This is a genomic window from Xanthomarina spongicola (assembly GCF_003148645.1).
Classification (GTDB): domain Bacteria; phylum Bacteroidota; class Bacteroidia; order Flavobacteriales; family Flavobacteriaceae; genus Xanthomarina; species Xanthomarina spongicola.
On record NZ_QGGP01000002.1, the window covers coordinates 5001 to 62671 of the forward strand.

Annotated in this window: 57 protein-coding genes and 2 rRNA genes (2 of these 59 cut by a window edge); 30 read left to right on the forward strand and 29 right to left on the reverse strand. The window is 30.1% G+C overall.

Going from position 1 to position 57671, the window contains the following annotated elements; genetic code table 11:
* The 3 genes from LX78_RS04015 to LX78_RS04025 form a co-directional block, all read left to right on the forward strand.
* A 23S ribosomal RNA gene (locus LX78_RS04015) occupies positions 1-269 on the forward strand (it extends 2550 nt beyond the left edge of the window).
* A 128-nt stretch (positions 270-397) separates the two neighbouring features.
* A 5S ribosomal RNA gene (gene rrf, locus LX78_RS04020) occupies positions 398-505 on the forward strand.
* 191 nt (positions 506-696) lie between these two features.
* Positions 697-1140, forward strand: a complete 444-nt coding sequence (locus LX78_RS04025; RefSeq protein WP_245881466.1) for a hypothetical protein — start codon at positions 697-699, stop codon at positions 1138-1140.
* Here LX78_RS04025 and LX78_RS04030 read toward each other — a convergent pair.
* The 14 genes from LX78_RS04030 to LX78_RS04095 all read right to left on the reverse strand — a co-directional run bounded on the left by LX78_RS04030 (position 1133) and on the right by LX78_RS04095 (position 16028).
* Positions 1133-1372 (reverse strand): DUF6095 family protein, encoded by a 240-nt coding sequence (locus tag LX78_RS04030; RefSeq protein ID WP_221407894.1) that lies wholly within the window; start codon positions 1370-1372, stop codon positions 1133-1135. The genes LX78_RS04025 and LX78_RS04030 overlap by 8 nt on opposite strands.
* Complete coding sequence (murQ, locus tag LX78_RS04035; protein ID WP_109681377.1) at positions 1362-2180, reverse strand: N-acetylmuramic acid 6-phosphate etherase; 819 nt, start codon at positions 2178-2180, stop codon at positions 1362-1364. The genes LX78_RS04030 and murQ overlap by 11 nt, the downstream gene beginning before the upstream one ends.
* 58 nt (positions 2181-2238) lie before the next feature.
* Positions 2239-3057 carry a DUF4249 domain-containing protein gene (locus tag LX78_RS04040; protein WP_109681892.1) on the reverse strand — a complete coding sequence of 273 codons (819 nt, stop codon included), beginning with the start codon at positions 3055-3057 and terminating at the stop codon, positions 2239-2241.
* Between the two features lie 4 nt (positions 3058-3061).
* Entirely contained in the window at positions 3062-5434 is a 2373-nt protein-coding gene (locus tag LX78_RS04045) for a TonB-dependent receptor (protein WP_109681378.1), read from the reverse strand.
* A gap of 71 nt (positions 5435-5505) precedes the next feature.
* Complete coding sequence (locus LX78_RS04050) at positions 5506-7734, reverse strand: NADP-dependent isocitrate dehydrogenase (RefSeq protein WP_109681379.1); 2229 nt, start codon at positions 7732-7734, stop codon at positions 5506-5508.
* A 148-nt stretch (positions 7735-7882) separates the two neighbouring features.
* Positions 7883-8455 (reverse strand): pentapeptide repeat-containing protein, encoded by a 573-nt coding sequence (locus LX78_RS04055; RefSeq protein WP_109681380.1) that lies wholly within the window; start codon positions 8453-8455, stop codon positions 7883-7885.
* Between the two features lie 695 nt (positions 8456-9150).
* Positions 9151-9504: a 50S ribosomal protein L19 gene (gene rplS / locus LX78_RS04060; protein WP_109681893.1), complete on the reverse strand. Its 354-nt coding sequence runs from the start codon at positions 9502-9504 to the stop codon at positions 9151-9153.
* Between the two features lie 130 nt (positions 9505-9634).
* Positions 9635-10303 (reverse strand): tRNA (guanosine(37)-N1)-methyltransferase TrmD, encoded by a 669-nt coding sequence (gene trmD / locus LX78_RS04065; protein WP_109681381.1) that lies wholly within the window; start codon positions 10301-10303, stop codon positions 9635-9637.
* Between the two features lie 104 nt (positions 10304-10407).
* Positions 10408-11223, reverse strand: coding sequence for an alpha/beta hydrolase (locus tag LX78_RS04070; RefSeq protein WP_109681382.1), 816 nt, complete (start codon positions 11221-11223; stop codon positions 10408-10410).
* Positions 11224-11355: 132 nt separating this feature from the next.
* Complete coding sequence (locus tag LX78_RS04075) at positions 11356-11580, reverse strand: hypothetical protein (protein WP_109681383.1); 225 nt, start codon at positions 11578-11580, stop codon at positions 11356-11358.
* 162 nt (positions 11581-11742) lie between these two features.
* A complete protein-coding gene (locus LX78_RS04080) occupies positions 11743-12180 on the reverse strand; it encodes a GNAT family N-acetyltransferase (RefSeq protein ID WP_109681384.1) in 438 nt (145 codons plus the stop codon).
* 62 nt (positions 12181-12242) lie between these two features.
* Positions 12243-12872: a tRNA (guanine-N1)-methyltransferase gene (locus LX78_RS04085; protein ID WP_109681385.1), complete on the reverse strand. Its 630-nt coding sequence runs from the start codon at positions 12870-12872 to the stop codon at positions 12243-12245.
* A 134-nt stretch (positions 12873-13006) separates the two neighbouring features.
* On the reverse strand, positions 13007-14455 hold the full coding sequence (locus tag LX78_RS04090; protein WP_109681386.1) for a glyceraldehyde-3-phosphate dehydrogenase: 1449 nt from the start codon (positions 14453-14455) through the stop codon (positions 13007-13009).
* A 163-nt stretch (positions 14456-14618) separates the two neighbouring features.
* The gene (locus tag LX78_RS04095; protein ID WP_109681387.1) at positions 14619-16028 is read right to left on the reverse strand and encodes a trypsin-like peptidase domain-containing protein; all 1410 of its coding nucleotides are present in this window, start codon (positions 16026-16028) and stop codon (positions 14619-14621) included.
* Between the two features lie 153 nt (positions 16029-16181).
* On the opposite strand from LX78_RS04095, the gene dapF reads away from it, so the two are divergent.
* From dapF to LX78_RS04120, 5 genes are all read left to right on the forward strand, one after another.
* Positions 16182-16961: a diaminopimelate epimerase gene (gene dapF / locus LX78_RS04100; RefSeq protein WP_109681388.1), complete on the forward strand. Its 780-nt coding sequence runs from the start codon at positions 16182-16184 to the stop codon at positions 16959-16961.
* Positions 16955-17476: a GNAT family N-acetyltransferase gene (locus tag LX78_RS04105; protein ID WP_109681389.1), complete on the forward strand. Its 522-nt coding sequence runs from the start codon at positions 16955-16957 to the stop codon at positions 17474-17476. The genes dapF and LX78_RS04105 overlap by 7 nt, the downstream gene beginning before the upstream one ends.
* Positions 17476-18519: an endolytic transglycosylase MltG gene (gene mltG / locus LX78_RS04110; RefSeq protein ID WP_109681390.1), complete on the forward strand. Its 1044-nt coding sequence runs from the start codon at positions 17476-17478 to the stop codon at positions 18517-18519. Before LX78_RS04105 ends, mltG begins: the two co-directional genes overlap by 1 nt.
* Positions 18520-18521: 2 nt before the next feature.
* On the forward strand, positions 18522-19433 hold the full coding sequence (locus tag LX78_RS04115; protein WP_245881467.1) for a DUF2279 domain-containing protein: 912 nt from the start codon (positions 18522-18524) through the stop codon (positions 19431-19433).
* Between the two features lie 159 nt (positions 19434-19592).
* A complete protein-coding gene (locus LX78_RS04120) occupies positions 19593-20258 on the forward strand; it encodes a peptidoglycan-binding protein LysM (RefSeq protein WP_170109796.1) in 666 nt (221 codons plus the stop codon).
* Between the two features lie 4 nt (positions 20259-20262).
* Here LX78_RS04120 and LX78_RS04125 read toward each other — a convergent pair whose 3' ends face one another.
* The 4 genes from LX78_RS04125 to dnaA all read right to left on the reverse strand — a co-directional run bounded on the left by LX78_RS04125 (position 20263) and on the right by dnaA (position 24380).
* A complete protein-coding gene (locus LX78_RS04125; protein ID WP_109681392.1) occupies positions 20263-20979 on the reverse strand; it encodes an SAM-dependent methyltransferase in 717 nt (238 codons plus the stop codon).
* Positions 20979-22388, reverse strand: a complete 1410-nt coding sequence (locus LX78_RS04130; RefSeq protein ID WP_109681393.1) for a PQQ-dependent sugar dehydrogenase — start codon at positions 22386-22388, stop codon at positions 20979-20981. Before LX78_RS04130 ends, LX78_RS04125 begins: the two co-directional genes overlap by 1 nt.
* Positions 22389-22461: 73 nt before the next feature.
* Complete coding sequence (locus LX78_RS04135) at positions 22462-22917, reverse strand: low molecular weight protein-tyrosine-phosphatase (protein ID WP_109681394.1); 456 nt, start codon at positions 22915-22917, stop codon at positions 22462-22464.
* Between the two features lie 35 nt (positions 22918-22952).
* Entirely contained in the window at positions 22953-24380 is a 1428-nt protein-coding gene (dnaA, locus tag LX78_RS04140) for a chromosomal replication initiator protein DnaA (RefSeq protein WP_109681395.1), read from the reverse strand.
* Positions 24381-24565: 185 nt separating this feature from the next.
* Here dnaA and LX78_RS04145 point away from each other — a divergent pair, with 185 nt between their 5' ends.
* Entirely contained in the window at positions 24566-24964 is a 399-nt protein-coding gene (locus LX78_RS04145; RefSeq protein WP_109681396.1) for an acyl-CoA thioesterase, read from the forward strand.
* Here LX78_RS04145 and LX78_RS04150 read toward each other — a convergent pair.
* From LX78_RS04150 to ribD, 4 genes are all read right to left on the reverse strand, one after another.
* Positions 24961-25575, reverse strand: a complete 615-nt coding sequence (locus LX78_RS04150) for an IMPACT family protein (protein ID WP_109681397.1) — start codon at positions 25573-25575, stop codon at positions 24961-24963. The two genes, LX78_RS04145 and LX78_RS04150, sit on opposite strands and share 4 nt — an antisense overlap.
* Positions 25576-25577: 2 nt before the next feature.
* Positions 25578-26366 (reverse strand): EamA family transporter, encoded by a 789-nt coding sequence (locus tag LX78_RS04155; RefSeq protein ID WP_342766612.1) that lies wholly within the window; start codon positions 26364-26366, stop codon positions 25578-25580.
* Between the two features lie 71 nt (positions 26367-26437).
* Entirely contained in the window at positions 26438-27049 is a 612-nt protein-coding gene (locus tag LX78_RS04160) for an HAD family hydrolase (protein ID WP_109681399.1), read from the reverse strand.
* Positions 27042-28046 carry a bifunctional diaminohydroxyphosphoribosylaminopyrimidine deaminase/5-amino-6-(5-phosphoribosylamino)uracil reductase RibD gene (gene ribD, locus LX78_RS04165; RefSeq protein ID WP_109681400.1) on the reverse strand — a complete coding sequence of 335 codons (1005 nt, stop codon included), beginning with the start codon at positions 28044-28046 and terminating at the stop codon, positions 27042-27044. Before ribD ends, LX78_RS04160 begins: the two co-directional genes overlap by 8 nt.
* Positions 28047-28081: 35 nt before the next feature.
* Here ribD and LX78_RS04170 point away from each other — a divergent pair, with 35 nt between their 5' ends.
* The 6 genes from LX78_RS04170 to LX78_RS14765 all read left to right on the forward strand — a co-directional run bounded on the left by LX78_RS04170 (position 28082) and on the right by LX78_RS14765 (position 34078).
* A complete protein-coding gene (locus tag LX78_RS04170) occupies positions 28082-28573 on the forward strand; it encodes a GNAT family N-acetyltransferase (RefSeq protein ID WP_109681401.1) in 492 nt (163 codons plus the stop codon).
* Positions 28570-29451, forward strand: a complete 882-nt coding sequence (prmC, locus tag LX78_RS04175; protein WP_109681895.1) for a peptide chain release factor N(5)-glutamine methyltransferase — start codon at positions 28570-28572, stop codon at positions 29449-29451. The genes LX78_RS04170 and prmC overlap by 4 nt, the downstream gene beginning before the upstream one ends.
* Positions 29451-31445, forward strand: a complete 1995-nt coding sequence (ligA, locus tag LX78_RS04180) for an NAD-dependent DNA ligase LigA (protein WP_109681402.1) — start codon at positions 29451-29453, stop codon at positions 31443-31445. The genes prmC and ligA overlap by 1 nt, the downstream gene beginning before the upstream one ends.
* A 484-nt stretch (positions 31446-31929) precedes the next feature.
* Positions 31930-32268 (forward strand): hypothetical protein, encoded by a 339-nt coding sequence (locus LX78_RS14705; RefSeq protein ID WP_146192539.1) that lies wholly within the window; start codon positions 31930-31932, stop codon positions 32266-32268.
* A 175-nt stretch (positions 32269-32443) separates the two neighbouring features.
* On the forward strand, positions 32444-33169 hold the full coding sequence (locus tag LX78_RS04190; RefSeq protein WP_109681404.1) for a hypothetical protein: 726 nt from the start codon (positions 32444-32446) through the stop codon (positions 33167-33169).
* A gap of 195 nt (positions 33170-33364) precedes the next feature.
* Positions 33365-34078, forward strand: coding sequence for a hypothetical protein (locus LX78_RS14765; protein ID WP_109681405.1), 714 nt, complete (start codon positions 33365-33367; stop codon positions 34076-34078).
* On the opposite strand, the gene LX78_RS04200 is transcribed toward LX78_RS14765, so the two are convergent.
* Both LX78_RS04200 and LX78_RS04205 read right to left on the reverse strand, forming a co-directional pair.
* Positions 34068-34985 carry a bifunctional metallophosphatase/5'-nucleotidase gene (locus LX78_RS04200; RefSeq protein WP_109681406.1) on the reverse strand — a complete coding sequence of 306 codons (918 nt, stop codon included), beginning with the start codon at positions 34983-34985 and terminating at the stop codon, positions 34068-34070. The two genes, LX78_RS14765 and LX78_RS04200, sit on opposite strands and share 11 nt — an antisense overlap.
* A gap of 4 nt (positions 34986-34989) precedes the next feature.
* On the reverse strand, positions 34990-35751 hold the full coding sequence (locus LX78_RS04205) for a 5'-nucleotidase C-terminal domain-containing protein (protein WP_109681407.1): 762 nt from the start codon (positions 35749-35751) through the stop codon (positions 34990-34992).
* Between the two features lie 71 nt (positions 35752-35822).
* On the opposite strand from LX78_RS04205, the gene LX78_RS04210 reads away from it, so the two are divergent.
* The 15 genes from LX78_RS04210 (at position 35823) to LX78_RS04280 (ending at position 52748) form a co-directional block, all read left to right on the forward strand.
* Positions 35823-36347 (forward strand): DUF6913 domain-containing protein, encoded by a 525-nt coding sequence (locus LX78_RS04210; RefSeq protein ID WP_109681408.1) that lies wholly within the window; start codon positions 35823-35825, stop codon positions 36345-36347.
* On the forward strand, positions 36344-37222 hold the full coding sequence (dapA, locus tag LX78_RS04215) for a 4-hydroxy-tetrahydrodipicolinate synthase (RefSeq protein WP_109681409.1): 879 nt from the start codon (positions 36344-36346) through the stop codon (positions 37220-37222). The genes LX78_RS04210 and dapA overlap by 4 nt, the downstream gene beginning before the upstream one ends.
* Positions 37223-37338: 116 nt before the next feature.
* The gene (locus tag LX78_RS04220; RefSeq protein WP_109681410.1) at positions 37339-38151 is read left to right on the forward strand and encodes an outer membrane protein assembly factor BamD; all 813 of its coding nucleotides are present in this window, start codon (positions 37339-37341) and stop codon (positions 38149-38151) included.
* 10 nt (positions 38152-38161) lie between these two features.
* Entirely contained in the window at positions 38162-38491 is a 330-nt protein-coding gene (locus tag LX78_RS04225; protein WP_109681411.1) for a DNA-directed RNA polymerase subunit omega, read from the forward strand.
* A 5-nt stretch (positions 38492-38496) separates the two neighbouring features.
* Entirely contained in the window at positions 38497-39705 is a 1209-nt protein-coding gene (coaBC, locus tag LX78_RS04230; RefSeq protein WP_109681412.1) for a bifunctional phosphopantothenoylcysteine decarboxylase/phosphopantothenate--cysteine ligase CoaBC, read from the forward strand.
* Positions 39698-40585, forward strand: a complete 888-nt coding sequence (gene porD, locus LX78_RS04235) for a type IX secretion system protein PorD (RefSeq protein ID WP_109681413.1) — start codon at positions 39698-39700, stop codon at positions 40583-40585. The genes coaBC and porD overlap by 8 nt, the downstream gene beginning before the upstream one ends.
* A 74-nt stretch (positions 40586-40659) precedes the next feature.
* The gene (recN, locus tag LX78_RS04240) at positions 40660-42312 is read left to right on the forward strand and encodes a DNA repair protein RecN (protein WP_109681414.1); all 1653 of its coding nucleotides are present in this window, start codon (positions 40660-40662) and stop codon (positions 42310-42312) included.
* 72 nt (positions 42313-42384) lie between these two features.
* Entirely contained in the window at positions 42385-43209 is an 825-nt protein-coding gene (locus tag LX78_RS04245; protein WP_109681415.1) for an enoyl-ACP reductase FabI, read from the forward strand.
* A 330-nt stretch (positions 43210-43539) separates the two neighbouring features.
* Entirely contained in the window at positions 43540-45441 is a 1902-nt protein-coding gene (locus tag LX78_RS04250) for a T9SS type A sorting domain-containing protein (protein ID WP_109681416.1), read from the forward strand.
* Positions 45442-45613: 172 nt separating this feature from the next.
* Positions 45614-47746, forward strand: a complete 2133-nt coding sequence (locus tag LX78_RS04255; RefSeq protein WP_109681417.1) for a T9SS-dependent choice-of-anchor J family protein — start codon at positions 45614-45616, stop codon at positions 47744-47746.
* A 79-nt stretch (positions 47747-47825) separates the two neighbouring features.
* Entirely contained in the window at positions 47826-48827 is a 1002-nt protein-coding gene (locus LX78_RS04260; RefSeq protein ID WP_109681418.1) for a glycosyltransferase, read from the forward strand.
* Between the two features lie 4 nt (positions 48828-48831).
* Entirely contained in the window at positions 48832-49794 is a 963-nt protein-coding gene (locus LX78_RS04265; protein WP_245881468.1) for a YbbR-like domain-containing protein, read from the forward strand.
* Positions 49791-50378: a dephospho-CoA kinase gene (gene coaE, locus LX78_RS04270; protein WP_109681419.1), complete on the forward strand. Its 588-nt coding sequence runs from the start codon at positions 49791-49793 to the stop codon at positions 50376-50378. The genes LX78_RS04265 and coaE overlap by 4 nt, the downstream gene beginning before the upstream one ends.
* 113 nt (positions 50379-50491) lie before the next feature.
* Entirely contained in the window at positions 50492-52033 is a 1542-nt protein-coding gene (locus LX78_RS04275) for a sensor histidine kinase (protein ID WP_109681420.1), read from the forward strand.
* 4 nt (positions 52034-52037) lie between these two features.
* Positions 52038-52748: a response regulator transcription factor gene (locus LX78_RS04280; protein ID WP_109681421.1), complete on the forward strand. Its 711-nt coding sequence runs from the start codon at positions 52038-52040 to the stop codon at positions 52746-52748.
* A 49-nt stretch (positions 52749-52797) separates the two neighbouring features.
* Here LX78_RS04280 and LX78_RS04285 read toward each other — a convergent pair whose 3' ends face one another.
* The 5 genes in view from LX78_RS04285 to LX78_RS04305 are tightly spaced (at most 26 nt apart) and all read right to left on the reverse strand, a layout consistent with a single transcriptional unit that may run on beyond the window.
* Positions 52798-53310 carry a YybH family protein gene (locus tag LX78_RS04285; protein WP_109681422.1) on the reverse strand — a complete coding sequence of 171 codons (513 nt, stop codon included), beginning with the start codon at positions 53308-53310 and terminating at the stop codon, positions 52798-52800.
* Positions 53307-54260, reverse strand: a complete 954-nt coding sequence (gene miaA, locus LX78_RS04290; protein ID WP_245881469.1) for a tRNA (adenosine(37)-N6)-dimethylallyltransferase MiaA — start codon at positions 54258-54260, stop codon at positions 53307-53309. The genes LX78_RS04285 and miaA overlap by 4 nt, the downstream gene beginning before the upstream one ends.
* Entirely contained in the window at positions 54211-55062 is an 852-nt protein-coding gene (locus LX78_RS04295; RefSeq protein WP_109681424.1) for an ion transporter, read from the reverse strand. The genes miaA and LX78_RS04295 overlap by 50 nt, the downstream gene beginning before the upstream one ends.
* A 26-nt stretch (positions 55063-55088) precedes the next feature.
* On the reverse strand, positions 55089-57047 hold the full coding sequence (locus tag LX78_RS04300; RefSeq protein ID WP_109681425.1) for a DUF3857 domain-containing protein: 1959 nt from the start codon (positions 57045-57047) through the stop codon (positions 55089-55091).
* Positions 57044-57671, reverse strand: partial view of an exonuclease domain-containing protein gene (locus LX78_RS04305; RefSeq protein ID WP_109681426.1) — the 3' portion only. Its footprint extends 743 nt past the window's final position; only the last 628 of its 1371 coding nucleotides appear in the window; the start codon falls outside the window, past its right edge; its stop codon occupies positions 57044-57046. The genes LX78_RS04300 and LX78_RS04305 overlap by 4 nt, the downstream gene beginning before the upstream one ends.

Sequence of the window (57671 nt, forward strand, 5' to 3'; positions counted from 1 at the left end):
TACAGTGGGCGTTAGAAATTTGAGTGGATCTGACTCTAGTACGAGAGGACCGAGTTGGACAAACCTCTGGTGTATCTGTTGTTCCGCCAGGAGCATTGCAGAGTAGCTACGTTTGGAAGGGATAAGCGCTGAAAGCATATAAGCGCGAAACCCACCACAAGATGAGATTTCTTTAAAGGGTCGTGGAAGATGACCACGTTGATAGGCTATAGGTGTAAAGGCAGTAATGTCATAGCCGAGTAGTACTAATAACCCATAGGCTTATTGTACACCGTTCTTTTTATAAAGTACAATTAAAAATTCATGTTATTTTTTTCAATATGTTAAGATATTTGTTCCGATTATTTTCGGAACGCTGGAAGTAATAAATTTAATACTTATTACTGCAGCAATAACTTAAGGTGGTTATTGCAATGGGGCTCACCTCTTACCATTCCGAACAGAGAAGTTAAGCCCATTAGCGCCGATGGTACTGCATTTGTGGAAGAGTAGGTCATCGCCTTTTTAGAATCCCGATTCATTTTCTTGAATCGGGATTTTTTTTACCCTATTTCTTTACAACCTTATGTGGTTTTTAAATATCAATTCATGAAATTTGATTATATTCGAAATATTAGATTTCTTAAATTATAATTAATATTCATGAACCTTATTTTAAAAGCTAATTTACAATCACTAGATAAAACAAGGGTATTATTGACTATTATATCAAATGATATATTAACGAATAAAACGGTTTCTCCATATAATTCAAGCATAGGCTCTCATATTAGGCACATTTTAGATTTTTATGATTGTGTGCTAGTTAAAAGTAATACGATAGATTTAACTGCCAGAAAACGTAATAGTGATGTAGAAACTAATTGTGAAAAAGCTTTAGAGTATTATAATAATATACTTAAAAAGATTTATGCTATAGAAGAAAATGATTTGGATAAAATTATATCTGTAACAGATGATTTAGGTCTAGGTAATATTAGAATAGATTATACTTTTTCAGGTTTATTAGCCCAAGCAAATAGTCACACCATTCATCATTATGCGATTATTAATTATATTTTGGAAGGTTTGGGTGTTTGTCTTAATGATGAAACTTTTGGATATAATCCAACTACTCCAAAAGTAAATTCTCTTAATTAGTTGTTTTGTAAAACATACTATCCATTATAGTTTTTAAGCCAATAAAAGCAAGATAAACAGCTAGGATGCAAATTAATATTGAAAGAATTAAAAGTGGAATATAGAGTGTTTTTTCTTGGTTACTAAAGGCAACGTATATTAAAGTTGGACCTAGGAACATACAAACTAATGAAAGCCCCATTTTTTTCAATCCTTTAATAAGAGTATCTTTATTTGTTCTTTTAGTTTCCATTTTTATAATTTTTTATTGCTTCTCGAACACTTTTGTAAGTTATTAAAAGTTGTTTTGCTTCTTCTTTAGAAATATGCAGTTCATTCATAATCATTTTAGTTCCTCTTTCAACAAGTTTATTGTTACTTAGTTGCATATCTACCATTTTATTTCCTTTTATATGACCTAATTTAATCATGGTTGTGGTGGTTATCATATTTAGGACTAATTTCTGGGCTGTTCCTGCTTTCATTCTAGAACTACCTGTTACAAATTCTGGACCTACTATTACTTCAATTGGAATTTTTGCAGTTAAAGATAACGGACTTTTTTGATTGCATGTGATGCAACCTGTTAGAATATCATTTTCATTACATGTTTTTAGCGCATGAATAACATAAGGTGTTGTTCCTGATGCTGCAATACCAACTACAACATCTTTTGTCGATATATCATAATTTTGGAGATCTTCCCAACCATCTGTTGTAGAATCTTCAGCAAACTCTACAGCTTTTCTAATAGCTGTATCACCTCCTGCAATTAAGCCAATTACTAAATCGTGTGAAACTCCAAAAGTTGGTGGGCATTCTGAAGCATCTAAGATGCCTAACCTACCACTTGTTCCTGCTCCTATATAAAACAAGCGACCACCATTTTGCAACTTTTCTACAACGTGATTAACAAGAATTTCTATTTGAGGTAAAGCTTTTTCGACAGCTAGTGGAACTATTTTATCTTCAGAATTAATATTTGATAATAATTCTGAAACAGACATCTTTTCTAGATGGTTATAATTTGAATCTTGCTCTGTAGTTTTTGTAAAATTCATATATTCAAAAGTACATTTTTTTTAATGTTTAAATAGATAAAATCATCTCGATATTTGTTTACTCTAAAACTGTATAGATAACTTCTGAAACTTCTGAAAGTCTAAAATAACCCAAAGGATAATTGCTAGAATTTGTTATGTTCATACAGTTCCCTCTAACGGTTGCAGGTTGTGTTTCAAATGGACCACCACTATCTCCAGTTTGTTGTAAGAGTACATACATGAATTCGTAAAAACGTTTTGAAACGCCATGATTTCTTATTGTTACACTATCTCCAGGATTTAGATCTTCTTCAACATAGAACCCAAAAATTAAATTTCCATTCACAAATTCATCTTTAAATGTGTCTAATGTTTTTATGACAGGAATATTAGGGATAAATTCGAAAAAATAATAATTTTCTTCATTAATAGGATCTGTAAAGAATGCTTTAATTTCTGTTTCTTCACCAGTTATACCACCTTCTAAGTTTTGTTCAACGAATTCTATGTCTGGTACTGCTAGAAGCGTTTCTGTTCCTGTATAGGTTTCATTTTTGTAAACTATAGTTAATAGATACTCTGTGTTTATTATAGGAATAAAAGATGAATTAAGGTATATGCCTGAGTTTCCATCTTCTATAAAATTAAATATGTTACTATTTTCATCTGTAATATATACTTGAGCATTGTTTGCAGGAGGCACTTCTTCATCGAAAAATGGAGCAGTTAACGTTAATTTTATAGATTGTTCATTTCCTGTGGTTCCTTTAATCCAATTTATTGAAGCATCAATTACTAATCTTGGTTCAGAAGTTGGGACATCTACATCTATGACATCTTCACATGAAAAGAATGATATTAAAATAAGGACTATAAAGACATATTGAAATTTCATAACATTAAAATTTAAAATTATAAGAAATAGAAGGCACGATTCCAAAAATGGATAATCTAACAGCTTCATTTGCTCCTGTATCACTATTCTCTTTAAATGAAATTGAAGCTGCATTTCGCCTATTGTAAACATTATAGATTCCAAAAACCCATTCACTTTGCCATCCTTTTAATTTATATGGTTTTGGAACATAGGTTGCAGATATATCAAGCCTGTTATAGCTTGGCAATCTATATTCATTTCTTAAACCATAATTTGGGATTGTAATGCCATTATATTCATATTGAGCATTTGGATAAGTGACTGGCTGCCCTGTTTGAAATATAAAGTTGGCATTAAAACGCCATTTCTCATTTAAATCATAACTACCTGTAAATGACAAATCATGTGTTTTATCGTATGCTGTATTATACCATTCACCATTATTAATTCCAGGTTCTTCTGGTGTTCTTCCAGGTGTTCTTTGTTCAGACTTAGATAGTGTGTAAGCAATCCAGCCTTTAAAACGACCTTCATTTTTTCTGAATAATATCTCTAAACCATAAGCTCTAGCTTCACCATTAAGAATTACTTGCTCTATTGCATTATTTGCAATTAAATCTGCACCATCTATATAATCAATCCTATTCTTTACTTTTTTGTAGAATGTTTCAGCTTCTAATGAATATATGTTTTCTTTAAAATTTTTAAAATAACCTAAAGCTATTTGATCAAGAATTTGTGGCTCAATATACTTACCACTAGGTGTCCAAATATCTAATGGTGTTGGTGAACTAGTGTTTGACAATAAATGTAAATATTGATTTAAACGATTATAACTTGCTTTGATTGATGTATTGTAATTAAGTTCGTATGCTAAAGAAAGTCTAGGCTCTAAATATCCAAAAGATTTTATGACATCGCTTCTATTAAAAGTTTCGGTTCCAATAGGTTCAGCTTTTTCGTAAATCTGAAGTTCTTGGTTATAAATTACAGCTTGGTCGTTTTCATATATATTCATTTCATCTTGACCTAATCTTAAAAATGAGCTATATCTTAAACCATAAGATGCCATTAATTTGTTTGAAATTCTATGTTCAACATCTAAATATAGAGCATTTTCAAAAGCATATTTATCGATTAATTTTTCGGCATTAATTCCAGAATTTTCACCAGTAGGTTTAATTTCGCCAGGATTAAATTTATGATAGATACTATTTAAGCCATATTGTAATTTTATTTTATCGCTTATATAATGCTTAAAATCATATTTTAAATTGAAATTTCTAATACCAGAATCCCAATTAAATCCAATAAAATCTAAGTTTAAACCATAGTAATAATCGGAATAAATAATTGATAAGTTTGAAAATAGTTTGTTAGAAAAAAGATGATTCCACCTGAAATTCAAGACAGAATTACCGTAGGTGTTTTTAAAACTATCGTTTATGCTAAAGACATCTCTTCCGAAATATCCAGATACATAAACATTATTATTCTGATTTAGTTTATAACTTATTTTAGTATTCAAATCATAAAAATACGCTTTGTTTTGGATATCGAATAGAGGTAAAAATAGATGTGCATATGTAGCTCTTCCACCTAACAAGAACGAGCCTCTTCCTTTGTTAATAGGGCCTTCGGCTAAAAGCCTACTTGAAATAAGACCAATGCCACCATTCATATGAAACTTATTGCTATTACCTTCTTTTTGATAAATATCTAATACAGATGAAACTCGTCCTCCATATCGAGCAGGAATACCACCTTTGTATAGTTTTAAATCTTTTATAGCATCTGGATTAAATACAGAAAACAAACCAAAAAGATGAGATGAATTATAAATTGTGGCTTCGTCTAATAAAATTAAATTTTGATCTGCAGCTCCACCACGAACATTAAAACCTGAAGCACCTTCGCCAGCATTTGTAACTCCTGGTAATAAGGTAATAGCTCTTATAACATCTGCTTCACCAAAAACCACAGGAATTTGTCTAATAGTATTTGCAGTTAAAGTATTTAAACTCATTTGTGGTTTTCGAATGTTTAGTCTTTCTACATTCTCTTTAATAACTACCTCATTTAAACTTTCAACAGATTCTGTTAAGCTAAAATTCTTTGTAAGATTTTCATTTAAATTAATGGTTTCTGAAAGATCTTTAAAGCCTAAATAGCTAATAACAATATTATAATTTCCTTTTGGAATTGTAATAGAGTAGAAGCCATATTCATTAGTTGTGGCTCCTGTTTGTAATTCTGGGAATAATATATTTACACCAATAAGAGTTTCGTTGCTTTCTGTATCTGAAACAATACCACTTAAGGTAACTTTGTCTTGAGCATAAGCCCAATTTAAGTTTAGGCCAAATATGAGTAAGCAGAATATGCGTATATTCATTAAAATTAGAAATTTTTAATAAAGCTATAAAAAAAGCTCCTTTAAAGGAGCTTTTAACATAATTTTTATAATTATTTAATGGAGTCTAATACATTATTTAAAGTTTTACTTGGACGCATAACTTGGTTGGTAAGAGTATTATCTGGTTCGTAATAACCACCAATGTTTGTAGGATGTCCTTGTACATTATTTAATTCTTGTAAAATAACAGCTTCATTTTCTGCTAATTTTTCAGCAATTGGAATAAATATTTGTTTTAGTTTTTGATCTTTATTTTGGTTTGCTAATGCTTCAGCCCAATACATTGCTAAATAAAAGTGACTTCCTCTATTATCTAATTCACCAGCTTTTCTTGAAGGCCCTTTTTTATTGTCTAATAATTTTTCTGTTGCAAGGTCTAATGAATCTGCTAATACTTGTGCTTTAGGGTTATTTGTTACTTCAGATAAATGCTCAAGCGAAACAGCTAATGCTAGAAACTCACCTAGAGAATCCCAACGTAAATGGTTTTCTTCAAGTAATTGCTGCACGTGTTTTGGTGCAGATCCTCCAGCACCAGTTTCAAATAAACCTCCACCATTCATTAATGGAACAATGGAAAGCATTTTTGCACTTGTACCTAATTCTAAAATAGGGAATAAATCTGTTAAGTAATCTCTTAAAACATTACCTGAAACGGAAATAGTATCTTTTCCTTCTTTAACCCTTTCTAAAGTGAATCTTGTAGCTTCAATAGGTGAAAGAATTCTAATATCTAAACCAGAAGTATCATGATTAGGTAAGTAAGAATTTACTTTTTTAATAATTTCAGCATCATGAGCTCTATTTTTATCTAACCAAAAAACAGCAGGAGTTTGTGATGCTCTAGCTCTTGAAACGGCAAGTTTAATCCAATCTTGGATAGGCGCATCTTTTACTTGGCACATGCGCCAAATATCTCCAGCTTCAACAGAGTGCTCAATTAATGTGTTTCCTGCACTATCAATAACACTAACAATTCCATTAGATTGAATCTCAAATGTTTTGTCGTGAGAACCATACTCTTCAGCTTTTTGTGCCATTAATCCAACATTAGGAACGGTTCCCATAGTTGTTGGATCGAACGCTCCATGTTCTTTACAAAAATCGATAGTAGCAGAATAAATTCCTGCATAACTACTATCTGGAATTACAGCTTTAGTATCTTGTTGTTTACCTTTAGCATTCCACATTTGTCCAGAAGTTCTTATCATGGCTGGCATGGAAGCGTCTATAATAACATCGCTTGGTACATGAAGATTAGTAATACCTTTATCACTATTAACCATAGCTAGAGCTGGGCCATTTTTGTAAGCAACTGTTATGTCTTGCTCAATTTCTTTTCGTTTATCTGAAGGAAGTTCTTCTAATTTCTCCAGTAGATTTCCAAAACCATTATTAACATCTACACCAATAGATTTAAAAGTCTCTCCATGTTTTGCAAACAAGTCTTTAAAAAATACTTTTACAGCGTGACCAAAAATAATTGGATCGCTAACTTTCATCATGGTAGCTTTCATGTGTAAAGAGAAAAGTACGTCTTTGTCTTTGGCATCTTTAACTTGAGTTTCTAAAAATTGAATTAAAGCTTTTTTGCTTAAAACAGTTGCATCTATAATTTCACCTTGTAGAAGGTTTAAGTTATTCTTTAAAATTTCAGTGTTACCATTATTTCCTTTAAATTCTATAGAAACAGTTGTTGCTTTGTTTAGTGTAACAGATTTTTCATTATGAGCAAAATCTCCAGCATCCATAGTGGCTACATGTGTTTTAGAATCTGAACTCCATGCTCCCATAGAATGAGGGTTTTTCTTAGCATAATTTTTAACTGCTTTTGGAGCACGTCTATCTGAATTTCCTTCACGAAGCACTGGATTTACTGCACTTCCTTTAATTTTATCGTATCGAGATTTGATATCTTTTTCAGAATCGTTTTTTGGTTCGTCTGGATAATTTGGAAGATTATAACCTTTGGATTGCAACTCTTCTATGGCATCTTTTAATTGTGGGATTGAGGCACTAATATTTGGTAATTTTATAATATTAGCTTCAGGTTTTTTAACTAGTTCTCCCAATAAAGCTAAATCATCACTAACTTTCTGATTGTCTTTTAAAAAGTCTGGAAATACGGCTAAGATTCTATTGGCTAATGAAATATCTTTTGTTTCTACGTTTACACCTGAAGGTTTTGTAAATGCTTTAACAATCGGTAAAAAAGAATAAGTAGCTAAAGCTGGTGCTTCATCAGTTTTTGTATAAATAATAGTAGACGTATTTGACATAGGAATTTTCAGTTTTGTTAATAGAATTTGCTTGATTTTTAAGCCAAGCAAATATATGAATTTTCAATCAGTTTTTTAATGTAGATTGCCTTAAACACACTCTTATTATGAAGTTGATAAAAAAGTGGGTTGCCTTTTATTAATTTGATTATTCTATGTCTAAATTATATGATTTTAATAAGTTTAAAGCACCTTCTTTTGAGAATCTAGCTTGACTTAGCCTATTATTTTCAGGGTTTATGTAGTAATTAAACGACGTTCTAAAATCTGTTTTTTCTAAATTGGTATTATTAAAGATACTTTGCTGCAAATTGCATTCTAAAAATTTAGATTGACTCAAATTTGCTTCAGAAAATTCGATGTTTTCTAAGATACAGTTATCAAAAGAGGTGTTATTAAGATTGCATTTATAAAATGAAGAAAAACTTAAATTAGATTTATTAAAACTAAACGACATTAAAAACTGATTACAGTCGTTAAAATGAATTCCTAGTAATTTGCAGTCTGTAAAAATGGTATCTTTAAAAGTTGTGTTCTTAACTTTTACACTGCTTAGATTGCAGTTAATAAATGCACACTCTATAAATGCAATGTTTGATAAATACGTTTCTGAAAAATTACAATTAATAAAGGTGCAATTATCATATTCAGCTTTTTGAAGCTCTTTTTTTGTGTAATCTATTTTTGTAAACTCTTGGTCTATAATAAGAGGAAGATTCATTTTTAAATATATATTCTAGAAGGCTAAAGATACTAAGTTTATATAAAACAAAAGCCATATCACAATAGATCGAAATCTATATCTGACATGGCTTTCTTTGAAATAGCTTAACATGATCTAATCCAACATTGCTGTTAAATAGTATAAAATTTTCATCTATACGTTTCAATTCAAGTGTCACTACTTCAAAAGAAACAATCCGTTTGATGCAACTTTCAAAATGTATTGACGTGTTGCCGAAATGTTTCTAGTTTAATTGTTTTTCTTGATGTTTCACATATTGCACGTCGTTTTCACAATTTACAACTTGTAATTCATTGCTTCCTTGTTTAGTATATGCTTTCACAGATACTACTTTTAGAAACTTTCAACTTTTCTAGTTTTTGTCTGCCTAGACATACAACACTTTTAAAAGTATCATGATTTCTCAGTTAAACACGCATACACCTGCCACCTTAAAATCTCAAAAAACAATTATAATAAAGAACGTTACTTTATAGAATTTATAACTAATTCATTTTCATGAAACCAACTTGACGTTGTTTATAATTTCTTTAGCTAATATATACTAAGATTTGAAATTTCCAAAAAATTTAATGGTTTAGATATCAACCATTTATAAACTACAGTTATTAACTTTTGTTAATAAAAAAAGCCCTGTATTTACAGGGCTTTTCAATGTTATTAAACGTTTATTAACGTCTCATACTTTCTTTGATTCTTGCTTTTTTACCAGTAAGACCTCTGAAATAATAGATACGAGCTCTACGAACACTACCTTTCTTGTTCACTTCAATTTTTTGTAAGGCTGGCATGTTTACAGGTATAATACGTTCTACACCTACAATTCCAGACATTTTTCTAATTGTAAAAGTCTCAGAAGCTCCAGAGCCTCTTTTTTGAATAACTACACCTCTAAAAAACTGAGTACGAACTTTTTCTCCTTCTCTAATTTCGTAGTATACTGTAATTGTGTCTCCAGCGCTAAACTCTGGAAAATCTTTTTTTGTTACAAATTCGTCTTGTACAAATTTTACTAAAGATTCCATATCTTTAAATTTAATTATAATTAATTCGAAACAACATTCACGATTTTCGCCAGAGGTTAACCCGAAATTGGGTGCAAAAATAATGATTAATAAATGATTTGCAATTAATAATTGAGTTTTTTTAGTCTTCTTACAAATCTGGACGTCTTTTTTTTGTGTGCTCATAGGCTTTTTCTTCTCGCCATTTTTCAATTTCAGGAAAATTACCACTAAATAAGACTTCTGGAACTTGCCATCCTTTATAGTTTCTTGGACGTGTATAAATAGGAGGAGCTAATAAGTTATCTTGAAAAGAGTCTGTTAAAGCCGATGTTTCATTGCCTAATACTCCAGGTATTAGCCTGATTATAGCATCACATAAAACTGCTGCACCAAGTTCGCCACCAGAAAGCACATAATCTCCAATAGATATTTCCCTTGTTATAAAATGATCCCGAACACGTTGGTCCACTCCTTTATAATGTCCACAAAGGATAATGATGTTTTCTTTTAGTGATAATTGATTGGCAATGCCTTGATTTAAAGTTTCACCATCTGGAGTCATATAAATAACTTCATCGTAAACTCTTTCAGATTTTAGTTTAGTAATACACTTATCTATAGGTTCTACCATCATAACCATTCCAGCTCCACCACCAAACTGGTAATCGTCTATGGTTTTATAATTATCTGTTGTAAAATCTCTTAAATTATGAAAATGGACTTCTACCAAATTGGCTTCAATAGCTCGTTTTAAAATAGAAGCTTCAAACGGACTTTTAAGTAATTCTGGTAAAACAGTTATAATATCGATACGCATAACAAAACTTTAGAGCTGCAAATATACTTGAAATGTTTTAGGAAATTTTTGGTTTGAGCTGGGAAGTTTTGTTAGCGTGTTTAATACTCGCTGATATAACGTTTTTAATGATTAATGAAATCTAAAATTGGCAGATACAAGCTATCGGATACATTTTTATAAATAGCATTATGACCAAAATCTTCTAACAAGAGAATAGTAGCATTATCTCCTGCAGCCTGCTGTAAATCTTGACTATGACTATATGAAATTGTTTGATCATTCTTACTATGAACATACAATATTGGGATTCTGATATCTCTAGCATAGTCTATATTATTCCAAATGTTTGGCCAAAGCCACTGAAAAGTAGTCGATGTTATTTCCTTTTCTACGAGTACTTGTTGTATTGAAGAAAATGGAGCATGTATAATTAATTTTGAAGGTGCAGGCTCCATTTTATTAGCAATCCCATGAAGTGGAGCACTTCCCATGGAATGAGACAATGCAATTCTTTTTTCTGAATTTGGTGTTACACTTATAAACTGATTATAGGCTGAAAGAGCGTCTTCATAAAGGCTTGTTTCTGTTGGAGTCCCAGTGCTGTTGCCAAATCCAGAATAAGAAAAAACATATGAAGAGAACCCCTTGTCAAATAGATATTTCTGAACAGGTAACCATTCATATAAGGCTTCACCATTTCCGGTACAAATGAAAATGGCAGGAGCAGTTTCATTTTTTAAAAGAAAGTTAGCTTTAAGTACTCTGTCCTCCATTTGAATGTCTAACTTTTCTAATTGAAGACTATCTAGAGGACTTTCTTTTTCTTCAACAAGAACTATTAGTGACATTATTTCTTTAGACTTATATGAACGAATAATAAATATTATTGCAATAGAAGCTATAAGAATTAGTAATATAAAAATTACACTTTTTTTCATTATTGAGCTTTTGTGTGATACAATGCATTAATTTATAATTTTTAAACTGTATATATCAACAATTCCTGTTTGTTGGCAGTCAGGAGCGAAGTTCGTTTATTTTTTAATAGAAACTTTTCCAACATTCATGCCTCATTCTATAATTTCATAATCGATACTTAGTTTTCGCAAAGCTCTTAAAGCAGAGCCAGAGTTTTTATCTTCTATCTCTATATCTACAGAATCTCCTTCTAAGAGTATGTCTGTAAGTTCATTCGATAGTAATCCATTCATGTTTGACGAAATCTCAGCAATACAGTTGGCTATCGCTCTTTTATCTGGTCTCTGAGCATCACAAGACAATAAATTTAATTTCATAATAAGAATTTAATGCAAGATACTAGAGTTGAGTTGAATCTGGATTATACTTATTGTATTTTCATTTTAATAAAGCATGATGCATGAATTTCACTGTTAAATTATTTATATCTGTAGTTTCTGCAGGAATGATGTTTGTTTAATTTTTAGGTTAACCTCAACTTATTTGTTTGTCCAAAAGAAATGTAAGTCTGGATCTTTTTCAAAACCCAAGCGTTGGTATAAATGTTGTGCTGGATTATTAGCTGCTGTTTGTATAGCCAATCCTTTTAAATTGTTTTCAATACAGTAGCTTTTAGCTTTATTTATTAATGCTTCTCCAATGCCTTCTCCACGATAGTTTGAACCTACATACAAATCGTTTAACAAATACATAGCTTCCATGGATACCGAAGAAAACAAAGGATATAATTGCGTAAAACCAATAGCTTTGTTTTCTATATAGGCTATAAAAATAATGGAGTCGTTATTTTTTAGTCTTTCAAATAAAAATTGTTTTGCAGCATAAAAATCTGAAGGCTGTTTATAAAACATACGATAGCCATCAAATAATGGAATTAAATGGTCTAAGTGTTCTATTTGTGCTTTTATTATAGTCATAAAAAAAATCTGTAAACGTGAATTTACAGATTTTAAATATGTTTAGAAAAGGAAAAGTGTATTTAACTCCCTTTTTGTTTATTTAATTCGTCTTGTAATTGACGTCTTACTTTTTGTTCTCGTTCTAAAGCAACTTTTCTATGTTCGTCAAATTCTTCTTCAATTTCTTCAAGTGCAATCTTAGCTTCTTTAGTTATTAAATGACTGTTTTTAAATTTATAGATAAAGAATATTAAAAAAGCCAGTAAGCCTGCAATAATAGACCACATTAACACATTGTAACTAGACTTGCTCATTTGTAAACCAAATAGAGCCATGTTGTTTTTTTCGTTAGTGGTTTTGTCTAAAGTAGCTTGCGTTGTTGAAAGATTTGCTTTTAAATCTGTAATTTCTTTAGTCTGTGCATCAACTATAGTTTGAGTATCTTTTAATTCTTTTTTCAATGTATTTAATGAATCGTTTGTATGTGCTTGTAAAGTAGTTAACATACTACGTTTAACAGCTTCGTACATCGACCCGTTTACTCCTCTAAAATCACCAGATTTTTGAAGCACATATTCAAATTGATTATTAATGGTACTATTGTCTAGTGATAGTTTATCGTCTTCATCTGAAGTTTCGGTTTGGGCATGTAACGTGTTGAAACTGCATAGTATAAATAAGGTAAAGGTGAAAATTTTAAACGTTTTCATTTGGTTTTGTTAAGTTTTGTTGTTTACGAAAATAATAAATTAAGTTTAGTATCGATGGATAATAATGAAAAAGCCTTACGAATGCAAGGCTTTTTTATATACGAATGAAATAATGCTTTAGATGTTTTTATCTACTAATAATAAGTAAAACGTCTAACTTTTGCTATATATTTTGCAAGTCTAATAACTTGATGACTATAACCATATTCGTTATCGTACCAGATATATAATAAAGCATTTTTACCATCTTTTCTAACAATGGTAGCTTTGCTATCGTAAATAGCAGGAGCAGAGCTTCCTACAATATCGCTAGACACAAGCTCATCGCTTAATTCATATTTAATTTGCTCTACTAAATTACCTTCAAGAGCATATTTTTTAATAATATTATTAATACTTTCTACAGACGTTTCTTTTTCTAATTCTAAACATAAAATTGCTAAAGAACCATTAGGAACAGGAACACGAATTGCATTCGATGTTAACTTACCTTCAAGTGCAGGTAATGCTTTTGCAACTGCACTACCAGCTCCAGTTTCTGTAATAACCATGTTTAATGCAGCTGCACGTCCACGACGGTATTTTTTATGAAAGTTATCTACTAAATTCTGGTCGTTAGTATAGGCATGAATTGTTTCTAGATGCCCACTTTTTACACCAAGAGTATCTTCAACAGCTTTTAAAATAGGCGTAATAGCATTAGTAGTACAAGATGCTGCCGAAAAAATATCAACAGTATCTGGATTGTTTTCTAAATGGTTTACACCATGTACAATATTTGGAACGCCTTTACCTGGAGCAGTTAATAATACTTTATTAACGCCTTTAGAAGTTAAGTGTCTGCTTAATGCTTCTTTATCTCTAAAAGCTCCAGTGTTATCGATAACTAAAGCGTTGTTAATTCCATAAACAGTATAATCAATGTCTTCTGGATTATTTGCTGAAATAATATTTACAGTTGTTCCATTAATAATTAGAGCACTGTTTTTTAAGTCTGCTGTTACAGTTCCAGAAAAATCGCCATGTACAGAATCATTTCTTAATAAAGATGCTCTTTTTTCTAAAACAGTTTGGTCTATAGTTCCACGAGTTACAATGGCTCTTAAACGTAATTGACTTCCTTTTCCAGTACGTGTCATTAATTCTCTAGCTACTAAACGCCCAATTCTACCAAAACCGTAAAGTACTACGTCCTTAGGCTTGATAGCTTCATCTTTGTTTGCATCTTTTAATTTGTCTGCAACAAAAGCTAATGCATTGCTATACTTTTTTTCTTCTAAATGAAATTCGTAAGTTAATTTACCAATATCTAATTTAGCAGGAGGCAAGTCTAGTGTTTGAATAGCTTGTGCAATTTCAACAGAGTCGAAAATAGAAATTGGTTTCTGAACGAATTCACCTGCATATTCGTGTAGGTTAAGAATTTCACTAACGTTTCTATCTATTAACTGATTTCTAAAAAGAACCAATTCAATAGATTTGTCGTACCATAGGTCGCTTACTATTTTAATAAACTCTACAGTCGCTTTTCTTCTGTCTGCTTGAAAAGCTAATTCGCTTTCATAAGTCTCGTTAAAACTCATTGTATTTAATTTTTAGTGTGTTGTTAATATTTTTCAACTTGGTAAATTGCCTTATTGAATTTGGTTGCAAAAATAAGATATTTAAGTTGTATTTAAACCAGATTTTATAAAATAAAAATCCCTCAGAAAAACTGAAGGATTGTGAATCATTTTCTTATGTTTTTTATTTAAAGTTATAGCGTTCTATTTCGCCTTTTGAATTTATTAGTTCAATTCGCATAGGTTCGTATGGTGATTTATTTCTAATGATATCTTGAACATCATCTACATTATTTACTTTTATGTTATTAATGGCAGTTACAATATTGCCTTCGTTAACACCATTGGCTCTTAAATATTTAGAATAATTTTCACCCAATCGAGATATTTTAACACCATAAGAAGTGTTGTATTTTTTAAGATCGTCTTTAGATGCATTTCTTACAATGCCAAATTGAGGTATTGTATACGATTGATTTCTAGTTAAAGTTACAGGAATTACTTTTTCATTCCCATTTCTTAGAATGCTTACTTTTACAACATCATCAGGACGTTTAGTACTCAAATATCCAGATAAATCTGAAAATTTTGAAATCTTAACATGGTCAATTTTCTTTATTATATCACCAGATTCAAGTCCTGCCATGTCTGCTCCAGATTGTTCTTCTACAGTATCGATGTAAAATCCTTCCGTTTCATTAACGCTTAGTTTTTCAGCAAAACCACTATTTAAAGCACCTCCAGATACACCTAAAATACCATTTTGTACGTTACCATATTCAATAATATCTTGAACAACTTTTCTAGCTATATTACTTGGAACAGCAAAAGAATATCCAATGTATGAACCAGTTTGCGAGGAAATAGCTGTGTTAATTCCTATTAAGTCTCCATTAGAATTTACCAAAGCACCACCAGAATTTCCGGGATTTACAGCAGCATCTGTTTGTATAAAAGATTGATTATTTCTACCAGATAAATCTCTGGATTTAGCACTAATAATTCCTGCAGTCACAGTTGAAGTTAGATTAAACGGATTTCCAACAGCTAGAACCCATTCTCCAATTTTAGCTTGATCGCTATCTCCAAAAGTAGTAAACGGTAAATCTTCTTCTGCTTCAATTTTTAATAATGCAATATCAGTTTTGTCGTCTGTTCCAATAATTTCAGCGTTATAAGTTCTATTGTCATTTAGTGTTACCGAAAGTTCTCTAGAACCATCTATTACATGATTGTTAGTAATTATATAGCCATCAGGAGAAATAATAACACCAGAACCTGTACCTACTTGATATCTTTGTGGAGATCTACCATAGAATAAATCTTCAAAAGTCATTTGCCCAGAATTTCCCAACGTAGTGTTTTTAACGTGTACAACAGTATGAACAGTTTTTTCTGCAGCTTTTGTAAAGTCTATACTACTTTCAGGCAAAAATTTTGTGTTAGTAGAATTATTTACCGGAATTGCAAAAGGCAATTCTTCGGTTTGAGCAGTTTGAATAGGTTGCTTTTTTTCTATAAAAATTTTGTAGGTAGATAATGTGATAGCTCCACCTAACACAGAAACTAAAACTAAAGTTAAAATCTTTTTCATTATTTATTAGGTTTAAAGGGTTTGTAAATTAATAACGATTAAAATTAAATTTTTATTGAATCAGTTTTTAAGTTTTAACGATTTTTAACGTCTGTTTTAACGACGATTTAACATGCCAATAAACAATGTTTAATTCTTATATTTGCCTTGCTTATGAAACTTTCATTTTATAAATATCAAGGAACAGGAAACGATTTTGTGATGATTGATAATCGTCAACAACTATTCGACAAAAACAATACCAAGTTAGTTGCTAAACTATGCGACAGACGTTTTGGCATAGGAGCAGATGGACTAATTTTATTGGAAAATCATCCAGAATTAGATTTTAAAATGGTATATTATAATGCCGATGGGAATGAAAGCTCTATGTGTGGAAATGGAGGTAGATGCCTTACTGCGTTTGCCAATTATTTGGGTATTATTAATAAAAAAGCAACTTTTGAAGCTATAGATGGATTGCATCATGCCTTTATTGAAAACAAAGTTGTAAAGCTTCAGATGCAAGATGTTTTATCAGTTGAAAAACATCAGAACCATGTATTTTTAAATACAGGTTCGCCTCATCATGTGCAAATGAAATCTCAATTACAAGAACTTTCTATTAAAGAAATTGGATCCAAAATAAGATATGGACAACCATATAATGAAACAGGAGCTAATGTTAATTTTGTAAAAAAGCTTTCAGAAAACACATTTCAAGTTAGAACTTACGAACGTGGTGTAGAAGACGAAACTTTATCTTGTGGGACAGGAGTTACAGCTGTAGCCATTGCCATGTTTGAAACTGGTGAAACTAAAAGCAACTTAATAACTCTTGAAACAGAAGGAGGAAATCTTCAGGTTACTTTTGATAAGGAAAAAGGTATTTATAGAAATATCTGGTTAATTGGACCTGCAGTTCAAGTTTTTAAAGGCACAATTTCATGGTAACATTAAAAGGAGAACATATTTATTTGAGAGCTCTGGAGCCAGAAGATTTAGAGTTTATTCACGCTATTGAAAACAATGAGGTTATTTGGGAGCTAAGTAACACACAAACACCTTACTCTAAATTTCTAATAAAACAATATCTAGAAAACGCTCATAAAGATATTTATGAAGTGAAACAATTACGTTTAATAATTTCAAATTATAGTAATATTGCACTTGGAATGATTGATCTTTTTGATTTCGATTTTAAAAATAGTAGAGCAGGAGTAGGAGTGCTCATAAAAGATACTGCCGAAAGGCAAAAAGGAATTGGAAATGAAGCTTTAGAGTTATTGGTACAATATTGTAAAACACATTTAAATTTGCATCAATTGTATTGTAATATTTCGGAAGATAATGAAGCAAGTTTAAAGTTGTTTTCTAAACATGGATTTCAAATTGTAGGATTAAAAAAAGATTGGAACTTTGTAAACGGTTCCTATAAAAACGAATATTTACTTCAACTTATTAATTAATGTATTTTAAAAAAATTCTTTGGGCAATTGCCTTAATTGGTTTAATAATAGCTGGATTATTTGCTAACTATATATATGGTGTTATGTTAGATAAAAACACTGCATTTAATAATAAGGAAGCTTTTATATATGTACCAACAAATGGAACTTATGCAGATGTTAGAGAACAACTAGAGCCATTATTAAAAGACATCAATAAATTTGATGCTTTAGCTAAGCAGAAAAAGTATATATCTAATATTAAAGCAGGTCGATTTGTTATTAGAAAAGACATGAATAATAATGATATTATTAATTCCATTAGAAGCAATAATCTACCAATTCAACTTTCTTTTAATAATCAATCTAATCTTGAATCTCTAGCTAGTAGAGTTTCTGTACAAATTGAAGCAGATAGTTTAACACTCTTTGAGGCTATGAAAGATGAAACATTTTTATCTAAAAATTCATTTTCAGATGCAACAGCTTTAGGAATGTATATTCCGAATAGTTATGAGTTTTTCTGGAATACATCTGCTATTGAATATAGAGATAGAATGTTAAAAGAATACAATAGGTTTTGGAATGATAGCCGAAAAGAAAAAGCAAAAACCATTGGATTAACTCAAAACGAAGTAATGACCTTAGCTTCAATTGTTCATGAAGAATCTAAACAAGCTATAGAACAACCCAGAATTGCAGGTGTTTATTTAAACAGATTAAGAATTGGCATGCCTCTACAGGCAGATCCAACTTTAAAATTTGCAGCATATCAATTACCACAATATAAAAATACAGTTATAAAACGAGTTTTAAATGTGCATAAAGAAATAGATTCTCCTTACAATACTTATATGTATGCAGGCTTACCACCAGGATTAATTACAATGCCAGATATTTCTGCTATTGATGCTGTTTTAAATCCTGAAAAACATAAATATCTTTATTTTGCTGCAGATGCCAATAAGTTAGGGTATCATAAATTTGCAACAAATTTAAGTCAGCATAATGCTAATGCTAGAGAATATCAAAGATATTTGTCTTCACAAGGAATAAATAAATAGATTTGAGAATTCGTATTAAACATACCATCATTGCGTGTTTAATTACTTTTACATCTGTATCGCAAAGCAAGTTAAATACTTTTTTAAAACCTAGTGACACATTAAATAAGCCACGACGTAATTTGGTTGTTATTACTGAAACTTCAGTTGCTGCTTTAACGTTGGTTGGTTTAAATCAGCTTTGGTATGCAGATTATCCAAAATCTAAATTTCACACCTTAAATGATAATAGCGAATGGCTTCAAATGGATAAACTGGGTCATGTTTATTCTTCATACCAATTAGGTAGAATAGGAGCCAATATGCTAGCTTGGAGTGGTGTAAGTAAAAAAGACCAATTAATTTATGGCTCTACTATTGGTTTTGCATTTTTAACTGTTGTAGAAGTTTTCGATGGTTTTTCCGAAGAATGGGGGTTTTCTTGGGGAGACATGGCTGCAAATGCTGCTGGAACTAGTTTGTTTGTTGGTCAGGAATTACTTTGGAGGGAACAACGTATGACTTTAAAATATTCATTCCATCAAACAGAATATGCAGCTCAAAATCCTGATAAGCTGGGAGATGGTTTGTCTCAGGAGTTTTTAAAAGATTACAACGGACAAACATATTGGTTAAGTATAAATTTACATTCCTTTTTTAAGGAAAGTAAAATTCCAGTTTGGTTAAATGTAGCATTTGGTTATGGAGCAGATGGTATGATTTCTGGTACAAACGAAACAGATAATGATGATGTAACTTACCAAGACCCTTATAGGCAATATTACTTTAGTTTAGATATTGATTTAACAAGAATTAAAACAAATTCTCATGTTTTAAAGACTGTTTTTGACATCTTTAATACGATAAAAGTGCCATTTCCAGCTATGGAATTCAACGATAAAAATGGCATAAAATTTCACGCTATATACTTTTAATTGCATTTTAGCGACTAATTTTTGTTTCATTTTACTTCATATTTAGTTTTGAGTCATTGACCTACTTAATTGTTCATTTTCAGCATTCAATAAAATAATGTATATTTGCACGCTGAAAATTTTGAATAATTTATTTATTAACACTAATAAATTAATGTTATGATAAAAAATATTGGAAGTTACCTAGCTCTATCAATAACAATATGTTTCTTATTGTTTGGATCGTTTTATATGAATAAAACGGTTAAGGCGAAAAACTATTCTGCTATACATTTTGGAATTAATGAAACTGAATATGTAGAGGTAGCAAAAGACAAAATTTTCCCAATTCACGAACCACATGCTAATTTCTCACCTACTTTAGGTAAGACATTTGTTGGTTTTAAAGAAGCTTTAGGTTTTAAAGAATCAGGAGGAGATTATTTTACAGTCAATTCATTTGGTTACTTAGGAAAGTACCAGTTTGGGAAAGAAACATTAAAAATGATAGGGATTTACAACCCTGTTCATTTCTTAAAAAATCCTGAATTACAAGAAAAAGCATTTATTGCTAATGCAGAACGTAATAAATGGATTTTAAGAAAAGATATTAAGCGTTTTACTGGTAAAGTGGTAAATGGTACAAAAATTACAGAATCTGGGATTTTAGCAGCAGCTCATTTAGCTGGAGCAGGAAATGTAAAAAAATACTTAAGAAGTTATGGAAAAGATGGTTTCTCTGATGCTTACGGAACGTCTGTTTCTTACTATATTAAAAAGTTTTCAGGTTATGATACCTCTAAAATAAAACCAAATAGAAAAGCTAAAGTTAAGCACACTATTTAACTAGCTATTCTTTATGAATAATAAATAGCGTAGGTCTTTTATGAAAGTCTACGCTATTTTTTTTCCAATCTTTCACAGCTTTAGTTTTAATATATTCTGAAGGCAGTGTAATATCACAAGCCATACAGACTAAGGTGTTTTCATTTAAAGAAGCACAGATGTCTTCAAGCATTTTATTATTCCTGTAAGGTGTTTCAATAAATGCCTGCGATTGATTTTGATTAAAAGAAATTTGCTCTAATCTCTTTAATTCTTTTTTCCTTTCATCTTTATCTATTGGTAAATAGCCATTAAAAGCAAAGCTTTGTCCATTCATACCAGAACTCATTATTGCCATAATAATTGAAGAAGGTCCAACTAATGGAACCACTTGAATATTTTTGCTATGTGCAATTTTAACAACATCTGCACCAGGGTCTGCAACAGCAGGACAGCCAGCTTCAGAAAGTAAACCAACATTTTTACCTTGTAGACAAGAGTCCAGAAATGAAGGTATTTCGTTAGGATCTGTGAATTTATTTAAATGATATATCTGTAGTTTAGACTGTTTTTTGCTAGGTTTTATTTTTTTAATAAACCGTCGAGCAGTTTTTTCGTTTTCAACAATATAAATATCTACTTGTTCAATAATTTTTTTAACCGAAAGTGGTAATACTTCTAAAGGTTCATTTTCGCCTAAAGGAGTAGGAATGAGGTACAGTTTTCCAGTTGGACTTGTCATTAATTGATTATGAGTTTATTTATTTTCTTAGAACCATTTTCAGAAATTAACTCAGTTAAATAAAAACCTTTCACCATATTTTCTGTTGAAATATTCATAGTTGATACTATGTTTTCTGTAATAGTTTTAATCAATTTCCCTTGTAAATTATAGATGTTTATGGTTTCTATAGAGATTTGAGAATTTGAAATTTCAATTGTAAATTGATTTGTTGCTGGATTTGGGTAGATTTTAACTCCAAATAAAGCGTTTTCATCAACACTTAAATTTGGATCTATAATTTTGAAAATGTTATCAGAATCAATACCAGCAATATAAATTTCTCCATATACATCTTCACCAAAAGCTGTCCAGCCATTAGTTGCAAATTGTTCAGTAAAAGTCATATTCCAATTACTGCCATCATATTCAAGAATACCAATTTCATCACTACAATAATCTGCAAAAAAGTATAATCCATTTAAATTAGGTTGTGCAGTACCTCTATGTCTATAACCTCCTGTTATAGAGCATCTAAAGTAGGGACCTCCTGTATGTGTGTATTGCCCAACAGGAAAAGTTAATTCGTTTATGTCTGATGGACAATCGCCAGATGTGTTATAAACTTGATTCCCTTCATAACAACGCCAACCGTAGTTTATTCCGGCTTGATTTAAAGCAACCATATTAATCTCTTCTATTTGACCTTGGCCAACATCTGCAATCCATAAGTCATGAGTATCTCTGTCAAATGAAAACCTCCACGGATTTCTTAAGCCCGAAGCCCAAATTTCTGGTAAGGCATTTGGTTCCTCGGCATTTGGATAAGGATTATCGGTAGGAATAGCATAGTTATTTCCACCTTCAGAATTATTAACATTAATACGAAGCATTTTACCAAGTAAGGTTGTTAAGTCTTGTGCTCTATCACCTGGATCTCCACCTGAACCACCATCGCCTAAGCCAATATAAAGATTGCCATCATTTCCAAAAGCTAAATCACCTCCATTATGATTAGAATAAGGTTGATTTATTGTAAGTAAAATTTCTTCTGTAGTATCATCAGCAACATTAGAATCTGGTGGATTTGTAATAAATCTGGAAACAACAGTATTCCCACTATTATTTATGTAATTAACAAAGAAAAAACCATTTGAATGATATTGAGGATGAAAGGCTAAACCTAATAAACCACGTTCTCCACCACTTAAAACTCTGGGGTCTATGTTTATAAAGGGAGTTGGATTGGTTGTTCCGTCAGTATTAAGAATTTTAATAATTCCACCACGCTCTACAACAAAAAGTCTTTCGTCTCCTGCATGTTTTATACTTATTGGATCAGTAAATCCTGAAGCAAAGAGTTCTAACTCGATGACTTGGGAGCACATAAAATATGGAAAAAGCAGTAGTAAAAGAATTATATTTTTCATTCTATTGTTTATTAAATATTGATGTACAAATTACAAAAAATCAAGAAGTTAAACTAAAATCTGTTGAAGTCAATTATTTGAGAAGTGTTTTTGCAATTTCTATACAAGCTTCGTCTAACATTTTAAATGTGCTTTCAAACCCTTGGATACCTCCTGTATATGGATCAGGAACATCATAATTCTGATTAGGATAAATTTCATTCAGAATCATTTTAACTTTATTTTTGTCGTTTTCGTTTCTAGCTAGTCTTATTACATTTTCATAATTAGAACTATCCATAACATAGATAATATCGAATTTAATAAAATCTAACTCAGTAAATTGTCTTCCTCTTTGATTAGAAATATCTAAACCATATTTTTTAGCTACTTTAATAGACCGATTATCTGGAGTGCTACCAATATGGTAATCTCCTGTTCCTGCAGAATCAACTATAAATTCTTCAGATGGTAATTTTGACTTTAAAATACCTTCTGCTAATGGTGAACGGCAAATATTACCTAAGCATACTATTAGAATTTTAGTCATATTTGTTTCCCGAGTCATCGGAAATGATTTTAAGATTAAACAGCTAGTTTTTTAGAAAGATCTTCAACGTATTTTCTGAATTGTTTATCAGTTGAAGTTAAGTTATCTACAGTTTTGCAAGCATGTAAAACTGTTGCATGATCTCTTTTTCCAATTTGAGAACCTATACTTGCAAGAGACGCTTTGGTTAATTTTTTAGCAAAAAACATAGCCAATTGCCTTGCTTGAACTATATGGCGTTTTCTGGTTTTAGATTGTAAGGTATCCACATCCATTTGGAAATAATCTGAGACTATTTTTTGAATATAATCGATAGATACTTCACGCTTGGTATTTTTTACAAACTTCTCTACAACTTGTTTTGCTAAATCAATGGTAATCTCTTTTTTGTTAAAAGAAGATTGAGCAATTAAAGAGATGATGGCACCTTCTAACTCACGTATATTAGATTTAATATTCTTTGCTACATATTCAACAATATCTTCAGGCATTTCTACGCCATCACGATATAATTTGTTTTTCAAGATAGACACACGTGTTTCAAAATCTGGACTTTGCAATTCTGCTGAAAGTCCCCATTTGAACCTAGATAATAAACGTTGCTCAATATCTTGCATGTCTACTGGAGCTTTGTCACTTGTTAAAATAACTTGCTTGCCATTTTGGTGTAAATGGTTGAATATGTGGAAGAAAACATCTTGAGTTCCAGTTTTTCCTGAAAGGAACTGGACATCATCAATAATTAAAATGTCTATAATCTGATAAAAATGAATGAAATCATTTCTATTATTCTTTTTTACCGAATCTATATATTGTTGTGTAAATTTTTCAGCAGAAATATATAAAACCGTTTTTTCTGGATATTTATCTTTTATGTCAACACCTATAGCATGAGCTAAGTGTGTTTTTCCTAAACCAACACCACCGAAAATAAGCAATGGGTTGAATGAGGTTCCTCCTGGTTTTGAAGCGACAGCTAATCCAGCACTTCTGGCTAAACGATTAGAATCACCTTCAAGAAAATTCTCAAAACTATAATTAGGATTTAATTGGGATTCAATTTTTACATTTCTAATCCCTGGAATAACAAAAGGATTACGTAATTCTGGACTTTTATTATTTAATGGAATATCTACATCTTGAGCTTTAACAGAACTTCTGTTAGAACTTGGAATTCGTTCTGTAAAAGGCTGTTTGTTACCATAGGTGTTTTCCATTTTTATAATGTATACAAGTTTGGCAGTTTCGCCTAGTTCTTTTGTAAGGGCAACTTTTAAAATTTTAACGTAATGTTCCTCTAACCACTCATAAAAGAATTTACTAGGTACTTGAATGCTTAAAGAATTATCTGAAAGTTTTACTGCTAAAATGGGTTCAAACCATGTTTTATAGGCTTGTGGTTGAATGTTATCCTTTATGAATTCAAGACAATTATTCCATACCGATTGCGCAGTTACACTCATTATTGATTTTAAAATTTACTAGTTAGTTACTGTAAGAGAAAATGGAATTCTCTTGTTGATTTTATAGCTTGACAAATATGTGAACAAAATTCTTAAAAAAAAAATCAAATGCTATTGAATTTAAAGATTTTTTTTTGCATGTTTAAAGCATTGCCTAAACTACAAAAAAATATTCTAAAAACGATATGATTTTCGATGAAATACCAATAAGAGTGAGATATGGTGAAACTGACCAAATGGGAGTTGTTCATCATGGAAATTATGCGTTATACTTAGAAATGGGTAGAACTGAATGGTTGCGTAAAAAAGGTATTTCGTATAAACAAATGGAAGATGATGGTGTTATGTTGCCTGTAATATCTATGAGTTTAAATTTCAAAAAGTCAGCTGTTTATGATGAGGTTATTAAAGTGAAAACACAACTAAAAAAAACACCCTCTGTTAGAATTGAATTTGATTACGAAATTACAAATCAGGCTGGCGAAATTTTAGTTTCAGCAAATACAGAATTAGCATTTATTAATATGAAAACTAAAAGACCAATGAAATGTCCAGATTATATATTGGAAAAACTAGAAAATTAATTATCTAGTTCTTTTATTTCAACTTCAAAGATTGTATTAAATTTATTGTAGATGTTTAAACTATCTTTTAACCTTACTGAAATTATAATCTTACAATCTAACTCTAATGTCTGATTTATTATATTTAGATTCTTTTCTTTAATAACACGCATTACTTTATTCATATTTTTGTAGTCAAAGCGTATTTCAAATTGTTTATTTATTGTTCTAGTAACAATCCTAGAAGATTCTAAAGCCATTTGAGCTGTGGTTTTATAAGCATTTATTAAACCTCCAACACCAAGTTTTACACCTCCAAAATATCTTACAACAACAATTAAAATATTGGTAACCTCAAACGATTGAATTTGCCCATAAATTGGCATTCCTGCGCTATTATTAGGCTCGCCATCATCATTGGCTCTAAACTGAATGTTATTTTCGTCTGTTCCTATTTGATAAGCATAACACCAATGTCTTGCAGAATGATGTTGTTTTTTTAATTCATCTATATGGTCCTTAACAGTATCTTCATTTAAAACTGGAAAAGCATAACCAAAAAACTTGCTATTCTTGTCTTTAAATAGTACTTCTTTGGAGGCTTTAGAGATTGTTTTATAAGTATCTTTCATTATTAGGCTAAAGTTACTAATAGTATTGAAATGATTGCAAAACTAACACCTATCCAGTTTTTAATAGATAGCTTTTCTTTAAATAAAATATAACCAATTAAAGATGATAACATTACAATAGCAACGTTATTGACTGTAAAAATAGTAGAGCTTTCTATGGATTCATGGTCTAACGCTTTTAATAGGTAATATATAGATGCATAGTTTGTAATTCCTAAAATAGCTCCTCCAATAAGACTTTGAGGGTTAAATTTGAATTCTTTCTTTATTATTTTTACAATAAGTAAGCCTAAGCCTATACAAGCTGCAAAACAAAAAATAGTTGCTGAAAATATAGGAATGCCATTTTCTGAAACATAGGTTGTTTCAAGATATTTAATGGAAGTGTCTATTATGCCTGAACCTAAAAACAGAACAAAAGGTAAAAGCAAACTGCTTTTTAAATGAAGGTTTGAATTTGGTTTAATGGACACAAAATAAACTGCTAAAAGAGCCAATATAATTCCAATTATTTTTTGGTATCCTGTACTTTCTCCATACATATAAATTCCAAAAAACACAGGAATAATAACACTCATTTTTGTGGCTACTGAAGCTACAGAAATGCCATTACGTTGAGCAGTTATGGCCATTACGTTAAAAATAGATATAAATAGAAAACCTAGAGCGATAGCTCCATAAAACCATTTTTCTTCAGTAATTTCGATTAAATTTATTGGCTTATTATAGGTTAGTAAGCCACATAAACAAGCAACAATGTAATTAAATACAATAGCCTGTAGTGTATTCACTTTAAATCTATCGAATAATTTGAAGATTAAAAAAATGCATGTAGAAGCTAGAATACTTAATAATAAATAAATCAAAAGAATTCTTTTTTAATGGTGAATAAATTTGAAATATCTTCAGTTTTTGGATTGATATTCCAAGTATGAATTCCTAATTTTGCTGCTGCTTCAATGTTTTCAATAGTATCGTCTATAAACAAGCAATCTCCTGGATTTAGTTTATTTTCCTTTAAAACAAAGTTATAAATACTTGCATCTGGTTTTCGTAATTGTATTTCATGAGATAAGTAGAACTTATGAAAACAATTTTTGAAATCTTCATAAAAAGACACTCGCTCTTTTATCCAGTCTATGTGCAATTCGTTAGTGTTGCTCAATAATATAAGGTTGTATGTGTTTTCTTTGGCAAGATTTTTTATAAAATCTAAACGATGTTCTGGAAAGTCTTTTAAAATACAATTCCAGGCATAGAGTACATCATCTTCATCTAAATCGGGAAAGTTTTCTAAATAAAATTCTATAAACTCTTCAGTTGAAATTAAGCCTTGTTCATAAAGGCTGTTAAAAGCAATTAATTCTTCAGAAAGCGTTTTTAATTTAAAAATATCAAGCGCATGATTCATAGCTCCTTCTTTATCTAAATTAATAAAGACATCGCCAAAATCGAAAATAAGGGTTTTATTCATTTATGTAAATTTTTAAAGAATCTTCTAAAATTAAAGAATCTTGAATCTGTTTTCCTTTAAAAACTGGTGCTTTCACGCCATCTTTAAAAGTTGTTTTTCCTATAAAAACTCGAGCTTCATCCCAAAGTTTTTCATTTATAAACGTTTGAAGTGTGTTTCTTCCACCTTCAATGATAATTGATTGGATGTTATTTTTATGTAATAAATCACAAATTTGTAAAGCCACGTTATTTGAGAAATCTATGTCATTTTCAGAAATTACAATTGTTTCAGCATCCTTATTAAGGATTTGATACTTTTTTGAAAGTATGTTCTTTTTGTCTAAAACAATACGAATAGGATTTTTTCCAGTCCAATCTCTAACTGTTAAGCTCGGATTATCTTCAATTACTGTATTTGTGCCAACCAAGATTGCTTGTTCTTCTGATCGCCATTTATGTACTAATTGCCTAGAAATCTCATTGGTAATCCAAACCGGTTTTTGTTCATGTTTCGTTTTTGGAGCTATAAAACCATCTTGCGTTTCTGCCCATTTTAAAATAATATAAGGACGTTTTTTATTATGAAACGTGAAAAACCGTTTATGATGCTTTTTACATTCTTCTTCTAAAACACCAACCTGGACTTTGCATCCAGAGTCTTTAAGTTTTTCAATTCCTTTTCCAGCTACTTTGCTATGTGTATCAATAGTTCCAATAACCACTTGTGGAATCTTATTTTCTATAATTAAATTACTACAAGGTGGTGTTTTTCCAACATGGCTACATGGTTCTAAAGTGACATATAGCGTCGATTTATTAAGTAAAGATGGGTCCTTAACAGATTCTATAGCATTCACTTCGGCATGTTTTTCACCATAAGGGCTTGTAAAACCTTCGCCAATTATTTTGTTATCGTGTACAATGACGCAACCTACCATTGGGTTTGGAGCTGTAGTTCCTAGACCATTTTTGGCAATTTCAATACAACGTTTTATGTATTTTTCATGTATCTTCATCCCGATTAATTTCGAGGTAAAAATAACATAATAAAGTGAGCAATAATAATATTGTAATTAGAGAAATTGCTTTAGAAGACAATAAGCAAATAGCAAAAGTAATTAGAGATGTTTTAGTGGAATTTGGTGTACCCAAAGTTGGAACAGCTTATGCTGATGTTTCTTTAGATAAAATGGCAGAAACATATTATGGTGGAAAGTCGGTTTATTTTGTAATAGATAACAATGGAAAAATAATTGGAGGCGCTGGAATAGCTGCATTAGATAATTATGAAGGTAATGTGTGCGAACTACAAAAAATGTACTTTTTACCTGAAGCAAGAGGAATAGGTTTAGGTAAAAGAATGATGGAAACTTGTCTTGAAAGCGCAAAAGCTTTCGGATTTGAAAAATGTTATTTAGAAACCATGCCATATATGGATGATGCCAGAAAATTGTATGCTAAAGTTGGTTTTAATTCTTTAGATGAACCTTTGGGGAATACTGGTCATTATTCATGCAATGTTTGGATGATAAAAGAATTATGAGATTAAAAGATATACAAGACATTTTTCATAAAGAGTTAGATGCTGTTTTTGGTGAGAATGAAGTAGGCAGTTTTTTTAATATATTAATATCTCATTATTTAAAATTAAATCGGATAGCTTTGATTCTTGATCCAGAATTAACCATTTCTAAAGACGAAGAACAGCCGTTGTTTGAAGCTTTAAGCAGATTGAAATTAGAAGAGCCTATTCAATACATTATTGGTGAAACAGAGTTTTTTGGGCTGCCATTTAAAGTAAACGAACATACATTAATTCCTAGACCTGAAACGGAAGAACTCATTTCACTCGTTCTTGAAAACATCAAAAATCAAAAAACAAATTCTAAAGCTTTATCTATATTAGATATAGGAACTGGTTCTGGTTGTATTGCAATTTCATTGGCAAAAAACCTTCCTAATGCTCAAGTTTACGCTGTAGATGTTAGTGAAGAAGCTTTAAAAACAGCCAAACAAAATGCTGAATTTAATAATGTGCAAGTAAGCTTTATAAAAGCAGATATATTAAATGTAAACTCTTGGGATTTAGAATTTAAAGATTTGGAGTTTGATATAATTGTGTCCAATCCACCTTATGTTAGAAATTTAGAGAAGGTTGAAATAAAGAATAATGTGTTGAATCATGAACCACATCTAGCTTTATTTGTGGAAGATAACAACCCACTACAATTTTATAAAGCCATTACTGAGTTTACTGTTAATAAATTGAAAGACAATGGACTCTTATTTTTTGAAATTAATCAATATCTTGGAAAAGAAATGATTCAATTATTGGAAGATTATCATTTTGATGATATAGAATTAAAGACAGACATATTCGGAAATAATCGCATGTTAAAAGGAAAAAAGAATACTAATTAATGACAGTAAAGGAAAACATCCAGCAATTAAGAGAGGAACTTCGTAAGCACAATTATAATTATTATGTACTTGATAATCCTACAATTAGTGATTACGAATTCGATATAAAACTAAACGAGCTTTTAAAACTAGAAAAAGACCATCCAGAATTTTTCGATGTCAATTCACCTACACAACGTGTAGGAGGACAGATAACAAAAAATTTCGAAACGGTTGCACATGAGCATCGTATGTATTCTTTAGATAATTCATATTCAAAAGAAGACTTACTAGATTGGGAAACAAGAATTAAAAAATTGGTTGATGGCGAATTGCAATTTACTTGCGAATTAAAGTACGATGGTGCATCTATAAGCTTAACGTATTTATACGGAAATTTAGAAAGAGCTGTTACCAGAGGAGATGGCTTTCAAGGAGATAACGTAACAGCCAATGTAAAAACTATTAAATCTGTTCCATTACAATTAAAAGGAGAATATCCAGATAAATTTGATATACGAGGCGAAATTGTTCTGCCTTGGGATGGTTTTAATAAAATGAATGAAGAACGAATTGAAATAGGAGAGGAGCCATACAGAAACCCAAGAAATACAGCTTCAGGTAGCTTAAAATTGCAAGATAGTAGCGAAGTAGCAAAACGACCTTTAGAATGTTTATTATACAATATTACTGGTACTAATCTAGATATTGAAACTCAATTTGAAAGCTTGGAAAAAGCACGTTCTTGGGGATTCAAAGTTCCACAAGCTGCCAAACTGGTTAATTCTATAGATGCTGTTTTAGAGTTTATTAATTATTGGGATGTGCATAGGCATAATCTTCCTTACGAAACAGATGGCGTTGTTATTAAAGTAAATAACTTACAGCAACAAGAAGAGTTGGGTTATACAGCAAAAGCGCCACGTTGGGCAATAGCATATAAGTTTAAAGCAGAACAGGTTTCTACTCGATTAAATGAGATAACATATCAGGTTGGGAGAACTGGAGCTATAACTCCAGTTGCTAATTTAGAACCTGTGGAATTGGCTGGAACTACTGTAAAGCGTGCATCTTTACACAATGCAGATCAAATAGAAAAATTGGATATTCGCGTTGGAGATGAAGTGTTTGTTGAAAAAGGAGGAGAAATTATTCCAAAGATTATTGCAGTCGATTTAAGTAAAAGGCCTGACAATTCTCAACCAACACAATATATTACACATTGTCCAGAATGTGAAACAGAATTGGTAAGAACTGAAGGAGAGGCACAACATTATTGTCCTAATTACAATGGCTGTAAACCACAGATTATTGGAAGGATTCAGCATTTTATTTCCAGAAAGGCTATGGATATTGAAGGATTGGGAGGTGAAACAGTTGCTTTATTGGTTAACGAAGGACTTATAAATAATTATTCAGATTTATACGAATTAACTAAAGAGCAAGTTATTCCTTTAGAGAGAATGGCAGATAAAAGTGCAGACAATTTAATCAATGGCATTGAACAATCTAAGAAAATACCATTTGAAAGAGTTTTGTATGCTCTTGGAATTAGATATGTTGGAGAGACTGTAGCAAAAAAACTAGCAAAACATTATAAGAGCATCGATGCAATTGCAGAAGCCAAACATGAGGATTTAATTAATGTAGATGAAATTGGTGTAAAGATAGCAGAAAGTGTTATTGAGTTTTTTAATTCAGATACTAGTAGAGCTATTATTACTAGATTAAAGAATTTTGGTGTTCAGTTAGAAATTTCAGCTGAAAAATTGGCCAATCAAACAAATAAGTTAGAAGGAAACATCTTTGTTGTTTCAGGCGTGTTTCACGTAGTGTCTAGAAATGAGTTAAAAAAGCTTATTGAAGACAATGGAGGCAAAGTATCTTCGTCTATTTCAAGCAAAACTAATTATATTGTTGCAGGAGATAATATGGGTCCAAGTAAAAAAGATAAAGCCGAGAAACTAAACATCTCAATAATCTCGGAACAAGATTTTTTAAATATGATTCAATAATAAATGGAATGATTATTAATTATCGTTAATCTATGTTTTTAATCATTTAATTTCAAATTTTAAAATATATTTGTTCGATAATGAGACGATTACAATACAGTTGTCATATTAAAATTCATTTGTTATTATGGTTCAACTTTTATATACATCTTTAATTCTTGGAATTGTAAATTCATATATTTTTGAATTATTAGAGTTATTGATTGTTCCATTAATAACAATAGTTTATTTAATTAAAATTAAAGAGAAATCAATTCTTTTCACATTGTTTCTTGTAACTTATTCAATATCAGATCTTATAAATTTGATAGATCAAGATAGGCTTTATGAGCTTATATATTTTACTTGTAATTGTCTTTATATACTATCGTATCTGTTTTTGTTATTTGAAATTTTAAAAACAATAAAATTTAAAACTATTCTAAAAAAATTCTCTACACATTTTGTGGTTTTGTTGTTACTTAATTTATATATCATTTTTGTAATGGCAACAATTATAAATCCAATAGACTTTGAAACAAGCTATCTAGGATCTGTAAGAATAATTGAACATCTATATAATTTTGTATTACTTTCTTTATTAAGTATGTCTTTTTTAAACTATTTATTACACGAAGACACTAAATCTCTTCTTATGTTTTGTGGATGTTTAGCTATAACATTTTCTGAGCTCTTATTAATTGGGTACTACTACCTTTCTGAACAAATGGAGGCGCTTGGATTTGTTTCTACTTTACTGAATGTTTGTGCTTTTATTCTTTTCTATTTTCAAGCAAGTATTAAAGCAAATAGAGATAGCACAAGTAGCGTTATAAATTATTAAAAATTTCGACAATTAGTTAATTGCAATTATTGCAGTATATATAAGGGTTTTTTATTAAAATTAGATAATCGTAAAAAGGAGTATTCATATAAATAAATAAAAAATATCGTTAAAGTGTATATTTTTATCGTTTAATTGTAATTTTTGTGTATATTTGCTTTCAAATGAATACTAAATGATTTTAACCAAATCAAATATTTTAATAGTTTCAATAATTTTACTCTGTTTTTCTTTTGCTCTTTGCGAGCTCCAAGGAGAATACTTCCTTTCTAGTATTTCCAAGTCTTTTATAGTTCCTTTATTTACATTGCTTTACTTTCTTAATGTTCAAAATAAATCGCCATATTTCTCATGGTTTTTAATTTTATTTTCAATCTCAGAATTAATGGTATTTGCTGAATTCTATATAGATTCTGAAAAAGCTTTCGATGTCTATTACATGTTTGGAAATTTATTATATATTATTGCTTATATATTGTTGCTTATAGAGGTTTGCAAAAGCCTAAATTTTAAATCAGTTCTTAAAAATTATAAAGCACATTTGGTTGTACTTTCCATTCTTAATATTTATATGGTTTATGTATTAATTACAATTGTTGATCCATTTTTATTTAATAATTCATTTATGATAGGGATTGAGTTGACCTATAATATTGTTATGTTGTTGTTACTTACTTTTTCATTAATTGCCTATTTTTATAATGACAACAAAAAGTCTTTGGCTCTATTTTTAGGATCTTTAAGTATTGTATTCTCAGAGGTTGTACAGATTGCTTATTTCTACATAGCAGATAAAGATTTATTAAATTTCATATCAACAGTCTTATTTGTTTTAGCATTTAGTTTTTATTATTACCATTCTAGAATAAAAATTGAACAAGGTTTTAGAGCCATTTCTTAATAATTGACTTCTCATTTACAATTCTAATACATCTTATTTCATAATTTTTTAACATACTTTTCGATGAACTGCACGTTATTATCGTTGTAATTAATTATATTTGTTTCAACCTACTTATGAATTACTACTGTGAAAGAATGGCTAAAAATTAGTTATAACAGGATATTTTTGTGTGTTCTGTGTATACTTATCCTAATGAATGTGCTCGCTACTTTAAGTGAAAGTGGCTTGTTATTACAAATTACAAAACCTCTATTTGTTCCTGTTTTTATTATGTATTATTTTATAAAAAATAGATACTTAAGTTTTGTTTTTATTCTGTTTTTAGTCTTTTCGTTTATAGGTGATTTTTCATCTGTTTTTTCTTCAAATAATTCAATTTTAAAATTTTCAAGTCTCATTTATTTCTTAAGTTATTTATCACTTATTGTATACACTATTTCTAAGTTTAAGCGTGTAAGAATAGATATGATTATTGCCTTATATTTACTAATAGTAGTAAGTATAAATTCTTATTTTATATATGAATTATTCTCGATTATGAAATCGCAAATTTCAGATCCCTTAGAGGTTTCTTTATTTGCTGCAAAAAGTGTGTCTTTAATTGTATTAACGTTTTTATCGTTTGTAGTTTATTTAAATTCAGATACAAAGCAGTCTATCCTTTTCTTACTAGTAGCTTTATGTTTTGTGTTTTCAGATGTATTGCACTATATAAGTAATTATTACATTTACAATTGGAGTTTTGTAATGTTAGATCGTGTACTGCATGTGGTTGGATTGTTTTTCTTTTTCAATTACATTATTGGTGAAAACAGGATAAGAAAAAGACAAATTGTAAAGGAAAGAATAGAAGCTGAATCCTCGAATAATTCTGAAACGTCTTTAATAGCTTTAACTAGACAATAATAGATGTGCCATTAACTGTCTTGTTTTTGTCTATATCGAAAAAGAAGTCTATTCTACCTAAATTTATTCCATAACATCCAACTTGATTAACAAGCACATTTTTACCCTCTATATTTTTAGTAATAGTTGGTTTTGGTAAAAATGTATGTGTATGTCCACCTATAATTAAATCGATATTTTTTGTGCTTGCAGCTAATTTTAAATCGCTAGGTCTTTCTGGATAATTGGTATAATTATAACCTAAATGAGATAAGCAGATTACTAAATCGCAATGTTCCTCTTCTTTAAGGATACGACTCATGTCTTGAGCAATTTCTGTTGGATTTAAATATACAGTCTCTTTGTAAAGATCTTTTAAAACTAAACCATCGAGCATAATGCCTAAACCGAAAACACCTATTTTAATACCATCTCTTTTAAATACTTTATAAGGTTTTACATGAGTATCCATAATGGTGTTTGAGAAATCATAATTAGCTGATAAGAAAGCAAATTCTGCATGTGGTAATTGGGCATATAAGCCATCAATTCCATTATCGAAATCATGATTTCCAATAGTTGCAGCATCATACTTTAACTTACTCATAAGCTTAAATTCAATTTCACCACCATAATAATTGAAATATGGTGTGCCTTGAAAAATATCTCCAGCATCTAATAATAATGTATTTGGGTTTTCATTTCTTATGGATTGAACTAAACTAGCTCTTCTTGCTACACCACCTTTATTTGGATTTCTACCATCTTCTGGTCCAAAAGGATCGATATGGCTATGTACGTCGTTGGTATGTAAAATAGTTATTTTAGTTGCTTTTTCAGACGCTTTAAAGCTAGGTAAAGTTATTCCGCCAATAGTAGTAAGTGCTGCTGCAGCAGTAGTTTGTTGAATGAAATATCTTCGTTTCATATGTTTATTTTTTTAATTTAATAAACCTGTCATCTATAACAGGATTTATAGTATCAACCTTTGCAAAATAATCTAAAAAGGCATTACGTATTTTATAATTTAAAATAAATAAGCTATCGTTAGGTTGAAAGAAGGTCATAGAATCTCCTCCATTATATAAATAATCGTTAGTAGCTACATAATATGTTTTAGAGGCTTCAATTGGCTTGTTGCTTATACTAGTTTCAACTAGATTAAAATCTTCATCAACAACTACTTTTAATTTAGAAATGGGATGCGCTCTTTTAGCTTCAAGTAAATAAGTTATTAATTGATTAATGCTACTTCCTTTAAGGCCAACAACAACAATACTGTTTTCGAAAGGCATAATTTCGTAAGCTGTTCTGGTAGTAACATTTCCTTTAGAAATTATAGATCTTATACCTCCATGATTTACTAAAACCATATCAATATCTTTTCCAGTCCTTTGTTTAAAAACAGGGTTTGCTTGCTCGAAAATTACATCAGCAAATAGATTACCAATAGCTGTATTTAACTCACCATCACTTTTGGAATAGGTGTCAACCGAATAAGCCAGAACACTATCTAATTCTTTATTTACATGTTCTCTATAAGGCTTAACAAATGCTTCAATTTCTAGATCTGATTCTAAACTGTCTGAGATAGAAATTTGCTTCCCTTCAATACGTGTAAGGTGTTGTGGCTCCTGTTTACAGCTAAAAAAGAAAACTATAAAAAGAATAAAAAAAAGTGACTTATAATTCATGATGAAACATCTGTGTTTTAATAATATGTTGTGAGTACTTTTATTACCTTTGTTGAAAGCATAAAGATATAATGATTTTAAAGGGTTTAAAAGAAAAATCTATTAAAAAGAATTTAAATTTAATTTTAAAGACTAGAGTAGTTGACTCAAGTAACAACAAGATTGAAACTTTAGGAATTTTATTAAATGCTGATGAAACTAATGATTTTGAAACATTAAAAACCATAGCTGAAACTTTAAATGTTAGACCAAATAAATTAAAAATTATAGCGTTTACAACATCTAAAAAAGAGGTTACTTATTCTTGGAATGTTTGCTTTAACCAAAAAGATTTTAATTGGAAAGGCAAAATTAATAATGTTGAGTTACAATCTTTTTTAGATACAAAATTCGATATTTTAATTAGTTATTATTCTGAAGATGTATTAGAATTAAAGTATTTAACGGCTGCATCTAATGCTAAATTTAAAGTAGGGATTTTTCAAAACGATAAACGTATTAACGATTTAATAATAAAAACTGATTTTAAGAATATTAAAGCCTTTAAAACGGAACTTTTAAAATACGTAACTGTATTAAATAAAATTAAAAAATGAAGAACAAATTAACTGGATTAGGCATTGCCATTGTAACACCTTTTAAGAAAGATTTAAGTGTAGATCATGAAGCTCTTGAAAAACTTGTAAATTATAATATAGAAAATGGTACAGATTATATTGTAATTAGTGGAACCACTGGAGAAAGTGTAACTGTAACAAAGCAAGAAAAAAAAGAAATAATTAACACAATTGTTATGTCTAACAATAATCGAGCGCCTTTAGTCCTAGGTATAGGAGGAAATAATACAGCAGAAATAATTGAAGAATTAAAAGCTACAGATTTTAGTCATATTTCAGCTATTTTATCTGTGTCTCCTGCATATAGTAAGCCAACTCAAGAAGGCATCTATCAGCATTTTAAGGCTATTTCTATGGCTTCACCAGTACCAATTATTTTATATAATGTTCCTGGTAGAACATCATCAAACATGCTACCTGAAACAGTTGTAAGATTAGCTTCAGAATTCGAAAATATTGTGGCTATTAAAGAAGCAGCAGGAAATATGTCGCAATACTTTCAATTAATAAAAAATAAACCAAAAGATTTTTTAGTTATTTCTGGAGACGACGACCTAGCATTACCAGTAACTTTAGCAGGAGGAGCTGGAGTTATTTCTGTTATAGGACAAGCATTTCCAAAGCAATTTTCTAGAATGATTCACTTAGGCTTAGAAGGAAAAGCCAAGGAAGCTTATAAAATTCATTACTCATTTTTAGAGATTATAAGTTTAATTTTTGCTGAAAATAATCCAGCAGGAATTAAAGCTGTTTTAGAGCAACTAAAACTAACAAACAATACAGTAAGATTACCACTAGTTATTGCATCAAATTCTTTAAAAGAAAAGATTGCAAGTTTTATTAAAAATTTTTAGAAAAGTTAAATTATACTTAATCCTTGTATTATGCTAGTTGAAGCAATTATTTTAGCTGAATAAAATATTTTTAAAATCCATATTAATAGCTTAATTTTGCATCCTGTTTAAAAATTATGAAGAAACTTTTTTATTTATTTATAACTTTCACTGTATTAAGTTCTTGTAGTCAATACCAGAAAGCTTTAAAAAAGCCTGATGTTGGCGAGAAATTTAGAGTAGGGGAAGAAATGTATAATAAAGGCAAATTTGCGAAAGCAAATAAACTTTTTGCTCAAATAGTTCCTAATTATAGAGGAAAACCTCAAGCTGAAAAATTGATGTTTCTTTATGCTAAGACTTATTTCGAAATGAAAGATTATTACTTAGCAAGTTATCAATTTGAAAGATTCGCTTCAGCATATCCTCAAAGTGAGAAAGTTGAAGAGGCATCTTTTTTAAGTGGAAAGAGTGCTTATATGCTTTCTCCAGTTTATTCTAAAGATCAAACAGAAACTAGAGATGCTATTGAAAAGCTTCAATCTTTTATAAACCTATATCCTGAATCTGAATTTTTAGCAGATGCAAATGAGCTTGTTAGAGAATTAGATTTTAAATTAGAAAGAAAAGCATTCGAAATAGCTAAACAATACAATAAAATTGCAGGCTATAATGGAGATTATACAGCATCTATAAAAGCATTCGATAATTTTATTTTAGATTTCCCAGGTTCTACATATAGAGAAGAAGCTTATTTTTACAAATTAGATTCAGCCTTTAAAATGGCAATGAACAGTGTTGAAACAAAAAAGGAAGAACGTTTAGAAAACGTTAAGTTGCATCATAAAAACTATAAAAAGAATTATAGTGAATATGAGCGTATGGAAGATGCAGATAAGATGATTGAAGAAGTGATTAAAGAATTAGAAAAATATAGAACTAAAAGCTAAATACAATAAAATGGATTTAAAAAAAATCAAAGCTCCTGTTAACACTATTACTTATAATAGAAATAAAATAGATGCAGAAACGCAAAATATCTATGAGTCTATCTCTATTATATCTAGAAGAGCAGAGCAAATTAATTCTGAAATTAAAAAAGAATTAATAGAAAAGCTTGAAGAATTTGCTACTTTTAACGATAGTCTTGAAGAGATTTTCGAGAACAAAGAGCAAATTGAAGTTTCTAAATTTTACGAAAAACTTCCTAAACCACATGCATTAGCGGTTCAGGAATGGTTAGATGGTAAAATTTATTATAGAAACACTGAAGACGATATTCAAGAATAAATAATATGTCAATATTAAGCGGCAAAAATATACTTTTAGGCATTAGTGCTGGTATTGCTGCTTATAAAACTGCTTCATTGGTTCGGCTTTTTATTAAAGCCGGAGCCAATGTAAAAGTAGTAATTACTCCTTCTGCTAAAGATTTTGTTACACCTTTAACATTATCTACCTTATCCAAAAATCCCGTACATTCCACTTTTGTTGACAATGCAGATGAAGATTTGTGGAATAATCATGTAGAATTAGGGCTTTGGGCAGACTTATTTGTTATTGCTCCAGCTACTGCAAATACTATGTCTAAAATGGCAAATGGTGTTTGCGATAATTTACTTTTGGCTACCTATCTATCTGCTAAATGTCCAGTATATTTTGCTCCTGCAATGGATTTGGACATGTATAAGCATCCAACTACAAAGCAATCTTTTAAAAGTTTAAAAAGTTTTGGTAATATTATTATTCCAGCTACAAGTGGTGAATTAGCCAGTGGATTAGTTGGTGAAGGTAGAATGGCCGAACCAGAAGATATTGTTGCTTTTATAGAAAAAGATATTATCAATAAATTGCCACTTCGTGGGAAGAAAGTATTAATTACAGCAGGACCAACTTACGAAGCCATAGATCCAGTTCGTTTTATTGGTAATCATTCTAGTGGAAAAATGGGCTTTGAAATTGCAAAAGCTTCAGCTAATCTTGGTGCTGAAGTCTTTTTAATTACTGGCCCAACACATCAAAAACTTCAGCATAGCTTAGTAAATGTCATTCCTGTTACTAGTGCAGAAGAGATGTATCTTGAAGCGCACAAATATTTTAAATCTGTTAATGTTGCCATTTTAGCAGCAGCTGTTGCAGACTATAAACCAATGCAAGTTGCTAATCAGAAAATAAAAAAGTCAGATTCAACGTTAGTATTACAATTAGAGAAAACTAAAGATATATTAGGTTCATTAGGTAAAATTAAATCTAAACAGATTTTAGTAGGTTTTGCTCTAGAAACAGAAAATGAACTTGAAAATGCAAAAGCAAAACTAAAAAAGAAGAATTTAAATTTAATTGTGTTAAATTCGTTGAAAGATAAAGGAGCTGGTTTTAAAACCGAAACCAATAAGGTTACCATTATCGACAACAAAAATACAGTTACAAAATATCAATTAAAGTCTAAGGCAGAAGTGGCTTCAGACCTTTTAAAAGAAATTATAAAACAGTTAGATGCGTAAAATTCTATTAATCTTAATGTTGTGTTTTAGCGTTTCGGCTTACACTCAAGAATTAAATTGTAATGTTGTTATTAATGCAGAACAGACAGGAAATCCAAATTTACCTGTATTCAAAACATTAGAAAAGCAAATAAGAGAGTTTGTAAACAATACCAAATGGACAAATAAAGAATTTACAAATCAAGAGCGAATAGAATGCTCTATGTATATTAACATAACAGAATATGCAAGCGATGTTTTCAATGGTACAATCCAAGTGCAATCTTCTAGACCAGTTTACGGATCATCTTACACATCTCCAGTACATAATATAAACGATAAAGATTTTACTTTTAGATATTTAGAGTTTCAGAATATGGTATATAATCCAAATCTTTTTGAAACAAATTTAATTTCGGTCTTAGCTTATCATGTATATATGGTTTTAGGTATCGATGCAGATACGTTTTCACCAAATGGAGGTCAAGAATATTTTAATCAAGCTCAAATTATTGTAAATTATTCACAAGGTGAAAATACAAAAGGGTGGAAATTAAGTGATGGAAATCAAAATAGATATACCTTAATAGATAATATGTTATCTCCAACTTTTGAAGACTATAGATCAACTATGTATAATTACCATAGAAATGGATTAGATATTATGCATAGTGACCAAAAAGAAGCTAAAACTAATATAGCTGATGCTATTATTAGTCTTGAAGCAATGAATAGAGTTAGACCAAATTCTTATATTTTAAGAACTTTTTTCGATGCTAAATCAGACGAGATTCAAGATATTTTTAGTTCTGGTCCAAATGTAGAAATTACAAAATTAATATCAGCTCTTAATAACGTGGCTCCAATGTATTCTAGTCAATGGAGAAATATTAAGTACTAAATTATTTTTCAAGATATATTTAGCATTTTCTTTTCTTAATATTAATTACCTTTAACCTAAATACTTGAATTGGTTTGATAACATCTCTCTCTATAAAAAATTATGCGTTAATAGATAATTTACAGGTTAATTTTAACCAAGGGTTCTCTATTATTACTGGCGAAACTGGAGCTGGAAAATCTATTTTATTGGGAGGCTTGTCTTTAATATTAGGAAAAAGAGCAGATTTAAGTAGTATAAAAGATGTATCTAAAAAATGTATTATTGAAGCTGTTTTCGATGTCACGAATTACAATCTACAAAGCCTTTTCGAAGCTAATGACTTAGATTATGAGCCACAAACAATAATTCGTAGAGAAATATTGCCAACAGGAAAATCTAGAGCCTTTATAAACGATTCTCCAGTTAATCTAAATAGCCTCCAGATTCTAGGCGAACAATTAATAGATATTCATTCACAACACCAAACACTACAGTTGGTAGACGATGCTTTTCAATTCGAAATAATTGATGCTCTAGCAAATAATAATTCTAAATTAAATACGTATTCCCAGCAACTTAAAGCATATAAATCAATTCAGAAAGAGTTAGAAAATTTATTGTCTTTTAAAGCTGAAGCCATAAAAGAATATGATTACCATTCCTTTTTATTAAACGAATTAAACGAAGCAAATCTTATAGAAGGTGAATTAGAAACTCTTGAGGAAGCATATGAAACTTTAAATAATGTTGAAGAAATTAAAGAATCCTTAATATTATCTAGTCAGTTATTTAACGATGAAGAAGTAGGCCTAATTACAGCGTTAACTACTTTAAAGAATAACTTCAAAAAAATAAGCAGATTTTCAGATAAATATGAAAATCTATATCATAGAATTGAAAGTAGTTTTATTGAGTTAGATGATGTTTTCTCTGAAATTGAAACGTTTCAAGAGCATTTAGATGCAGATCCAGAAAGATTAGATCAAGTAAATTCTAAATTACAAATTTTGAATAATTTGTTTAAAAAGCATGTAGTATCAACTGTTTCAGAATTAATTGAGATTAAAGAAGAACTTACTCTAAAAGTATCTGAAACCGAAAATTTAGACGAAACTATTCAGAAAAAAGAGGAAGAACTAATAGAAGTAGAAGCAACTATTAATAAAACAGCCGAAACAATACATAAAAAACGAATTCAAGCAATCCCTGAATTAACTAAGCAATTAGAATCTATTTTAAAAGAATTAGGCATGCCAAATGCTAAATTCAATGTCAGTTTAAAGACATCTAATACCTTTTATCTAAATGGGAAAGACGATTTATCTTTTATGTTTTCGGCAAATAAAGGAGGTCAATTTAACGAGCTTAAAAAAGCAGCGTCTGGAGGTGAATTATCTAGAATTATGCTAGCCATAAAATCTATATTATCTAAGTATAAACAATTGCCAACTATTATGTTCGATGAAATTGACTCTGGCGTTTCTGGAGAGATTTCAAACAAAATGGGACAAATCATGTTACAGATGAGCCATACCATGCAGGTTTTTGCCATTACTCACATTCCACAAATTGCTGCAAAAGGAAATACACATTTTAAAGTTTACAAAGAAGATATAGATAACGTAACTGTTACAAACCTAAAAAAATTAAATCACGACGAACGTTTGGTAGAGATTGCACAAATGCTTGGAGGAATAGAAATTTCAAATTCTGCTATGGCACATGCTAAACAATTATTGAATTAATACTATATTTGTTCTTTAAGCTAACAACAAAACAAAATTAAAGTCTATAAACTAACGACTAAAATTCACAATATGTCATACAACTTATTAAAGGGAAAAAGAGGAATTATTTTTGGAGCTCTAGATAAAAATTCTATAGCTTGGAAAACAGCTGAACGTGTTCATGAAGAAGGTGGAACTTTTGTTCTTACAAATGCTCCTGTAGCACTACGTATGGGAGAAATTAATGCGTTAGCAGAAAAAACAGGCTCTCAAATTATTCCAGCAGATGCAACTTCATTAGAAGATTTAGAAAATCTTGTGGAAAAATCTGTAGAAATTTTAGGTGGAAAATTAGATTTTGTTTTGCATTCTATTGGAATGTCTATCAACGTTAGAAAAGGTAACGCTTATACAAGTCAAAATTACGATTGGACTCAAAAAGGAACAGATATATCTGCTATGTCTTTTCATAAAGTCATGCAAACACTATATCAAAAAGATGCCATGAACAAATGGGGAAGTATTGTAGCCTTAACTTATATGGCAGCACAACGTGTATTCCCAGATTATAACGATATGGCTGATAATAAAGCGTATTTAGAAAGTATTGCACGTAGTTTTGGATATTTTTTCGGAAAAGATAATAAGGTACGTGTGAATACTATTTCTCAATCTCCAACACCTACAACTGCTGGAAGTGGCGTAAAAGGTTTCGATGGATTTATTGCCTATGCAGATAAAATGTCTCCATTAGGAAACGCTACAGCTTTAGATTGTGCCAACTATACAGTAGCCATGTTTAGCGACTTAACAAAAATGGTAACATTACAAAACTTATTCCATGATGGTGGATTTAGTAATATGGGAGTAAGTAATGAAGTTATGGAAGCCTTTGTTAAAGGGGTCGAAAAATAAATAATTTTATATTATATAGTAAAAGCGAGCCATATTTTTATGGTTCGCTTTTTTTTGATTTAAAAGTTAATAATTGTAATTAATCTGTTGAAGATATTGGTTTTTTAAAGCAATAGAATAAACCTGAAAAATATACAATTATAAACATGGAACCATACTATTATATAAATAGTTTATATTGTTATTAGTAGAAATAATATGCATTTCGTCGGACTAATTCGGATTTAATCGATAAAAAATGCATTTTATCGAGTTAGATAAATTATCATTTATTTAACTGATAATAATCTATATTTTTAGCCCTTTAAATAACAATTTAATCAAATAAATATGAAAAAAATTACATTATTATTTTTTACTATAATTGCTTTTGCATTTAGCTTTCAGGCTAATGCACAATGTAATTATACTTTAGAAATGAACGATTCTTACGGAGATGGTTGGAATGGGAATACTATGGATGTTCTAGTTAATGGAACTGCTGTTTTAACAGGTGTAACTCTAGCTGATGGTTCACAAGGCACTATGGCTTTTACAGTTAATGATGGCGACGATGTTACTACTAACTGGATAGGTGGCGGTTCTTATGCTTATGAAACTTCTTACAGAATCTTAAATTCAGTAGGAGGTGAGGTTGGAGCAGGTGCTGAAACTAGTATCACAACTGGTACTATTACTGCTTCATGTCCAACATGTACACAAGTAGTATCAAACAGCGAAACAGTGATTCCAGATTGTGGAAACTCACAATTTAGTGTAGATGTAGATGTCGCTACAGTAGGAGACGGAACGTTTATAACAGATGGTTTAGGAGGTTCTTTTGCAATTGTTAATGGAATAGTAACTGCTGGGCCTTATGCAACAAGTTCAACAGTAACTTTAACCGTAGAACATTCAGATGGAGCTTGTGATTATTCTTTAGGAGATTTTAGCTATGACTTATGTCCATCAATTGTGATATGTGGGACTCCAACAAATTCAACATACTGTTATAATGATTATGATACAACAATGTTTGCTTATCAAAGTTCTGACGGTTCGGTATTAAAAGTAACATTTAATGCAGGTGGTATAGAAAGCTGTTGTGATGATTTAGTTATTTTAGATTCTGATGGAGTTACAGAATTATATAGAGGTGCAAATGGTGGTGATTTAACTGGAGTTACAGCAACAGCTACTGGTGATACTATTTATGTAGGTGTAGATTCTGATGTGTCAAGTAGTTGTGATAGTGGTGCACAAACTCCACAGTGGGATTGGGATGTAGTTTGTTTAGCTTGTACTTCAGGTGAAGCAACAGCAACTGTAATTGAAAATTGTGGAGCATCAACTTATACTATTCAAGTAGATGTTACTACTGTAGGAGATGCAACTGATATTACTGATGGGACTACAACTTTACCATTTACTGGTACTCAAACATTTGGTCCTTATGCTTTTGGAGTTAATACTACTTTAGATGTAGTACATTCAGATTCAGCTTGCGACTTCGCTTTAGGAACATATACTTTTGCTGCTTGTCCTCCTGCAAATGATGATTGTGCTAATGCAGAGGCTTTAATACCTTCTGCAACTGCAGCAATAGTATGGGTTACAGGTACAACTTCTGGAAATACAGCTTCTGGAGAAGTAGCGGACGTTGATGTGTCTTGTGGTTCATTTGGTAGTGGTAGAGACACATGGTACTCAGTCGAGGTGCCAGCTTCTGGAGAAATTACAATAGAAACTCAAGCTTCTACAGGATCTTCATTAACAGACACTACTGTTTCTGTATTCTCAGGAACTTGTGGAGCTATGGCTGGAACAGAAATTGCTTGTAATGATGATGGAGGTACAGGTGCTTTCTCATTAATTGCATTAACGGGTCAAACTGCTGGAGCTATACTTTATGTAAGAGTTCAAGAATATGGTGCTGCTGCAGCTAGAGGTCCTCAAGATGGTCCTTTTGAAATTGCTGCTTATGCTACAGACCCAACTTTATCTACTCAAAATTTTGATAAAGGCTTAGCATTTACTTACTATCCAAACCCTGTAAATAACTCACTTTCTTTAAGAGGTTTAAATACTATCCAAAACGTAGCAATTTATAATATGCTAGGTCAAGAAGTATTACGTACAGCTCCTAATACAGTAGATAGTAATATTGATATGTCTAATCTTCAACCAGGAACTTACTTTGTACAAGTAATGGTTGAAAATGCAACAAAAACAATTAAAGTGATTAAGAAATAATTTAACACTTATATAAATTTTAAAAAGCCACTCTATTGAGTGGCTTTTTTTATTGTAATTTATTTTGTCGATTAAAACAGAGTTATATCGATTTAAATTTTTGCAAGATAAGATTGTTATTATTTATTTATAAATTTAATATTATTAATTATGTTAAATAAACTTATCACTTATGAAAAAAATTACATTTTTGTTATTTGCTTGTGTTGCCTTTTGTTGGCAAGCTAATGCACAATTTACGGAGAGTTTCGACACTGAAATTCCCACGACATGGACCATTTTAAATGAAGATGGTGGAACTTATACTTGGACACATCAAACACAATATCCACAGGCAGGAGCTGGTCATGCTAGAATTCACTGGGAAACTGCAGCTCATAATGATTTTTTAATAACACCTCAATTTTCTGTAACTGCTAATGTTTCTGATAGAATCTCATTTTTTGCTGGTATTGATGGAACATTTTGGACAGAAACTTTTGATGTAAGAGTATCTACTACTGGAACAGCAGCTGGAGACTTTACAACTATAGCTAGTGAAACTGCGACTACTGATGCCGATGGTAATTATACTAAATATACATACGATTTGTCTGCTTACAATGGGATGAATGTATATGTTGCTATTGTAGCAACAGATACTGATCGTTTCTACTTATATGTTGATGAATTTGTAAATGATGGTGTACCTACTTGTACTCCAGGTGTGGCAAATGCAACTATAATTGAAGATTGTAACTCGTCTTCTTATACAATTGAAGTAGTAGTTACTAATGTTGGAGACGCTACAACAATTACAGACGGAGTAACATCATTGGCATTTACTGGAACTGTAACATTTGGACCTTATGCTTTTGGGGTTGATACAACTTTAGATGTTGTTCATTCTGATGGAGCTTGCGATTTTACTTTAGGTACTTATACTATGAATGCTTGTCCTACACAAAACGATGAGTGTGCTAACGCTATAGATTTAGATGCTTATGCTAATAGTGATGGGTCTTGTACATTAACTTACGTAGGCTCAAATATTGGTGCAACTTTCTCTGCTGCAGAGGGAGCTCCAAGTGCAACTTGCGTTGATGGATCTGCAACTCCAGCAGATATATGGTTTACATACACAGTGCCAGCTTCTGGAACATTTGATTTTGAATTTATAACAAACCCTGGGTTCTCATCTATAGTAGAATTATATACGGGAACTTGTGGAAGTTTAACAGCATGGACTCCTGTAAACTGTGCTAATTCAGCAAGTAGAACTTTTAGTGGGTTAACTCCTGCATCTACAGTTTATTTACGTGTATGGGATTATGGTAGTGATGATGAAGGCACATTAGAATTATGTGTTAATTATGTAAACTGTTCTGCAACTGTTGTAGATAGTTCTACAGTAGTACCAGATTGTGGAAACGATCAATTTAGTGTAGATTTAGTTGTATCTTCAGTAAACGATGGTACTTTTGTAACAGATGGTTTAGGTGGTTCTTTTGCAGTAGTAGCAGGAACAGTAACAGCTGGTCCTTATGCAGATGCTTCAACTGTAACTTTAACAGTAGAACATTCTGATGGTGCTTGCGATTATTCATTAGGAGATTTCAGCAATACGTGTGGACCTTCTGAAAATTGTGGTGCTTATTCTAGCTCACCAGGAAGTGCAATTACGACAGGAACACCAGTAAATGATATTATTACTGTTTCTGGTACTGGACCACAAGTCCTTTTAGATTTAAACGTTATTGTTAAAATTAATCATACTTTTTTAGGTGATTTAGAGATTACATTAACTAGCCCAACAGGTACTGTTGTAGATTTAATGTTTGACCAATGCCTTGGTAATGATAATATGGATATTGAGTTTGATGATGATGGTGTGGCTATAGTTTGTGGAACACCTACTATAGGTACCTTCACTCTTTCAAATACAACAGGAGCTTTATTAGCTGATTTTGATGATGAAACTTTTGATGGAGATTGGACATTAACAGTAGTAGATGATGCTGGTGGTGATGATGGGACTTTAATACAATGGTGCTTAGTTCCTGCGTTATATAATTTAGGTATTGAAGAATTATCTCCTGACAATTTCTCTTACTATCCAAACCCAGTGAATGAAAACTTAACATTAAAAGCTCAAAAAAATATAGAAAACGTAGCTATTTATAACATGTTAGGTCAAGAAGTATTACGTACAGCTCCTAATACATTAGATAGTGATATTGATATGTCTAATCTTCAACCAGGAACTTACTTTGTGAAAGTAACTGTTGAGAATGCGACGAAAACTATTAAAGTAATTAAGAAATAATTAATATTATTTAATAAATGCAATTTAAAAGCCACTCTATTAGAGTGGCTTTTTTTATTGGTTTAATTACATTTGTGACATGCAATTACAATTTTCATTTATTATTCCTGTTTATAATCGTCCAGACGAAATAGAAGAATTGTTATTTAGTTTTTCTAAGTTAGATACAGCCACTAATTTTGAGGTTGTAATTGTAGAAGATGGATCTAGTGAAACAGCAAAGGAAGTAGTTAATAAGTATAGAAGCTTATTAGATATTTCCTATTATTTTAAAGCTAATTCTGGTCCTGGAGATTCCAGAAATTATGGAATGAAACAGGCAAAAGGGAATTATTTTATCATTTTAGATTCAGATTGTATTTTACCACCACACTATTTAAATGAAGTTGAGGAAAGTTTAGAATTAGATTTTGTGCATTGTTTTGGTGGACCAGATGCTGCTCACGATTCTTTTTCTTATGTGCAAAAAGCTATTAATTATTCTATGACTTCTTTTCTTACAACAGGAGGTATTAGAGGAAATAAAAAAAGTATAGATAAGTTTCAACCTAGGAGTTTTAATATGGGACTCTCAAAAGAGGCATTTTTAAAAACAGAAGGATTCGGGAAGATACATCCTGGTGAAGATCCAGACCTTACAATTAGGCTTTGGAAGTTAGGTTATAAAACAAAGCTATTTCCAAATGCGTTTGTGTTCCATAAGCGAAGAATATCTTGGTCCAAATTCTATAAACAAGTAAGTAAATTTGGTTTAGTAAGACCTATTTTAAATAAATGGCATCCTGAAACAAGAAAACTAACATACTGGTTTCCTACAATATTTATTTTTGGTCTCATTTTCGCATTTATTTTCTTTGTTTTGTTTCAGTATAAATGGTTGCTAACTATATATTTAGTATATTTTATATTCGTTTTTATTCATGCTTTTGCAAGAACAAAAATTTTGTATGTGGCTATTTTATCAATAATAGCTGTTATTATACAATTTTTTGGCTATGGTATTGGGTTCTTTAAATCGACAGTAGTTATTAGCTTTTTAAATAAAAAACCAAAAGAATATTTTCCAGAATTATTTTTTTAGCCTCATGTTAAGAAATATTAAATCTAAAATACTAGCATCGATACAGAATAAGAAAATTAATATTTTTCTATTGTTTTTGGTATTGTCTTTTGTTGTGCTTTTAGTATTAAAACTTTCTACAACTTATACTAATACTATTACTTTTAAAATAAATAAAATTAATGTCCCAGAAAGTTATTTAGTGTTAAATGATAGCTCACATACATTAAAAATTACTTTAAGGACTAGTGGGTTTAACTTGCTTAAGTATTATTTCAAAAAACCTAATGTCGACATTGGTTTTAACGAGAATATTGAAAAGTCAAAAGATTATTATATTTGGAATAAGCATCAAGGGTTTTCCGATTTGAACCTTCAATTTGATAAAGACATTGAGATAGTGAGTATAATTCCGGATACTTTAAAATTTAGATTCGATGTTAATGCAGTTAAGAAAGTGCCTATTAAATTAAATAGTAAATTGTCTTTTAGTGTGGGATTTGATCTGCTAGATTCTATTAAAATTGTACCAGATTCTATAAAAATAATTGGTCCAGAAGTGTTAGTTTCTGAAATATCATTTGTAGAAACAGATACTTTTAGACTAAAGGATATTAAATCGGATATAGATAGCCCTGTTTTATTAAACCTTCCTAAAGACAACAATCTTATTTTTTCTGAAAATTCCGTTGAAATTAAAGCAGACGTTGATAAATTTACAGAAGGGCATTTAAAAATTCCAGTAACTGTAATTAATGTTCCAGATAGCCTTAAAATTAAGTATTTTCCAAAAAAACTTTATGTTACTTATTATACAAGTCTTTCCAATTATAATTCAATTAGTGCAAATGATTTTATTATTACTTGTAATTTTAATGAAGTAGAAAAAGAATCAGAATATTTAAAACCTCAAATAGTACAACAACCTAAAGATGCTAGAAACGTGAAATTATCTCAAGAACAAATAGAATTTATAATAATAGAATGATAATTGTAGGTCTAACAGGAGGAATTGGTAGTGGTAAAACCACAGTTGCAAAGCAATTTAATGCTTTAGGTATCCCTGTTTATATTGCAGATGATGAAGCAAAAAAACTTATGATTAGATCCAAAATCATAAAACGAAAGCTAATTCAATTATTTGGTGAGCAAGCTTATATAAATGGAGCATTAAACAGACCTTTTTTGGCAAAGAAAATTTTTAATAATGCTTCCAATTTAGAAAAAATGAATGCAATTGTGCATCCAAAAGTGGCTTCACATTTTAAAAGATGGGTTAATAAACAAAAAGCACCTTATGTACTTAAAGAGTCAGCAATTCTATTTGAAAATAATTCATATATAAATTGCGATTATATAATTACAGTTACTGCTCCTAAAGAATTAAGGATTGAAAGACTTCTAAAAAGAGATGAAACTAGTTTGGAAAAGATTCAGGCTATTATGAATAATCAATGGAATGATGATAGAAAAACTGAAAAGTCAGATTTTGTTATTGTCAATACAAATTTAGAAGATACTATACGTCAGGTACAACTGACTCATAATAAAATCGTTAACTTCATACAATAAATCTTAAATTTTAACATTTTTGTTAATGTAAGGTTAAATGATAAGTAAGCTAAATGTTAAAATGTTAATTTTGAACGATGGGCAAAAAGTTATTCATCATACTGATACTATTAATGAGCTTATCTTTAATAGGTATCATTTTCGTTCAGGCATATTATATTAATAACTCTATAGAAAATGAAGAAGAACAATTTACTTTTAATGTAAAAAAGGCGTTAAGCTATACGTCTAAAGAAATTGAAAATAGAGAGTTTAAAGATTATGTTATTAAATTGCAGCCGCTTATAAATCAAGGTGTAACACCAGATTCGACAGCGTTTAGAGAATTTTATTTAAAAGAAGATAATAGCGATTCTAACGAAAAGCTAATATATAGAAATAGTATTTTAGAAGAGAATTATAAATTATCTTCATCGATCTTTGACATAGGTTTAGATAGTATTAATATTAGAAAAGTATTAAGCGATAGAGAAACCAAAATATTGAAAGGAAATGCCATTGAGTCTAATTCAAATTTGAATTTAGATGCTATGATGTTTGAATTTGGTAAATTATCTAAAGGCGTAGAAATTTTTTATGATACAGCTTACGAAGATTTATCTTACCGAGTACCTATCCATAAACGTATTTCTCAAGAAGAAATTAATAACTTACTAAAAAGTAAACTTGCTGAAGATAATATTTACATAGATTATCAATTTGCTATTTACAGTAATGATTTGGCTACAAAAGTACAAAGTGAAGATTTTGAACTAGAAAATGCATCAACTTTTAGTATACCAATCTTTCAAAATAAAAACGATTTAAGTAATTATAGATTGTTAATAAATTTCCCTAAAAGAAATGTATTTGTACAGTCGTCCATTATAAAAATGACATTGCTTTCAATCATTTTTACGTCTATTATAATTATTGCTTATGCAAGTGCTTTAATGCAACTTTTAAGACAGCGTAAGATTTCTGAAATAAAAACAGACTTTATTAATAACATGACTCACGAATTTAAAACACCTATTGCTACCATAAATTTAGCTCTAGATGCCATTAAAAACCCTCAAGTTATTGACGATAAAGAAAGAGTCTTGCGATACTTGAAAATGATTAAGGACGAAAACAAACGGATGCATGCTCAAGTTGAAAATGTATTAAGAATATCTAAACTAGAAAGAAACGAACTAAACATAAGTAAGGAACGTGTTATTTTACACGACTTAATAGAAGATGCAATAACACATGTTCAATTAATAGTTGAAGATAGAAATGGGAAGATAAATATTGAATTATTAGCAGATAAATCTTCTGTTTTAGCAAATGAAACACATTTTACCAATGTTATAGTGAATATTCTAGATAATGCTATAAAATATACGCCAGAGTCTAGAGCACCAATAATAGATGTTTCTACAGAAAATGTTGGAACAAATATTTTATTAAAAATAAAGGATCAAGGCAGTGGTATGAGTAAAGCTGCACAAAAACGTGTTTTTGAAAAATTTTATAGAGAACACACAGGAGACAGGCATGATGTAAAAGGTCATGGACTAGGTTTAGCATATGTTAAACGAATTGTAGAAGACCATCAAGGTCATGTATCAGTTGAAAGTGAAAAGGACAAAGGAAGTACTTTTATAATTAAGCTTCCATTAATATCGTAAAGCTATGAGTGAACAACAAAAAAAAATATTATTAGTAGAAGATGATCCAAACTTTGGAACCATTCTTAAAGATTATTTAATGATGAACGATTATCAAGTAATACATGCTAAAAATGGTATGGAAGGCTTTGAGAAATTTAAAAAAGACGATTTCGATTTATGCATACTTGATGTAATGATGCCTTATAAAGATGGGTTTACATTAGCTAAAGAAATTAGAGAAAAAAATACAGACGTACCTATTGTTTTTCTTACTGCAAAAGCAATGAAAGAAGACGTGCTTAAAGGATACAAAGTAGGAGCAGACGATTATTTAAACAAGCCGTTTGATAGTGAAGTGTTATTAATGAAAATTAAAGCTATCATGCAACGTAAAGCTACAGAAACAGTGGCTGATAGTAAACAATTCGAATTTAAAATTGGTGGTTTCCATTTAAACTCTAAACTTCGTTTTTTAACTTATAATGGAGGAGAGCAAGTAAAATTATCACCTAAAGAAAACGAATTATTACGTTTGTTGGCTTTACATGAAAACGATTTAATGCCAAGAGAATTAGCATTAACTAAAATTTGGAGAGACGATAACTACTTTACTTCGAGAAGTATGGATGTTTATATAGCAAAACTTAGAAAGTATTTAAAACTTGATGAAAATGTTGAAATTTTGAACATTCATGGAGAAGGGTTTAGGCTTGTAGTAAACCAGAATGCTTAAATAATAATTTTTATAAAAAGAAAAACCAGGTATTAGCTGGTTTTTTTGTTTAATATCTACTGTAATCATCTATTGCAAAAGCTTTATTATATGTAGAAACATCTACAGTATTTTTTTCGCTTGAATCATAATCAATAAGTATTTTCCAAATGTCTTTTTCCTTTCTTAAAATCACATGAAATTGTCCATAATAGCTTTGTTCTTGGGCTGTATTTGAATTAATAGTTAATTTGTAAACCCCTCTTTCAGAAGCTGAATCTTCGTTATTTAAGCGTTCAAAAAAACGAAATGAGATAGTTTGTTCAGCATTGTGGCTTTTCCATCTTTCTTCGTAATTTTTTATATAAGCTTCTTTGTTTTGAATCCGTTTTCCATCGGCATTAATTCTAATTAAATCATTACTATGAATGTTAGCAAATATCTTATAATCATATGTTTCAAAAGCATTTGTAAAAGGTATCCAAATTTGATTATCAATGGCATTTAATGATGATACAGTTTGTGAGAAAACTTGAAAATGCATTATGAAGCAAAGCAATAAAATAATCTTGTTAGTTTTCATATACAATTTATTTTAGTGTTAATAGAATTAATTACGTCTTGAATATCATGATTGTAGTCAAACCAAATTATACCTTCGTTTTTTCTAAACCATGTCAACTGTCTTTTAGCAAAACGCCTAGAATTTTTTTTGATTTCAGAAACGGCAACATCTAAAGTCCATTCGCCTTCAAGGAATTTAAACAACTCTTTGTAACCAACTGTATTTAGAGCATTTAAGTGTTGTTTGTTTTTTAGGTTTTTTACTTCATCTAATAAGCCTTCATTCATCATTATATCTACACGTTGGTTAATTCTGTTATATATAATGTCTCTATCTGCAGTTAGGCCAATTGAAATAGTATTAAAATGGCGTTTTCCTTTTTCTTTATTTAAAAAAGAAGAATATGGTTTCCCAGAACCAATACAAACTTCTAATGCTCGAATAACACGTTGCGGATTATTTATAGCTATATTTTTGTATGAAACCGGATCTAAATCTTTTAATTTTTTCTGAAGAGTTTCAAGTCCTTCATTTTTTAATTGCGTGTTTAAAGTATCTCTTATACTGGAATCTACCTCAGGAAAATGGTCTAACCCATTAATTACAGCATCTACATATAAACCAGAGCCACCAACCATAATAACAATATCATGTGTTTTATATAAGTTTTCTAAAAGGTTAATAGCATCTTTTTCAAATGCACCTACATTATAATTATCTTCAATAGACTTATGATGAATAAAATGGTGTTTTGCTGCAGCTAATTCGGTTGTAGTGGGAGCAGCTGTTCCAATTTGCATTTCTTTAAAAAATTGTCTGGAATCTGCCGAGATAATTTCAGTATTAAAATAATTTGCTAATTTAATACTTAATGATGTTTTACCAATGGCTGTTGGACCAATTATACTAATTAACGTTTTAGTCATGGTGTAATTCGCATCCACATTTATAGCAAAATTGTGCTCCATCTTGATGCTTTTCGTTTAAGCAATTAACACAACATTGGGTGTTAACATGAACAGGGTTGTCTTTAGGAGCTTCTTTTGGTTTATTTTGAGCTGTATATTCTGCCGAAACAATTCCAGTTGGAACTGCAATAATACCATAACCAAGAATCATTACCAATGAAGCAATAAATTGCCCAATTGGTGTTTGTGGCGTAATATCTCCAAATCCAACAGTTGTTAAAGTAACAATACACCAATATACGCTTTTAGGAATGTTTGTAAAACCATTTTCTTCACCTTCTACTAAATACATAATGGTTCCAATAATAACTGCTATTATAACAACAGCAAATAAAAACACCGAAATTTTCGCTCTGCTTGCTTTTAAAGCTAAAACTAGGTTGTTTGATGCTCCTAAAAACCTAACAAGTTTTAAAATTCTGAAAACTCTTAATAAGCGTAAAGCTCTTAAAGCGACTAAGGCATGTGTTCCAGCAAAGATTATAGATAAATATTTAGGAATGGTTGAAAGTAAATCAATTATTCCATAGAAACTGGTAATATATTTTATAGGCCTTTTAACCGAAACTATTCTGGCTATATATTCAATAGTAAATAGAATGGTTATTATCCATTCAGAAATGTCTAAAAAAGTATGAAATCTAGCATCAATACTTTTAACACTTTCAAGCATAACAAGAACTATACTAGCTAAGATAGCTACAAGTAATATCAGGTCGAATAATTTTCCTGCAGGAGTATCTGCTTCATAAATAATTTCATGAAGTTTATCTTTCCAGTCTCTATTAGTTTTGTTGTCCATTAAGTTCAAAAGTACTAAAAGATTTGTTATTTATGCTTTAATACTAATAATGAGTTTTTTTGCACATCTATAATAGTTCCCATAAACATTTTTAAACTTTCATAGTAATCTGGATTATAAATAGCTTCTTTAAAATTAAATTTAAAATACATCAAAATAGAGTTATCTACTACTTTTGTTGTAAAAATCAATAACCCCTTATTGTTTGGGAGGCCTATATTTAAATCTTCTGGAGTTTCAAGTACATCATAGTTTTCGTTTAAATCTATCTTCAAAGTATATAAATAAGTGTCTTTAAAGCCAAAATCTATTGGATAAGTTCTCTCTTGTAGCTTAAATGGGTTTTCGTCCATTAATTTAAAGAGGAAGGGGTTAATATATAAATTACCGCCAATATTTTCTGCTTGATATTCTATTTCAAATTCTTCTAAAAACTCATAACTAGTTTTATCCTCACTAGATACTGTATGGTTTAAAAATGTAATAGAATGATACTTTTCTTTATACTTTTTTAGATAATCGATTTTATTATCATAGTATTTCTTTTTTATTGGTAATGCATGATAACCTGTTGTATTGGCATTGATTTTTCCTAATAGAATGTCATCGTCTTCTAATTTCAAATCTACTCTGTAATGCGTAGTTGTTATGTTTGTTGGGTTTAAATCTATCCAATACCCATTGGTTTTGAAATCTAATAAATGGCCATATTGATTTAAGCATCTAAAAGGGAGTTGTCCAAATGCTAAATATTTATCTGTGGCATCTAATAAATATGTATTATCATTAATTTTGATTTGCACTATTAAGTAATTAAAATCAGAGATAACAGGATATAATTTAGTAGGAAGACCATTATCTCTTGTAGATATTAATATTGGTGTAACATCAAAATCCTGACTTTCTAATAAGTTATAAAGTAGCATGTTAATTTCAGACACTTTTCCAGACTTATTATTAATTAGATCCTTTACAGACACATCATTCCAAATGCTGTACTTTTCATTCCAAGTATAATTAGTTTGAACATATTTATATATGTCTGTTGCTTTTTTTAAAACATCCAATTCATCAGTAATATTACGAGGAAGTAATTCCTTTGTATAGCTATTATTTCCTAATTGTTTACCTAGGTTTTTATCAGATTTAATTTCGGAATGGACAGTTTTCCATGTTTTTGTGTAATTATTTGTTAACCCTCTAAAATCTTTAAATGTTTTTAACTCGTATTCTAGTCTTGATAAATAATTCTCTTTAGTAGTCATAAAATCTTCCATAATAAAAGCTGGAATATCTTTCATTCTATAAATGGTATTAATACAATTTGCTTTACCTCCATTACCTACTTCTAAACAAGTTTTTTCAATAGATTCTTCCATATTTGTTAGATTTAAGTATCCAACTAGTCTAATGTTATATTCCCAATTACCTGGAATACTTGTGTTATATTCTGAATAGAGTTTAGGGATATCTTCTTGAAAATCCCATTCTTTATATTTAAACATAAAGGGAGAATCTATCATATAGCTATAATTAATAACAGAACCTTCTTTTAAGTTTGGGAAAGTGAATTTTATAATAGAATTATTTTCGTTATAAACCTCTTCAATAATATCATTTTCATTTAATTGAGTTTTTGTAACCAGACCATTTTCAACATTATAGGTTGTTGCCATAATGTTTGTTACTTTTTCTCTACGTCTATCTTTATTATATAGATAAATCTGTATAGTGGCTTTGTTGAACCCTTGTTTATTGAATATTTTAATTTTTTTCTTTATTTCGGTTTTTAGCCTAAAATCTCTATCATCTACATAGCTGTTTCCATATTCATAAAGTACTAAAGCATTTGCAGTAGAATCCTTTTCATAAAAATTAGTTTCCAAATCTGCGCTTGTAACAGTGAAATTTTCGGAATTAAAAACTGATTGCGAATAAATGTTTATTGAGAGTAAAATGGCGCAAATTAAGTAGGGTTTTTTCATTGATTTATAAGTGGAATAATTTTGAGGTTTTTATTTCGCCTTAAATAACTTTGAATAATATGCTGAGCATCTCTATTGTTTTCCATAGGTGTAATTAGAGATTCTAACACATCTGTATTTGTTATTTGATAATTAAGATTTGCAAAGCCAAAACCAGAAAATACGCCGTTTTTTATTAATATAACACTGCGTTCGTCGACGTCTCTTCCTTTATCAATTATAGCCATGTTTAAATTACTATATCTATTTTTTTCTATAAGTTTATTAACTCGTTGGTTGTAAATCTCTATTTCTTCTTTATTAATACATGCGCCATTGCATTGTTTTAAGTTATAATTAAAACAACTATTTTTTGTAGGATACAAGCCAGTAAGTTTCTGGCACAAATTAAATTCTTCTACTATTTTAAAAAGAAACTGTTTAGCACTATTTCTCGTACTAAATGTTGTAATAGCACTTTTTCTACCATCGGCTTTATCAATTGTTAAATTAATATATCCATTTTCATCTTTAAAACTATATAAGGCATGAGTAAAAATGTTTCTTCGAAGAGCTCTGTTAAAAATAGGTTTATTACGTTTTATTTCTTCGCTCTCTTTCAATAATGCAATTAATTCATTTCCT

Bases quoted from the DNA above. Each gene is read 5' to 3' on its own strand.
- LX78_RS04030 (WP_221407894.1), bottom strand. From the start codon at position 1,372: ATGGAAACTAAAAGAACAAATAAAGATACTCTTATTAAAGGATTGAAA.
- murQ (WP_109681377.1), bottom strand. From the start codon at position 2,180: ATGAATTTTACAAAAACTACAGAGCAAGATTCAAATTATAACCATCTA.
- LX78_RS04040 (WP_109681892.1), bottom strand. From the start codon at position 3,057: ATGAAATTTCAATATGTCTTTATAGTCCTTATTTTAATATCATTCTTT.
- LX78_RS04045 (WP_109681378.1), bottom strand. From the start codon at position 5,434: ATGAATATACGCATATTCTGCTTACTCATATTTGGCCTAAACTTAAAT.
- LX78_RS04050 (WP_109681379.1), bottom strand. From the start codon at position 7,734: ATGTCAAATACGTCTACTATTATTTATACAAAAACTGATGAAGCACCA.
- LX78_RS04055 (WP_109681380.1), bottom strand. From the start codon at position 8,455: ATGAATCTTCCTCTTATTATAGACCAAGAGTTTACAAAAATAGATTAC.
- rplS (WP_109681893.1), bottom strand. From the start codon at position 9,504: ATGGAATCTTTAGTAAAATTTGTACAAGACGAATTTGTAACAAAAAAA.
- trmD (WP_109681381.1), bottom strand. From the start codon at position 10,303: ATGCGTATCGATATTATAACTGTTTTACCAGAATTACTTAAAAGTCCG.
- LX78_RS04070 (WP_109681382.1), bottom strand. From the start codon at position 11,223: ATGAAAAAAAGTGTAATTTTTATATTACTAATTCTTATAGCTTCTATT.
- LX78_RS04075 (WP_109681383.1), bottom strand. From the start codon at position 11,580: ATGAAATTAAATTTATTGTCTTGTGATGCTCAGAGACCAGATAAAAGA.
- LX78_RS04080 (WP_109681384.1), bottom strand. From the start codon at position 12,180: ATGACTATAATAAAAGCACAAATAGAACACTTAGACCATTTAATTCCA.
- LX78_RS04085 (WP_109681385.1), bottom strand. From the start codon at position 12,872: ATGAAAACGTTTAAAATTTTCACCTTTACCTTATTTATACTATGCAGT.
- LX78_RS04090 (WP_109681386.1), bottom strand. From the start codon at position 14,455: ATGAGTTTTAACGAGACTTATGAAAGCGAATTAGCTTTTCAAGCAGAC.
- LX78_RS04095 (WP_109681387.1), bottom strand. From the start codon at position 16,028: ATGAAAAAGATTTTAACTTTAGTTTTAGTTTCTGTGTTAGGTGGAGCT.
- dapF (WP_109681388.1), top strand. From the start codon at position 16,182: ATGAAACTTTCATTTTATAAATATCAAGGAACAGGAAACGATTTTGTG.
- LX78_RS04105 (WP_109681389.1), top strand. From the start codon at position 16,955: ATGGTAACATTAAAAGGAGAACATATTTATTTGAGAGCTCTGGAGCCA.
- mltG (WP_109681390.1), top strand. From the start codon at position 17,476: ATGTATTTTAAAAAAATTCTTTGGGCAATTGCCTTAATTGGTTTAATA.
- LX78_RS04120 (WP_170109796.1), top strand. From the start codon at position 19,593: ATGATAAAAAATATTGGAAGTTACCTAGCTCTATCAATAACAATATGT.
- LX78_RS04125 (WP_109681392.1), bottom strand. From the start codon at position 20,979: ATGACAAGTCCAACTGGAAAACTGTACCTCATTCCTACTCCTTTAGGC.
- LX78_RS04130 (WP_109681393.1), bottom strand. From the start codon at position 22,388: ATGAAAAATATAATTCTTTTACTACTGCTTTTTCCATATTTTATGTGC.
- LX78_RS04135 (WP_109681394.1), bottom strand. From the start codon at position 22,917: ATGACTAAAATTCTAATAGTATGCTTAGGTAATATTTGCCGTTCACCA.
- dnaA (WP_109681395.1), bottom strand. From the start codon at position 24,380: ATGAGTGTAACTGCGCAATCGGTATGGAATAATTGTCTTGAATTCATA.
- LX78_RS04145 (WP_109681396.1), top strand. From the start codon at position 24,566: ATGATTTTCGATGAAATACCAATAAGAGTGAGATATGGTGAAACTGAC.
- LX78_RS04150 (WP_109681397.1), bottom strand. From the start codon at position 25,575: ATGAAAGATACTTATAAAACAATCTCTAAAGCCTCCAAAGAAGTACTA.
- LX78_RS04160 (WP_109681399.1), bottom strand. From the start codon at position 27,049: ATGAATAAAACCCTTATTTTCGATTTTGGCGATGTCTTTATTAATTTA.
- ribD (WP_109681400.1), bottom strand. From the start codon at position 28,046: ATGAAGATACATGAAAAATACATAAAACGTTGTATTGAAATTGCCAAA.
- prmC (WP_109681895.1), top strand. From the start codon at position 28,570: ATGAGATTAAAAGATATACAAGACATTTTTCATAAAGAGTTAGATGCT.
- ligA (WP_109681402.1), top strand. From the start codon at position 29,451: ATGACAGTAAAGGAAAACATCCAGCAATTAAGAGAGGAACTTCGTAAG.
- LX78_RS14705 (WP_146192539.1), top strand. From the start codon at position 31,930: ATGGCAACAATTATAAATCCAATAGACTTTGAAACAAGCTATCTAGGA.
- LX78_RS04190 (WP_109681404.1), top strand. From the start codon at position 32,444: ATGATTTTAACCAAATCAAATATTTTAATAGTTTCAATAATTTTACTC.
- LX78_RS14765 (WP_109681405.1), top strand. From the start codon at position 33,365: ATGAATGTGCTCGCTACTTTAAGTGAAAGTGGCTTGTTATTACAAATT.
- LX78_RS04200 (WP_109681406.1), bottom strand. From the start codon at position 34,985: ATGAAACGAAGATATTTCATTCAACAAACTACTGCTGCAGCAGCACTT.
- LX78_RS04205 (WP_109681407.1), bottom strand. From the start codon at position 35,751: ATGAATTATAAGTCACTTTTTTTTATTCTTTTTATAGTTTTCTTTTTT.
- LX78_RS04210 (WP_109681408.1), top strand. From the start codon at position 35,823: ATGATTTTAAAGGGTTTAAAAGAAAAATCTATTAAAAAGAATTTAAAT.
- dapA (WP_109681409.1), top strand. From the start codon at position 36,344: ATGAAGAACAAATTAACTGGATTAGGCATTGCCATTGTAACACCTTTT.
- LX78_RS04220 (WP_109681410.1), top strand. From the start codon at position 37,339: ATGAAGAAACTTTTTTATTTATTTATAACTTTCACTGTATTAAGTTCT.
- LX78_RS04225 (WP_109681411.1), top strand. From the start codon at position 38,162: ATGGATTTAAAAAAAATCAAAGCTCCTGTTAACACTATTACTTATAAT.
- coaBC (WP_109681412.1), top strand. From the start codon at position 38,497: ATGTCAATATTAAGCGGCAAAAATATACTTTTAGGCATTAGTGCTGGT.
- porD (WP_109681413.1), top strand. From the start codon at position 39,698: ATGCGTAAAATTCTATTAATCTTAATGTTGTGTTTTAGCGTTTCGGCT.
- LX78_RS04245 (WP_109681415.1), top strand. From the start codon at position 42,385: ATGTCATACAACTTATTAAAGGGAAAAAGAGGAATTATTTTTGGAGCT.
- LX78_RS04250 (WP_109681416.1), top strand. From the start codon at position 43,540: ATGAAAAAAATTACATTATTATTTTTTACTATAATTGCTTTTGCATTT.
- LX78_RS04255 (WP_109681417.1), top strand. From the start codon at position 45,614: ATGAAAAAAATTACATTTTTGTTATTTGCTTGTGTTGCCTTTTGTTGG.
- LX78_RS04260 (WP_109681418.1), top strand. From the start codon at position 47,826: ATGCAATTACAATTTTCATTTATTATTCCTGTTTATAATCGTCCAGAC.
- LX78_RS04265 (WP_245881468.1), top strand. From the start codon at position 48,832: ATGTTAAGAAATATTAAATCTAAAATACTAGCATCGATACAGAATAAG.
- coaE (WP_109681419.1), top strand. From the start codon at position 49,791: ATGATAATTGTAGGTCTAACAGGAGGAATTGGTAGTGGTAAAACCACA.
- LX78_RS04275 (WP_109681420.1), top strand. From the start codon at position 50,492: ATGAGCTTATCTTTAATAGGTATCATTTTCGTTCAGGCATATTATATT.
- LX78_RS04280 (WP_109681421.1), top strand. From the start codon at position 52,038: ATGAGTGAACAACAAAAAAAAATATTATTAGTAGAAGATGATCCAAAC.
- LX78_RS04285 (WP_109681422.1), bottom strand. From the start codon at position 53,310: ATGAAAACTAACAAGATTATTTTATTGCTTTGCTTCATAATGCATTTT.
- miaA (WP_245881469.1), bottom strand. From the start codon at position 54,260: ATGGAGCACAATTTTGCTATAAATGTGGATGCGAATTACACCATGACT.
- LX78_RS04295 (WP_109681424.1), bottom strand. From the start codon at position 55,062: ATGGACAACAAAACTAATAGAGACTGGAAAGATAAACTTCATGAAATT.
- LX78_RS04300 (WP_109681425.1), bottom strand. From the start codon at position 57,047: ATGAAAAAACCCTACTTAATTTGCGCCATTTTACTCTCAATAAACATT.